Here is a 56,720-nt window from a genome sequence, read left to right as displayed (position 1 = left end):
CACCGCCTGGCCCTGGCAGGAAGTACGGATCTGACTTCTCGTACAGAGTGTGCGCTGCGGCGGAAGTCTCGGTGAACTTACGCTTGGGATTGAACGCCTTCAGCGTAAAGCCGTTATCGTCAATGATTCCCATCGCACAATCTGAGCCGGAACCAGGGGTGGCGGCAATGGCTGCACACTCAAGGATCTTACCGCAATGAAGCGCCAGACCTTCATCAAAGCCCTGCATAATCGGCAGCGCGGCGAAGCAGGCCGGATCGTAGGCACGTCCGCCCAGGACCACCTGCGCACCGGCTTTCAGCGCACGCTGGAAAGGCTCGACGCCCATCTGCGCGACAATGTAGGTGCTCTCTTCAATGGCCTCGTGAGTCAGTTCAGGCACAAAATCGAGCGCGGTGATTTTGCCGTTATCCAGCGCCTGATGAACGATTTCTTTGTCGACATCAGACGGAATCAACGCCATTGAGAAAGACAGTTTTTCTTCCTGCGCGATCTCATGGATTATCTGGCGACACCACTCCAGATGCGGAGCTGCACCAGAACCACCGGCTGTGCCGATCACGACAGGGATGTTGTTCTTAACGCCTGCCACAATCATATAGCGCAGATCGCGTTTCACACCGGCCCTGTCAGTAAAGGGTTTACCTGCCCCCAGGTAGTGGGGGCCAGGATCGGAGGAACCTGCGTCAACAGCAATAAGATCCGGTGACTCTTCCATGGCTTTACGAAAACTTTCTTCCGGGAAGCCATAACCCAGGATAGCCGTAGGCGATAAGATCTTAAATGTGCGTGCCATCTCTTAATCCTTAGTTTGCAACAGCGCGATGGTGCGGTTCATTTCGTTAAACACGATGTTGAGACCTTCATCGAAACCCATACCCGGTTTGATCAGCATGCGCATTGGACGCGCGGCCAGCGCGACGTGTACGCAGGTACGAGCACTGATTTCCGTTTCGTTACAGGTACCGCCCTGATAGGCTTCCATTCCGTGTTTGTTGCAATACAGCACTGCATCAACGATGTTGTGAATACCGCCCAGGTCCGGGGTTTTAATCTGCACCATGTGGCAGCTGCCCGCGTCGGTGAAGTCCACGATGTCCTGATAGGTGTTACACCATTCATCCGCAACGATTTTCACGCCGGAACCCAGACGAGTCAGCTCCTGAGTGATCTCGGTTAACATGCGGATCTGATCCGGCTTGTTACCGGCATCAACCGGGCCTTCAATGTACAGCGGCAGGCCTTGCGCTTCGGCTTCCAGGCTGGCGATGTATTCGGCGCAACGCACTGGATCCATATCGAAGATCAGACCGATGGTGCCGTAGACATCAATGTGCAGCGTCGGGTGATAGCTTTCGTTGGTGCGCAGGCTCAGGATGCGGTTAGACAACCAGCGGACGTACTCACGCAGTTTTTCACCTTTAAAGCCCAGCTTCTCTTCTACGTTATTGATCAGCGCATGCGGTAGGACATCCACACCTTTGAGGATCATCTTGTCGACGGCGATATAACGGTCGTCGCCGCTCTGACCAAATAACGGAATGGCTTCCGGGACGCATGGCAGCTGCCATTCATCACAAACCACTTCGGCTTTCAGACGACCGGTAGCCAGTGCCGCCGCGTCGAGCAGCGCCTGAGACAGACCATAACGTACGGCGGTATGCAGCAGATGGCCGTCAATACGCAGTTCGTCAAAGAAACGGGCGTTGGTCAGGAACGAATCAACGTCACGACCTTCCAGTAACGGCTTGATGTGGTCGTTGAGGAACGGAATGAAGTTTTCAGCCAGGAACAGTGGGTCACGACCGCCTGCACCTGAATATTGCACCGCTGCGCAATCGCCCACAGCTACCGCGCCGTTTTCCAGAATCAGCTGTACGGAAACACATTCACCCGCCTGACGAACAGACGTAAATCCTGGCGTTACCGGATCGCCGGTATAGATAAACCCGTCATGACCGGCGCCGTTTTTGATGGCCTGCTGATCGTCAAAATAAAATGAGGAGTAGCCAGCTGTGAAAAGGGCCTGTTTAATTTTCATTATGGTCTTCCTATTAATTTACTGTGGGATACGGCGTTGATGTCATCAATGACCATCTGGAAAGAAGGCTTGCGACCTTCGAAATGTGCGCGCTCTGCAACGTAGTCGTGGTGCAGGGCGAGAATATCTTTCGGCAGCGGCACGGCACCGGCTTCAAGAATACGGATTGCGCCTGTGTTATCGCGAACAGGCAGGATCTTACCGGCGTTACAGGCGGCAGGAGCGAAAGGCACATCCAGCACGCCAGCTTCAAAGGCCAGCACCGTACCGCGCGCAATGTCGCCATTGCCCAGTTCGAAGACTTTCTTCAATACCGCGCGGACTTCGCTCTTAATCAGGTCAACTTCCTGCTCCACGGCAGCGCACTGCGGGAATTTCTGATCGCTGACCATGTTGAGCATCTGGCGTGACGCTTTCAGACCCTGGGCGTTAGCTGCCGCGGTTGGGATACCGAATGCTTCGTGCGGACTTTTGGTAATGACTTTTGTGGCACCAGACATACCGGCAACCGCTGCGCCCCAGGCGATAACGGAGAAGGCTTTTGCTTCATCTTCCGGGAATCCGCCCATCCACTGGTGGAAAACGGTGCTCAGCTCGTAATCGTCGAAGCCATGGTTATGGAAGTATTCGTGGGACAGTTCACGCAGTGCCTGAATAGCAGCGATATCCTGTGTCAGGCTACCGACCTGGCCGTAACCGACGGTAATAGACTTCACGCCCTGCTCCAGCGCCAGCAGACCTTCGATAATCGCGACTGAGTGGGACATGAACGGCGGGATTAGCGTGCCGGTCAGCGGACCAAACGGTTCACGGTTGATGCGAATGCCGTTCTCTTCGTACAGACCCATCAGACGGTCGCAGTACTGCCAGTCGCGGATGGATTTTTCCAGGGTGACGCGTTTGGCGTAAGGGATGTTGTAGGAGATACCGCCGCCTTCGTAGCTGGTAAAGCCACTGGCCATGGCGATTTCTGCCAGCAGACGCGCATCCGGTGTACCGTGGCGAACCTGGATCGGTTTATCCAGCGATTCAGTCATACGACGGCAGGCAGCAACCCCGTGATTGACGACCGGTAAACCATTCAGCTTGGAAGTACCTGCTTCGATGGATTTTTGGATCCCGACAGCGGCTTCTTCATAGCGGTTCAGACGGGTATAGGCATCGATAGTACTTGGCAGGAGGTCGCACTCTTCCTGCAATGTTTTGAGCAGCGCAATATGCTCATCCATTAATGCCACACCTGCGCGCGGCTGGCTCAGAGTTTTACCTTCCTGATCGGCCTTCAGCAGGGCGAGGGAGAAACGCTTTTTCTCTGGAATTGATTGCTGGTACTTCACGCCATCTTCGAAGTTCTCAACGTCTTTGCCGGTTTCCCAGGTTTGTAACACCTGATGCCTTTCGGTCATGAATTCGTCGTGGGTCAATTTTTTATTTCGAAGTTCCATTCGTAGCTGCCTTAAGTTTTATAGGGTTAAACACTGAATGCTGGTGCGAGCAGCGGCTTGCGGGTACAGCCTGGCGACGTTTGCCAGTAGAGGGAGCAGGCCATTTGAATCGCGGTAATACTCAAACTGATTCGGTAACAGAATTCTTTTACCCTGGTCGTCCAGCTCCCTGTATTTGAGCCAGTTATGGATATCGAACTGGCTGGCGCGAGAGAGCCATCCCCCTGAACCGACGACTTTGCGTACGGTGGTGAGATCGCGACCCATCTGTAAATCCACATTACCCACGCAGGTGCAAACCTGCTTTTTAGTGCCCGCGTGGCGCTCAGCGGCATAGCCCACGCATAAACCTGCCAGCAGGGTGTCGAAATATTTCTCTTCCTCGCTGAGTGGCAGGTAATCCGGTTGCCCAACCAGGTGGCGTAGATAGCGGTAAAACGCTTCCTCGCGCTGTGGCTGTTGGGCGAAGATGACTTTCACCATATCCTGCGTGCTTTCTCCCACCACAACGGCGGAAACGCGCATTCCAAGGTCGCCTTCAACGGTACGTTTGACGAACGGTTCAGGAACACCATGCAGGACGGTATCGGGGGAGAGGGTATTCGCGCTGGCCGAATAGACATCCGTGGTGGCTCCGCCCATATCAATCAGCATGAATTCCTTCCATGCGCTGTCGTAATCGCTAATGGCTTTGACTAACTCATATACCGTCCATGGCGTCGGCATAGGCTCTTCGCCTGTTTCGCCGACGATAACGTCCAGACCTTTGCCTTTGACGATGCGTGACAAGAACACATCGCAAATCGCCTGGCGCGCGGCAAACGGATTCGGGTGATCGAGGTCCGGCAGAATGTTGTCTACCGTGGTCAGATCCTTATGTCCCAGAATCGTTTGTATTTCGTCCTGAATGTCCCGGTTTCCGGCGTAGATAATGGCGCAATCAAGCTTTGAGCCTGCCAGCGCGTGCGCATTCGCCAGGCCGTAACTTTCTTCGCCACCGTCTGTCCCGCCGGTAAACAACAGAATGTCTGGCGGTGATGATTCCAGCTCCTGGATGTCATGACGGTTCAGCTTGTACGAATAATATTGCGCGATTTTCGCTCCTGCCGAATGGGCGGTAACTTTTGCCGACTCCAGCGTAATGGAAGGCACCAGCCCCATTGCTGCAACGGCGAGCCCACCTTTCGCTGAGGAGGAGTATTTCAACTGCACTTCACCACTTTTCAGTAACGGGCGAGCATCGGCAACATTCAGCACCTGATTCAGGCTGGCAAAAAAACCGTCTGCCAGATGATGTGTGGTGGTTGGGGTCAGGACATGGTTTACCAGGGTTAATTCCTCGCCTTCATGTGCGAAGAGGGCTGCCTTGGTCCATGTCGAGCCGATATCGACAGAAACTGTTTGCATCAGATGGCCTCTTCCAGGCAACGCTGTTCGAGGCCATTGTGTTGGTGAATATCATTAGTGATAAGCGCGCAAACATCTTCCAGATCGTGGCTGGGGGCGAAGACCCGGTTAAAGCCCATCTCTTTAAACTTCACTTCCACGTCGGCGAAGTCATGTTTACCGACGACCAGGTTGCCGCCGACGTACAGCAGAATGTCGCCAAGGCCGCGTTCGATGCAGCGCTCACGTAGTCCGAGGCAGTCAATGTCGCCATGACCGTAGATAGAGGACACCACGATGGCATCGGCGCCTGTTTCAATCGCAGCATCAATATATTCATCCTGGCTCACCATCACCCCGAGGTTGATTACGTGAAAATCATGAGCAGTAAAAACGCGATCCAGAACTTTATTACCTACTGCATGGCAGTCAGCACCGATGACGCCAATAACAAGTGTAGATTTCTTCATGGGTAATCCTCTGTAGGGCTGATGGTCAATAAGTGAAATTATTTTCTAATATTTAGAACATGGATTGTGACAACCTCTTAATAGGGTTGGAGTTTCTGTGGAAGCGAAAAAGGAAGCAATTGATCTATTTTCAAAATATCCTGAGAAAAATGATTGTTATATTTGCCATCTATAAAATCCGTTAATAATCAATGTGATGGGTTATCTTTTCTTAGCTTTGTTTAATTTATTAGGGAATTGGGTAATAAATGACTTGCCATGTTTGTGATCGAAATCTTATTTTGTTATGCGCGCCATTTATGACGTGTTTTAAATAATTTCAAAAATCCCAATTACTAATTAACTTGTGAACGACATAACGGTTTTTTATTTTTTAATCTTATATGTCACAATTCATTTTTGTTAAATTTAGGATAAAAATGATAAGGAAATGTTTGTGGCATATTTAATCTTTGCCACATAAGAGAGGAGGGGTGTTAATGATAACTTTCAGTGATGATTTAAGCGAGACGTCAGCGTTCTCTCGCAGAACGACAAACGCAATGCATCGGTCATTGTGGAACGTTTTCGCTTCCAGTTGAGATAGTTACATCTCGGTGTTAATTATAAGTAAAATTTAAATGAACAATTTGTATGAAATAACAAATCCATGACTTGCTAAACAAAAAACTGTGAGCTACCCAGCATTAGTGATTCTTTATCTGCTATCAATTTTGTCAGCCGGGCTGGTTAAAAGATCGTGTACATTTAAATAAATATCCTATCATTTGTAGTAACGGTAATTACTCATTGAAAAACATGTTGTTAACATCGCGTTTACTAGTGGCGTGAGTGCTAAACACTATTAACATTAAATTTGAAAATTGATTTAAATCAATGTTTAAAACTTGGAAAACAGCACCAAAAGAGGTTAAATTGCTTCAGATCAAATTGGTTTGAAAGTGGTAAATTAGCTATAAATTGATCACTATCGAAAAATGCAAATTTGTCTCGATAAAAACCTGTTTATTGTAAGGATTTTACGGCGTAATATAATTGCGGGATCAATTTGAGTGTTTTATTAACATGTTTGTAACCTTTCATCATTGTCCTTTCTTCAAATGAGAGGAAAGGGTAGCGGCGGAAGGAAGCAGATAAATTTGTATTGGGGCATGCGTGTGACCCTTTCTAACGGGGTTCACTCTCGGAGTCTTCATGCGATGAGCAAGGAGTCATGATGTTAGATATAGTCGAACTGTCGCGCTTACAGTTTGCCTTGACCGCGATGTACCACTTCCTGTTTGTGCCACTGACGCTCGGTATGGCGTTCTTGTTGGCCATCATGGAAACGGTCTACGTCCTTTCCGGCAAACAGATTTATAAAGATATGACCAAGTTCTGGGGCAAGTTGTTTGGTATCAACTTCGCTCTGGGTGTGGCTACCGGTCTGACCATGGAGTTCCAGTTCGGGACTAACTGGTCTTACTACTCCCACTATGTAGGGGATATTTTCGGTGCGCCGCTGGCGATCGAAGGTTTGATGGCCTTCTTCCTCGAATCCACCTTTGTAGGTCTGTTCTTCTTCGGCTGGGACCGTTTGGGTAAAGTCCAGCATATGTGTGTCACCTGGCTGGTGGCTCTGGGTTCTAACCTGTCCGCGTTGTGGATTCTGGTTGCGAACGGCTGGATGCAGAACCCAATCGCAGCGGATTTCAACTTCGAAACCATGCGTATGGAGATGCTGAGCTTCTCTGAACTGGTGCTCAACCCGGTAGCACAGGTGAAATTTGTTCACACTGTGGCATCTGGTTATGTATGTGGCGCGATGTTCGTTCTGGGTATCAGCTCCTACTATATGCTGCGCGGTCGTGACTTCGCGTTTGCTAAACGTTCTTTTGCTATCGCTGCCAGCTTTGGTATGGCTGCTATTCTGTCTGTTATCGTTCTGGGTGATGAATCTGGTTACGAAATGGGCGACGTGCAGAAAACCAAACTCGCTGCGATTGAAGCAGAATGGGAAACTCAGCCTGCACCGGCTTCCTTCACGCTGTTCGGTATTCCGGACCAGGATGCGCAGGAAAACCATTTTGCGATTCAGATTCCTTATGCGCTGGGCATAATTGCCACCCGCTCTGTTGATACACCGGTCATTGGTCTGAAAGACCTGATGGTGCAACACGAAGAGCGTATCCGTAACGGGATGAAAGCATATCAGCTGCTGGAAGAACTGCGTGCTGGTACTACCGACCAGGCCGTTCGCGACCAGTTCAACAGCATGAAGAAAGACCTGGGTTATGGTCTGCTGTTGAAACGCTATACGGACAAAGTTACCGACGCGACCGAAGCTCAAATTCAGCAGGCAACGAAAGATTCTATTCCTCGCGTTGCGCCGCTGTACTTCGCTTTCCGTATCATGGTGGCATGCGGCATTTTGATGCTGGCAATTATCGCGGTGTCCTTCTGGACCGTGCTTCGTAACCGTATCGGTGAGAAAAAATGGCTGCTGCGCACCGCGCTGTATGCGATTCCTCTGCCGTGGATTGCTATTGAATCCGGTTGGTTTGTTGCAGAGTACGGTCGTCAACCGTGGGCGATTGGTGAAGTGTTACCAACAGCCGTAGCGAACTCTTCGCTGACTGCTGGCGACCTCATCTTCTCGATGCTGTTGATTTGCGGCCTGTATACCCTGTTCCTGGTGGCTGAACTGTATCTGATGTTCAAGTTCGCACGCCTTGGGCCGAGTAGCCTGAAAACCGGTCGTTATCACTACGAGCAGTCCACTGTGACTTCTCAGCCGGCACGCTAAGACAGGAGTCGTCAAATGATCGATTATGAAGTATTGCGTTTTATCTGGTGGCTGCTGGTTGGCATTCTGCTGATTGGTTTTGCAGTCACTGATGGCTTCGACATGGGGGTGGGCATGCTCACCCGTTTCCTCGGTCGTAATGATACCGAGCGTCGAATTATGATTAACTCCATCGCCCCGCACTGGGACGGTAACCAGGTTTGGCTCATCACCGCGGGTGGCGCACTGTTCGCTGCCTGGCCGATGGTCTATGCCGCTGCGTTCTCCGGTTTCTATGTGGCGATGATTCTGGTTCTGGCGTCCTTGTTCTTCCGTCCGGTCGGTTTTGACTACCGCTCTAAGATTGAAGATATGCGCTGGCGCAACATGTGGGACTGGGGCATCTTCATTGGTAGTTTCGTGCCACCGCTGGTGATTGGCGTGGCGTTCGGTAACCTGCTGCAAGGGGTTCCGTTCCACGTAGATGACTACATGCGTTTGTACTACACCGGTAACTTCTTCCAGTTGCTGAATCCGTTTGGTCTGCTGGCAGGTGTCGTGAGCGTTGGGATGATCATCACCCAGGGTGCGACCTATCTGCAGATGCGTACGGTAGGTGAACTGCATCTGCGTGCTCGTGCAACTTCACAGGTTGCGGCGCTGGTGACTCTGGTCTGCTTCGCGCTGGCCGGTGTGTGGGTGATTTATGGTATTGACGGTTATGTTGTGACCTCAGCACTGGATCATCATGCTGCCTCTAACCCGCTGACCAAAGAAGTGGCTCGTGTGGCTGGCGCATGGATGGTGAACTTTAACAATGCACCTATCCTGTGGCTGGTTCCTGCACTGGGCGTGGTTCTGCCGCTGTTGACCATCCTGACTTCTCGTATGGAGAAAGGGGCATGGGCGTTCGTCTTCTCCTCACTGACGTTAGCCTGCATCATCCTGACTGCCGGTATCGCAATGTTCCCGTTTGTGATGCCATCCAGCACCATGATGAACGCAAGTTTGACCATGTGGGATGCCACCTCCAGCCAGCGTACATTGAATCTGATGACCTGGGTCGCGGCGGTGTTTGTACCGATCATTCTGCTGTACACCAGCTGGTGTTACTGGAAGATGTTCGGTCGCATCACTAAAGAAGATATTGAAAGCAACACCCACTCTCTGTACTAAGTAAGGAGCTTAAAATGTGGTATTTCGCATGGATTTTGGGAACGCTTCTTGCCTGTGCATTTGGGATAATCACAGCGCTGGCGCTTGAGCACGTTGAATCAGGCAAAGCCGGGCAAGAAGATAGCTAATGACCAACATTATCGCGATGGTATACAACGCGATGGACAAGCGCCCCTTGCGGGCGCTTTCATTTGTGCTGGCAATCGTGTTGGCTGGCTGCATATTCTGGGATCCGTCTCGTTTCGCGGCCAAAACCAGCGAGCTTGAAATCTGGCATGGTTTCCTGCTGATGTGGGCGGTCTGCGCAGGCATTATTCACGGCGTTGGCTTCCGTCCTCGCGCCGTACATTGGCAGGGCATCTTCTGCCCGCTGATCGCGGATATTGTCCTCGTTGTTGGTCTGATTTTCTTCTTCTTTTGAATAAGAAACATCCTTAAATATTTATGGGCTTGCATAAGCCCATAATTTTTTACTCTCCGTTTACTTTCCCCCATTCCAAAGCACCATTCCCGCGCGTATAGTAGCGAAGTTTGAAAGCACTAACCTTTTGTTGCATTACCGGGATGTACAGTGAAGACAGCGCGATATACAACGACATTCTTGATGCATCGCGGCGGCAAGAACGCGAATCACCAGACGCTTACGAAGGTAAGTAACTGGTGCGAGTGGGCGAAGCCAACAAAGAGGCAGTAGGAATGAATAAGTATATGTTTCGATGGCCGGTTCGTGTCTATTATGAAGATACCGATGCCGGTGGGGTGGTTTACCACGCCAGTTACGTCGCTTTTTATGAAAGAGCACGCACAGAAATGCTTCGTCATCATCACTTCAGTCAGCAGGTCCTGTTGGCCGAACGTGTAGCCTTTGTGGTGCGCAAGATGACCCTCGAGTATTTTGCGCCTGCCCGGCTCGACGATATGCTCGAAGTTCAAACCGAAATTACGTCAATGCGTGGCACCTCATTGGTTTTCACGCAACGCATTGTCAACGCAGAGAACACCGTGCTGAATGAAGCCGAAGTTCTGATTGTTTGCGTTGATCCACTCAAAATGAAGCCTCGTGCGCTTCCCAAGTCTATTGTCGCGGAGTTTAAGCAGTGACTGACATGAATATCCTTGATTTGTTCCTGAAGGCAAGCCTTCTGGTTAAACTTATCATGTTGATTTTGATTGGTTTCTCAATCGCATCCTGGGCCATTATCATCCAACGGACCCGTATTCTTAATGCTGCTTCACGTGAAGCCGAAGCATTTGAAGACAAGTTCTGGTCCGGCATTGAATTGTCGCGCCTGTACCAGGAAAGCCAGGGGCGTCGTGATAATTTGGCGGGCTCGGAACAAATTTTCTATAGCGGATTCAAAGAATTTGCGCGTTTGCATCGGGCAAATAGCCACGCGCCGGAAGCGGTCGTAGAGGGGGCTTCCCGTGCGATGCGTATCTCGATGAACCGTGAACTGGAAACGCTGGAAACGCATATTCCATTCCTCGGCACCGTTGGCTCCATCAGCCCGTATATCGGTCTGTTCGGTACCGTTTGGGGGATCATGCACGCATTTATCGCGCTGGGCGCGGTAAAACAGGCCACGCTGCAAATGGTCGCACCGGGTATCGCAGAAGCGTTGATTGCAACGGCTATCGGTCTGTTTGCGGCAATTCCAGCGGTTATGGCCTACAACCGTCTGAACCAGCGCGTGAACAAACTGGAACTGAATTACGACAACTTTATGGAAGAGTTCACCGCGATTCTGCACCGCCAGGCGTTTACCGTTAGCGAGAGCAACAAGGGGTAAGCCATGGCCAGAACGCGTGGACGAGGTCGTCGCGAACTCAAGTCCGAAATCAATATTGTACCGCTGCTCGACGTACTGCTGGTGCTGTTGCTGATCTTTATGGCAACCGCGCCGATCATTACGCAGAGTGTGGAAGTCGACCTGCCGGATGCGACCGAATCGCAAGCCGTCAGCAGTAACGACGAACCCCCGGTCATTATTGAAGTTTCCGGTATTGGGCAATACAGCGTGGTGGTTGAGAAAGATCGTATGGATCAACTGCCGCCGGAGCAGGTTATCGCGGAGGCGAAAAGCCGCCTGCAGACCAATCCGAAAACGGTCTTTTTAATCGGTGGTGCGAAAGACGTGCCTTATGATGAAATAATTAAAGCGCTGAACTTGTTACACAGTGCAGGCGTAAAATCGGTTGGCTTGATGACGCAGCCAATCTGATGACTGCGTTTTGCTGGCTTGAAAGATAGCACGTAACAGGCGAACAGTTTTTTGGGAACCGAGAGTGTCAAAGGCAACCGAACAAAACGACAAGCTCAAAAGGGCGATAATTATTTCAGCGGTGCTGCATGTCATTTTATTTGCAGCGCTGATCTGGAGTTCGTTCGATGAGCACATTGATGCTTCAGCCGGCGGCGGTGGCGGTTCGTCCATCGACGCCGTTATGGTCGATCCAGGCGCCGTTGTGCAACAGTACGACAGGCAGCAGCAACAGCAGGCAAGTGCGAAACGTGCTGAAGAGCAGCGTGAAAAGCAGGCGCAGCAGCAAGCTGAAGAACTTCGCGAGAAGCAGGCAGCTGAGCAAGAGCGACTGAAGCAGCTGGAAAAAGAACGTTTAGCCACGCAGGAAAAAGTGCGCGAACAGGCGGAACAGCAGAAGCAAGCTGAAGCCGCCGCAGCGAAAGCGCAAGAGCAACAGAAACAGGCTGAAGAGGCTGCGGCGAAGGCTGCTGCAGACGCGAAGGCTAAAGCTGATGCTCAGGCGAAGCAAGCGGCAGATGCCGCGAAGAAAGCCGCTGCGGACGCACAGAAAAAAGCTGAGGCTGAAGCCGCTAAAGCCGCCGCTGATGCGAAGAAAGCTGCAGAAGCACAAGCTGCTAAGGCAGCTGCGGACGCTGCGAAGAAAGCACAGGCTGAGGCCGCTAAGCAAGCTGCAGCCGAGAAAGCTGCTGCTGAGAAAGCAGAAAAAGCCGCTGCCGCGAAAGCTGCCGCTGCTGAAAAAGCGGCGGCTGATAAGAAAGCCGCTGCAGAAAAAGCAGCGGCAGACAAAAAAGCTGCAGCTGAGAAAGCCGCTGCCGATAAGAAAGCTGCGGCAGATAAAGCAGCTGCTGCTAAAAAGGCTGCGGCCGAAAAAGCCGCTGCAGCCTCTGGCGTTGACGAGTTGTTGGGTGACCTGAGCTCCGGTAAGAATGCACCGAAATCGGGCGGTGGAGCGAAAGGAAACGGCCAACCGGCGAAAGATAGTGGTACAAGTGGTGCCAATGGCGGTGCATCTGGCGCTGATATCAGTGCTTACGCATCTCAAATTCGCAATGCGATCCAGAGCCGTCTGTATGGTGCAGATTTGTATGCAGGTAAATCTTGCGTATTACATATCAAGTTAGCACCCGATGGTCTGTTACTGGATGTGACCGAAGAGGGCGGGGATCCGGCATTGTGTCAGGCTGCGCTGACGGCTGCGAAAACCGCAAGAATTCCTAAACCGCCTAGCCAGGCAGTTTATGAAAAAGTAAAAGATGCCAAACTGGACTTCAAACTGTAATAACGCCCCCTGAGAAATCAGGGGAAACGGTCTAAGGTTGAGACAGAGTTCTGGTAGTTTTGTGTATTTGAGTTTGTTAACATTCTGCTAAATTATCGTGGGCTTTCCGTCCAGATAAGGGAGATATGATGAAGCAGGCATTACGAGTAGCATTTGGTTTTCTGATGCTGTGGGCAGCGGTGCTGCACGCAGAAGTACGTATCGAGATCACCCAGGGGGTGGACTCGGCGCGCCCGATTGGTGTTGTCCCCTTCCAGTGGGCAGGACCGGGTGCTGCACCTGAAGATATCGGTGGTATCGTAGGTGCTGACCTGCGTAACAGCGGTAAATTTAACCCGTTAGACCGTTCTCGTCTGCCTCAGCAGCCCGGTACCGCGCAGGAAGTTCAACCTGCCGCGTGGTCTGCGCTGGGCATTGATGCCGTAGTCGTCGGCCAGGTTACGCCGAACCCGGATGGTTCTTACAGCGTTGCCTATCAGCTGGTTGACACCGGTGGCGCACCGGGTACCGTACTGGCACAGAACACCTATAAAGTGAACAAGCAGTGGCTGCGTTACGCGGGCCATACTGCAAGTGACGAAGTGTTTGAAAAACTGACCGGCATTAAAGGTGCATTCCGTACCCGTATCGCTTATGTTGTTCAGACCAACGGTGGTCAGTTCCCGTACGAATTACGTGTGTCCGACTACGATGGTTACAACCAGTTCGTGGTACACCGTTCTCCGCAGCCGCTGATGTCTCCGGCGTGGTCCCCGGACGGTTCAAAACTGGCGTACGTTACCTTCGAAAGCGGTCGTTCTGCACTGGTTATTCAGACACTGTCTAACGGCGCGGTTCGTCAGGTAGCCTCGTTCCCACGTCACAACGGTGCGCCTGCGTTTTCTCCGGATGGCAGCAAACTGGCGTTTGCCCTGTCTAAAACCGGTAGCCTGAACCTGTATGTCATGGACATTGGTTCCGGTCAGATCCGTCAGGTGACGGATGGTCGTAGCAACAACACGGAACCTACCTGGTTCCCGGACAGCCAAAACCTGGCCTTTACGTCTGACCAGGCCGGTCGTCCGCAGGTATATAAAGTTAACGTCAACGGCGGTGCTCCGCAGCGCATTACCTGGGAAGGTTCGCAAAACCAGGATGCGGATGTGAGCAGCGACGGTAAATTTATGGTAATGGTAAGCTCGGCCAACGGTCAGCAACACATTGCCAAACAAGATCTGGTAGCGGGTGGCGTACAAGTTCTGTCGTCAACGTTCCTGGACGAAACGCCAAGTCTGGCACCTAACGGCACTATGGTAATCTACAGCTCTTCTCAGGGGATGGGATCCGTGCTGAATTTGGTTTCTACAGATGGGCGTTTCAAAGCGCGTCTTCCGGCAACTGATGGACAGGTTAAATTCCCTGCCTGGTCGCCGTATCTGTGATAATAAATAATTGATTAATAAAGGAATCATTGAAATGCAACTGAACAAAGTGCTGAAAGGGCTGATGATTGCTCTGCCTGTTATGGCTATTGCAGCGTGTTCTTCTAACAAGAACGCCAGCAATGACGGCAGCGAAGGCATGCTGGGTGCCGGCACTGGTATGGATGCAAACGGCAGCGGCAACATGTCTTCTGAAGAGCAAGCGCGTCTTCAGATGCAACAGCTGCAGCAGAACAACATCGTTTACTTCGATCTGGACAAGTACGATATCCGTTCTGACTTCGCTGCAATGCTGGATGCTCACGCTAACTTCCTGCGTAGCAACCCGTCTTACAAAGTCACCGTAGAAGGTCATGCGGACGAACGTGGTACTCCTGAGTACAACATCTCCCTGGGTGAGCGTCGTGCGAACGCCGTTAAGATGTACCTGCAGGGTAAAGGCGTTTCTGCTGACCAGATCTCCATCGTTTCTTACGGTAAAGAAAAACCTGCAGTACTGGGTCATGACGAAGCGGCTTACGCCAAAAACCGTCGCGCCGTACTGGTTTACTAAGAGAATTGCATGAGCAGTAACTTCAGACATCATCTGTTGAGTCTGTCGTTACTGGTTGGCATAGCGGCCCCTTGGGCCGCTTTTGCACAGGCGCCAATCAGTAGTGTCGGCTCTGGCTCGGTCGAAGACCGTGTCACTCAACTCGAGCGTATTTCTAACGCTCACAGTCAGCTTTTAACCCAACTCCAGCAACAACTCTCCGATAATCAGTCCGATATTGATTCCCTGCGCGGTCAAATTCAGGAAAATCAGTATCAACTGAATCAGGTTGTTGAACGCCAGAAGCAGATATTGCTGCAGATGAATAATCTTGGTAGCGGTAGTGCACCTGCGGCGCAATCTGCGGGCGGCGATCAGAGTGGGGCAGCAGCAACCCCTGCACCTGATGCGGGTGCAGCGGCAGCGTCAGGTGCTCCGGTACAAACTGGCGATGCGAATACCGATTACAATGCGGCCATTGCTCTGGTGCAGGATAAATCCCGCCAGGATGACGCGATTGAAGCATTTCAGAACTTCATTAAAAAGTACCCAGACTCAACTTACCTGCCAAATGCGAATTACTGGCTGGGTCAGTTGAATTACAACAAGGGGAAAAAAGATGATGCAGCGTTCTATTTTGCTTCAGTAGTCAAAAACTTCCCGAAATCACCAAAGGCTGCAGACGCGATGTATAAAGTCGGCGTCATCATGCAGGACAAAGGTGATAAAGAGAAAGCGAAAGCCGTTTATCAGCAGGTTATCACTAAATACCCTGGCACTGATGGCGCGAAACAAGCGCAAAAACGCCTTGGCGCGATGTAATGAACACCATGCGACCAGAAATCGTGTTAATTCTGGTCGCGTCGTGTGATTCCTAAGCAGTTGAGTTATTTACATCGAAATTTTTGTTGCGCTAAAATCTGAAATCAGTAATATATGCCGCCGTTGCCAAGGGATATCAAACAGCCCGAAAGCGGCAAAAAAAGTGGGTCGTTAGCTCAGTTGGTAGAGCAGTTGACTTTTAATCAATTGGTCGCAGGTTCGAATCCTGCACGACCCACCACTAACTTAGTTAGTAAGTAGTATCCAGCGCAGTATCGGGTGATTAGCTCAGCTGGGAGAGCACCTCCCTTACAAGGAGGGGGTCGGCGGTTCGATCCCGTCATCACCCACCACTCGGGGCGTTAGCTCAGTTGGTAGAGCAGTTGACTTTTAATCAATTGGTCGCAGGTTCGAATCCTGCACGCCCCACCAACTTTAACATCGTACTCAGATGTTAAACGTGAAGGATAACGTTGCTTTAGCAACGGCCCGTTAGGGCGAGACGAAGTCGAGTCATCCTGCACGCCCCACCAATTTATTGGTGGCACCGAGTAAAAATTTTCAGGTTATACCCGAGCGGGTCGTTAGCTCAGTTGGTAGAGCAGTTGACTTTTAATCAATTGGTCGCAGGTTCGAATCCTGCACGACCCACCATCCTGAAAGTATAAAGAAGTAAACCCCATAAGGGGGCGTTAGCTCAGTTGGTAGAGCAGTTGACTTTTAATCAATTGGTCGCAGGTTCGAATCCTGCACGCCCCACCAGTGTAAAAAGGCGCCCTAAAGGCGCCTTTTTGCTATCTGCGATTTATAAGATTCGAATCTGCTTGCCTGATGCGCTTCGCTTATCAGTCCTACAGACGACACTATTCACGTAAGCCGGATAAGACGTCAGTCGCCTTCCGGCATTCCTCACACGCAATTATTGTGACTTTCTTACGCCAATCCGCTATCTTGTTTAGCATATAAAACAAATCTAACCGAATACGGCGTGCGTCACGCTTTTAATCGGTTATTTCGTTAAGCCAGTAAAACGAGAAAGCAAGATGAGCGTGATGTTTGATCCAGAAGCAGCAATTTATCCGTTTCCGCCGAAGCCAGCCCCGCTGAGTGTGGATGAAAAGCAATTTTATCGTGAAAAAATCAAGCGCCTGCTGAAAGAGCGTGATGCCGTTATGGTCGCGCACTATTACACCGATCCTGAAATTCAGCAGTTGGCCGAAGAGACCGGTGGTTGTATTTCTGATTCTCTGGAGATGGCGCGTTTCGGCTCAAAACATTCTGCCTCTACGCTGTTGGTTGCAGGCGTGAGGTTTATGGGGGAAACCGCCAAAATCCTCAGCCCGGAAAAGACCATCCTGATGCCGACCCTACAGGCGGAATGCTCATTAGATCTGGGCTGTCCGATTGATGCGTTCAGCGCGTTTTGCGATGCGCACCCGGATCGTACCGTGGTGGTTTACGCCAATACCTCAGCCGCCGTTAAAGCACGTGCGGACTGGGTCGTCACATCCAGTATCGCGGTAGAACTTATTGAGCATCTTGATAGTTTGGGTGAAAAAATCATCTGGGCTCCGGACAGACATCTGGGCAACTACGTCCAAAAACAGACCGGTGCAGACGTTCTTTGTTGGCAGGGGGCCTGTATCGTCCACGACGAATTTAAAACTCAGGCTTTAACACGCATGAAGGGGCTTTACCCTGATGCCGCGGTGTTGGTGCACCCGGAGTCCCCTCAGTCTATCGTTGATATGGCCGATGCGGTTGGCTCAACCAGCCAGTTAATCAACGCAGCTAAATCGTTACCGCATCAACAGCTGATTGTGGCGACTGACCGGGGCATATTTTACAAAATGCAGCAGGCCGTTCCGGATAAAGAATTGCTTGAAGCGCCGACGGCTGGTGAGGGGGCAACCTGCCGCAGCTGTGCGCATTGTCCGTGGATGGCGATGAACGGCCTCAAGGCGATTGCTGAGGGCCTGGAACAAGGCGGAGCGGCTCATGAGATACATGTTGATGCTGCGCTGCGAGAAGGGGCGTTGTTGCCGTTAAACCGCATGTTGGAATTTGCGGCTACACTTCGAGCTTAATTAATTTTTTTGCTCTGGGGGAAAAGATGGACTTTTTTAGCACGCAGAACATTCTGGTACATATTCCGATTGGCGCTGGCGGTTACGATCTGTCGTGGATCGAAGCTGTGGGGACGATCGCCGGGTTGCTGTGTATTGGCCTGGCAAGCCTTGAGAAAATCAGCAATTACTTCTTCGGCCTGATAAACGTCACGCTGTTTGCGATTATCTTCTTTCAGATCCAGCTCTATGCAAGCCTGTTGCTGCAAGTTTTCTTCTTTGCCGCCAACATCTACGGCTGGTATGCCTGGTCCAGGCAAACCAACCAGCATGAAGCGGAACTGAAAATTCGCTGGTTGCCGTTACCAAAAGCGATCGGCTGGCTGGCGGCTTGCGTGGTGGCGATCGGCCTGATGTCGGTCTATATCGATCCGGTCTTTGCGTTCCTGACCCGCATTGCGGTGAACATTATGCAGGCATTAGGATTGCAGGCTGTTGTGCCTGAGTTGCAACCCGATGCATTCCCGTTCTGGGACTCCTGCATGATGGTGTTGTCGATTGCGGCGATGATCCTGATGACGCGTAAGTACGTTGAAAACTGGCTGCTGTGGGTGATCATTAACGTAATAAGCGTAGTGATTTTCGCCCTGCAAGGCGTATATGCCATGTCGCTGGAATATGTGATCCTGACGGTTATCGCACTGAACGGTAGCAGGATGTGGATTAACAGCGCGCGCGAGCGGGGTTCCCACGCGCTGTCCCATTAATGGTGATGGTGTGAATGGCCGGATACCCCCTGATACAGGTGGCAGTCCGGCCCATTACACGGCTGATACTCCATCTGGATCGTGGCGTGTTCAATCTGGTAGTGATGGATAAGGAAATGCTGAATACGCTCCAGCAGCGCGTCGTGATCGTGCGGCGGGACCACCTGCACATGCAGCGTCATTACCGGTTTTTCACCCACCATCCAGACATGGACATGGTGCACATTGCGGACTTCGGGGATATCCCGGCTGAGATGGCGCTGTAGTGCGGCGATATCCAGCGTCAGCGGGGCGCCTTCCAGTAATTCATTAACGCTATCCTTTAACAGTCGCCAGGCGCTACGCAGTACCAGCACGGAAACCAGAATCGAGAGAATCGGGTCCGCAGGCGTCCAGCCCGTCCAGATAATAATCAGCGCAGCGATGATCGCCCCGACCGAGCCGAGTAAATCGCCCATCACATGTAGTGCCGCGGCGCGGACGTTCAGGTTTTTCTCCTCACTGCCGCGGTGTAGAACCCAAAAAGCCAGCACGTTAGCCAGTAAACCCGCGACAGCTATAACCATCATCATGCCGCCAGCCACGGGGCGGGGCGTATGGAAGCGCTCAATGGCTTCCCAGACGATTAAAATGGTGATCACGACCAATGCGATGGCGTTAACAAACGCGGCCAGTGTCGTGAGCCTCAGCCAGCCGAAGGTGTGTCGTATTGTGGGCGGGCGATGGGAAAACCGGACGGCCAGTAGCGCAAAAAGGAGCGCTGCGGCATCAGTGAGCATATGCCCGGCATCGGCCAACAAGGCCAGTGAACCTGAAAGTATGCCACCCACCACTTCAACCAACATAAATCCGGCTGTAATGCAGAATGCAAACATCAAGCGGCGGGCATTATTGTCCTTGGGTTGCTCAGAAGAAGTATGAGTATGCGAGTGCGCCATTATGCCATCCCTTTGTTATTCTCATCTTTACTGTATGCCATCATACCGTTTTTGGGATGATAAAATTAAAAAGGAGAGCTATTGCTCTCCCATTATTAGCTTTATTTTCAGCGTTACTGCGTAGTGCCATCAGTTTTTGTCTCAGCATCATTGTTAATGCCGTTTCCGGTCTCAACCTTCTTATTCACATCAGGGCAGCGACCGTCCTTACACATGGTGTTTTTGTGCATCTCGTCTTTGGTCATCCCTTCATGGTTCATTGATGAACCGTTCGGGTGCAGCATTGTGCCACCCGAATTCACGTTACTGTTGTCGACATTATTTGGTGCCACGTTTTCGCGTGCGTCTGGGGCGACCTGACCGGCATCCGCCGAGGAATTTGCCTGGCCGTTATTGGACTGCGTATTGGTTTCAGCAGCCAGCGCCGCGCCGCTGGCGAGGCTGAGTGTAGCGGTAAGAAAGAGTGAAGCCAGCTTTGTCATATGCATAATATGCTCCTGTTATGGTCGATATGTCGGATAACGTCTTCCAACAGTGCATGTGCCAGTTACATCATCAATATGTGGTTAATAGTTTTGCCAGAGAAATTAAACCCAGCATAGAATCTTGAAATTTATGAAAATTAAAGCTGTTACAGTTATAAATTGTAGGTTGGATCTCGTTTTTCGCTACTTTATTGCGTTTTTTTGGCCAATTCCAGGATTAATCCGCCCAAAGTGTAAAACCCCGTTTACACTTTATGACTGAAGATATAGATTGGAGGGATTGCATTCATTAATATAAGTATGGCAACGCTGGAATAATCATGAATTATCAGAACGACGATTTACGCATTAAAGAGATCAACGAGTTATTACCGCCAGTCGCATTGTTGGAAAAATTTCCCGCTACTGAAAATGCCGCAAACACGGTGGCTCATGCCCGTAAGGCGATTCATAAAATCCTGAAAGGGAGTGACGATCGCCTGTTGGTAGTGATTGGGCCTTGCTCTATTCATGATCCGGCAGCTGCTAAAGAGTATGCCGCTCGCCTGCTGGCGCTGCGTGAAGAGTTAAAAGGCGAGCTTGAAATCGTTATGCGCGTCTATTTTGAAAAACCGCGAACTACCGTAGGCTGGAAAGGGCTTATCAACGATCCGCACATGGACAACAGCTTCCAGATCAACGATGGGCTGCGCATTGCGCGTAAACTGCTGCTGGATATCAATGACAGCGGATTGCCTGCAGCGGGTGAATTCCTCGATATGATTACGCCGCAATACCTCGCCGACCTGATGAGCTGGGGCGCGATTGGGGCACGTACCACAGAATCTCAGGTGCACCGCGAATTGGCGTCTGGTCTGTCCTGCCCGGTTGGCTTTAAAAACGGTACTGATGGCACGATAAAAGTAGCGATTGATGCGATTAACGCCGCAGGAGCGCCGCACTGCTTCCTGTCTGTGACCAAATGGGGTCATTCGGCGATCGTAAATACCAGTGGTAATGGCGATTGCCATATTATTTTGCGCGGCGGCAAAGAGCCGAACTACAGCGCTCAGCACGTTGCCGATGTGAAAGAAGGTCTGATCAAAGCAGGGCTTTCAGCGCAGGTGATGATCGACTTTAGCCATGCCAACTCCAGCAAGCAGTTCAAAAAGCAGATGGATGTCGCGAAAGATGTTTGCGGACAAGTTGCTGGGGGCGAAAAAGCAATTATTGGTGTGATGATCGAAAGCCATCTGGTAGAAGGTAATCAGAACCCGGATAGCGGTGAGCCGCTGACCTACGGTAAGAGCATCACCGATGCCTGCATTGGCTGGGAAGATACCGATGCAGTATTGCGCCAGCTGGCGGATGCGGTAAAAGCGCGCCGCGGTTAAAAAATTCATCCGGGCTACGCTCGGTAGGCCGGATAAGGCAACGCCGTCATCCGGCAATAAAAAAGCGTGGAGCATTCCACGCTTTTCTCGTTTGATCCGGGATGAAAATTACTTCGCTTTACCCTGGTTCGCAACGGCTGCCGCTTTTGCTGCGATCTCGTCAGCATTACCCAGATAGTAGTGTTTGATTGGTTTGAAGTTTTCGTCGAACTCATATACCAGCGGTACGCCGGTTGGGATGTTCAGTTCAAGGATCTCATCTTCGCCCATGTTATCCAGGTATTTCACCAGCGCACGCAGGGAGTTACCGTGAGCGGCGATAATTACGCGCTCACCGCTTTTCATGCGCGGCAGAATGGTTTCGTTCCAGTAGGGGATAACGCGATCGATGGTCAGCGCCAGGCTTTCGGTAACCGGTAACTCTTTGTCGGTCAACTTCGCATAGCGCGGATCGTGACCCGGATAACGCTCGTCATCTTTGGTCAGTTCCGGTGGCGTTACCGCAAAGCCGCGACGCCATTGCTTAACCTGCTCGTCACCGTATTTTTCAGCGGTTTCCGCTTTGTTCAGACCCTGCAGCGCGCCGTAATGACGTTCGTTCAGTTTCCAGGATTTTTCAACCGGCAGCCAGGCCTGATCCAGTTCGTCCAGTACGTTCCACAGGGTGTGGATGGCACGTTTCAGCACAGAGGTATAAGCAAAATCGAAGCTGTAGCCTTCTTCTTTCAGCAGTTTACCTGCCGCTTTTGCTTCGCCCACGCCTTTCTCTGACAGATCAACGTCATACCAACCGGTAAAACGGTTTTCGTTGTTCCACTGACTTTCACCGTGACGTACCAGAACCAGCTTAGTTACAGCCATACACTCACTCCTATAAATCATATTGAATGATAATAATTCTCATTATATTGCCGTAAAGCGTCAGCGGCAATGCTTACGCATAACCATAGCGAAAATAGCGCCACAGTGTAAGGTTCTTGTGAATTCAAGGTTGCGATTTTGTCTTTGAGTGGTGGGGATTTGAGCGGTTCTACTGTGATAAACAAATAACAGGCCCGCTACGTTACGTCATCGGGCCTGTGAGGGGAAAGGATCAGACTGGAATAAACTGATATTCCGTCACGCTGGCATACTCTTCACCCGGGCGTAAGAAGCAGTCCGGCTGCTGCCACTCTGGATGGTTTGGGCTGTCCGGGAGAAACTCACTTTCCAGCGCCAGACCTTGCCAGTCTTCGTAGGCGTCTGGCCCACGAGATGGTGTACCGCCGAGGAAGTTGCCGGAGTAAAACTGCAATGCCGGGGCGGAGGTGTATACCACCATCTGCAGTTTTTCATCCTGGGACCACAGTCGGGCGACCGGCGTACGCGCATTGCCCTGTGCCTGAAGCAGGAAGGCGTGATCGTAACCTTTCACCTTGCGCTGATCGTCATCGGCAAGAAATTCACTGCTGATGATTTTAGGCGTGCGGAAATCGAAAGTGCTACCAGCGACGGATTTCAGCCCGTCATGCGGGATGCCCATTTCATCAACCGGCAAGTACTCGTCCGCCATAATTTGCAGCTTATGCTGGCGCACATCCGTTTTGTCACCGTCGAGGTTAAAATAAACGTGATTCGTCAGATTCACCGGACAGGGCTTATCGACCGTGGCGCGGTAGGTTATCGAAATACGATTATCGTCAGTCAGGCGATACTGCGCGGTGGCGCAAAGATTACCAGGGAAACCCTGGTCGCCATCGTCAGATGTTAAGGCGAACAGCACCTGACGGTCATTCTGATTCACTATCTGCCAGCGACGTTTGTCGAAACCGTTCGGTCCGCCGTGCAGTTGGTTATCACCCTGGCTTGGCAGCAATTCAATGGTTTCGCCGGCAAAGGTATAGTGGCTGTTGGCGATACGGTTAGCGTAGCGACCAATTGAAGCGCCCAGAAACGCAGCCTGCTCCGGGTATTGTTCCGGACTGGCGCACCCGAGTAATGCTTCGCGCACGCTACCATCGCTAAGCGGAATACGCGCAGAGAGCAGCGTCGCGCCCCAGTCCATGAGCGTGACGACCATCCCTGCGTCATTGCGCAGGGTGAGCAGGCGAAACGGCTGACCGTCCGGAGCCTGCACAGGGATTTCGCTTAACATTGTCCTGCTCCTTGTGAAGGTTTGCAGACGTAGAATGTTTCTTTGATACCGGTTTTTGCTTCGTATTGTTCCGCGACGGCCTGCTGTACGGCAGGTACCAAATCTTGCGGGATCAGCGCCACGATGCAGCCGCCGAAGCCGCCGCCGGTCATACGGACACCGCCTTTATCGCCGATGGTCGCTTTGACAATCTCGACCAGCGTATCAATTTGCGGCACGGTAATTTCAAAGTCATCGCGCATTGAGGCGTGAGATTCCGCCATCAGCTGGCCCATGCGCAGCAGGTCGCCTTTTTCCAGCGCCTGTGCGGCTTCAACGGTACGCGCATTTTCCGTGATCACGTGGCGAACGCGTTTGGCGACAATCGGATCCAGTTCGTGGGCGACGGCGTTGAAGGCTTCAAGGCTGACATCACGCAGCGCTGGCTGCTGGAAGAAACGCGCGCCGGTTTCGCACTGTTCGCGACGGGTGTTGTATTCGCTACCGACCAATGTGCGTTTAAAGTTACTGTTGATGATCACCACCGCGACGCCCTCAGGCATGGAAACGGCTTTGGTTCCCAGGGTTCGGCAGTCGATCAGTAGCGCATGATCTTTCTTGCCAAGTGCCGAGATCAGTTGATCCATAATGCCGCAGTTACAGCCGACAAACTGGTTTTCAGCTTCCTGGCCATTCAGGGCAATCTGCGCGCCGTCGAGCGGCAGATGATAGAGCTGCTGGAATACCGTACCCACAGCGACTTCCAGTGAGGCAGAAGAGCTTAAGCCCGCACCCTGCGGGACGTTACCGCTGATCACCAGATCAGCACCGCCAAAGGCGTTATTGCGCTTTTGCAGATGTTTCACTACGCCACGCACGTAGTTTGACCACTGCTGGCTGTCATGAGCGATAATCGGCGCATCAAGCGAGAACTCATCAACCTGATTGTCGTAATCAGCGGCGATCACGCGGACTTTTCGATCGTCGCGTGCCGCACAGCTGATAACGGTTTGATAGTCGATAGCGCAGGGCAGAACGAAGCCGTCGTTATAATCGGTATGTTCACCGATCAGGTTCACACGACCCGGTGCCTGAATAGTATGGGTGGCAGGGTAGCCAAATGTTTCAGCAAACAGAGATTGTGTTTTTTCTTTCAGACTCATTATTTAAACTCCGGATTCGCGAAAATGGATGTCGCTGACCGCACGCAGTCGTTCAGCCGCTTGTTCTGCCGTCAGGTCGCGCTGGGTTTCTGCCAGCATTTCATAACCGACCATAAATTTACGCACGGTCGCGGAACGCAGCAGCGGCGGGTAAAAGTGTGCGTGCAACTGCCAGTGTTGGTTTTCTTCACCGTTAAACGGTGCGCCGTGCCAGCCCATAGAATAGGGGAATGAGCACTGGAACAGGTTGTCATAACGACTGGTCAGTTTTTTCAACGCCAGCGCCAGGTCAGCACGCTGTTCGTCGGTCAAATCGGTAATTCGCAACACATGCGCTTTCGGCAGCAGCAGCGTTTCGAACGGCCACGCGGCCCAGTAAGGGACAACCGCCAGCCAGTGCTCGGTTTCTACGACCGTACGGCTGCCGTCCGCCAGCTCACGCTGGACGTAATCAACGAGCATCGGTGCGCCTTGTTCGGCGAAGTACGCTTTCTGCAGGCGATCTTCACGTTCGGCTTCGTTAGGCAAAAAGCTGTTGGCCCAAATTTGTCCGTGTGGGTGCGGGTTTGAGCACCCCATAGCTGCGCCTTTATTCTCAAATACCTGCACCCAGGGATAGGTTTTGCCTAAGTCTTCAGTCTGTTCCTGCCACGTTTTCACAATTTCTGTTAGCGCAGGGACGCTGAGTTCCGGCAGCGTTTTGCTGTGATCGGGCGAGAAGCAAATTACACGGCTGGTACCGCGCGCGCTCTGGCATCGCATTAACGGATCGTGACTGTCCGGCGCGTCCGGGGTATCGGACATCAGCGCCGCAAAGTCATTGGTAAAGACATAGGTCCCGGTGTAATCCGGGTTTTTGTCGCCGGTAACGCGCGTATTGCCAGCGCACAGGAAGCAGTCCGGGTCATGTGCAGGCAGTACCTGCTTAGACGGAGTTTCCTGCGCCCCTTGCCACGGGCGTTTGGCGCGATGTGGTGATACGAGGATCCACTGCCCGGTGAGCGGGTTAAAACGGCGATGTGGATGATCGACAGGATTGAATTGCGTCATGATTGGTCCTTAATCCGAATATCCCTGCGGGTGGCGTGACTGCCAGTGCCAGGTATCTTGTGCCATTTCATCCAGTGTGCGGGTCACGCGCCAGTTGAGCTCGCGATCGGCTTTGCTGGCGTCAGCCCAGTAGGCCGGAAGATCGCCATCACGGCGCGGGGCGAAATGGTAATTCACCGGTTTACCGCAAGCTTTGCTGAAGGCGTTGACCACGTCCAGCACGCTGCTGCCGATGCCTGCACCGAGGTTGTAAATATGTACGCCCTGTTTGCCCGCCAGTTTTTCCATGGCAGCAACATGGCCGTCGGCGAGATCCATCACGTGGATGTAGTCGCGTACGCCGGTGCCATCTTCAGTAGGGTAGTCATTGCCAAATATTGCAAGAGATTCGCGACGGCCAACGGCAACCTGCGCGATGTAAGGCATCAGGTTGTTTGGAATACCTTGCGGATCTTCCCCCATATCTCCCGATGGATGAGCGCCAACCGGGTTAAAGTAGCGCAGCAGGGCAATGCTCCAGTCGGGCTGCGCTTTTTGCAGATCGGTCAGGATCTGTTCCACCATCAGCTTGCTTTTGCCGTACGGACTTTGCGGCGTGCCGGTGGGGAAGCTTTCAACGTAAGGAATTTGCGGCTGATCGCCATAGACGGTCGCGGAGGAGCTGAAAATGAAGTTTTTCACGTTGGCAGCGCGCATTGCATTCACCAGACGCAGAGTGCCGTTGACGTTGTTGTCATAGTACTCCAGCGGCTTGGCAACGGATTCTCCAACGGCTTTTAAACCGGCAAAATGGATGACCGTATCAATGGCATGATCGTGCAGAATTTCGGTTATCAGCGCTTCGTTACGGATGTCTCCTTCCACGAAGGTCGGATGCTTGCCGCCTAAACGCTCAATGACGGGCAGTACGCTACGCTTGCTGTTGCAGAGATTATCCAGGATCACCACTTCGTGACCGTTTTTCAGCAACTGCACGCAAGTGTGGCTTCCAATGTAACCGCTACCACCTGTAACCAATACTCTCATAATTCGCTCCGTTAAGCCTATGGTATGCAATAACCATAGCATAACAAAGATGCGAAAAGTGTGACACGGAATAAATTAGTGGAATCGTTTACACTCCAGTGTTTTCACTCTATGCTGCCAGTTACTTTATTATAAATCATTATGTTAGGTTGTTATTTCAGCACTTGTCTGAAAAAAAGCAGAAAAAAGGGCGTGATAAACGCCCTGGCATGAAAATTAACGCAGAGAGGTTTGTCGATAGGCGTAGATATCACCCTCGGGTACAAACTCTAGCCGATGGGTAATGCAGGCCGGGGCATCTTCGGCGTGATGAGAGACAAACAAAAGCTGAGTTTCACCTTCACCGATCAGGACATCCACAAACCGACGGATCAGTTGACGGTTGAGCGGATCTAATCCTTGCAACGGTTCATCGAGGATCAGCAACGTAGGATGTTTCACCAGTGCACGAACAATCAATGCCAGCCGCTGCTGCCCCCAGGAAAGACTATGAAATGGCGCATCCGCGGTACGTTTATCGATGCCCAGAATATCCAGCCACTGTTGTACCAGCTTGTGCTGTCTGTCGGAGACGGCCTGATAAATGCCGATTGAATCGAAATAACCGGAGAGAATAACGTTGCGAACTGTCGTACTTACCCGGTAATCCAGATGCAGGCTGCTGCTGACATAGCCAATGTGTTTTTTGATATCCCAGATAGTTTCACCGCTGCCCCGGCGGCGGCCAAACAGGGTCAGGTCGTTGCTATATCCTTGGGGATGATCGCCGGTGATTAAACTGAGCAGGGTTGATTTCCCCGCACCGTTGGGGCCGATGATTTGCCAGTGTTCCCCCGGATTTACCCGCCAGCTCAGATGATGCAGGATAGGGCGATCGTTATACGAGACGGTGCCGTCGTTAAGCACAATGCGCGGCTCGTTATCTGACAGCGTGTGGCGCACCGAAGGCTCATCCGGTTCGGGTAACTGGATGCCTTCCAGCCGTTCGCTATGGGCAAGCTGAGCGATTAATGCCTGTTGCAGAAGGTCGGGTTTTGCACCGGTTTCCGTCAGCGTGCAGTCGGCAAGTACGCCGGCAAACTGCACGAACTCAGGAATTTCATCAAAGCGATTAAGCACCAGTACCAACGTTAAACCGGCCTGGTGCAACTCAGCGAGCAACTCTGCAAACTGGCGACGGGACGCCACGTCCAGCCCGTCAAAGGGTTCATCAAGGATCAGCAAATCCGGTGTGGACATTAATGCCTGGCAGAGCAGGGTTTTGCGCGTTTCACCGGTGGAAAGGTATTTGAAACGCCTGTTAAGTAGGGATGAAATGCCAAACTGCTGCGCCAGCGCAGCGCAGCGGGCGGGGTCGTGGACTTCGTCCTGAATGATTTCTGCGGTCGTGCGCCCGGTGTCGTCTTCACCGGGACTAAGAAGATCGGTGTTGTTTCGCTGCCACTCGTCGCTGACCAGCTTTTGTAGCTGCTCAAAGGAGAGTCGGGTAATACGCGTAAACTGACAGTGACGTTCGCCTTTCAGGAGCGGTAACTCGCCCGCCAGCGCGCGGGCCAGCGCAGATTTCCCGCTGCCGTTAGAGCCAACAAACGCCCAGCTATCACCCGCGTTTAACGTCAACGCATCTAACTGGAGCGTTTTTGTGTCGCTAAGACGAAACGTGCCTTGCGAAATTTGCAATGATGACATTTTGTATCCCATTATTTGCAGCGATGAATAACAGGGATACGTGTTCTTCAGGCTGATGTCAATTAACTCAGCACAGTGTGGCGATAATCACCCTGTCCGCATTAAAATATGCTGTGACGTTAGCGCCTTCCGTTAATGTGTGGGTCTGCTCTATCGGCAAAGTCGCGCACAGCGTCTGGCCGTCTGGCAAGGTCATCAACACTTCGCACTGCTCCGCTCCGCGTTCGATATGGCTGATTGTGCCCTGCAACTGGTTATCGGCGGCCTGAGCGATGGTGTCGTCCTGAGTGATTCCTACCCACGGCGCTTTCAACAGAATCAGTACTTCTTTGCCTTCCTCAAGCCCGAGACGCTCGCCGCTTTGTGCAGTGATTGCCACTTTCAGGCGCGTTTCGCCATCCGCCAGCAGCACGTCGACATGCTGTTGAACCTGATCGTGGTCGCGGGCGGTAATGGTGCCAAACCACTGGTTACGGGCGCTGGTTTGCAGCGAAAAGCGAGAGATCGCCGCCAGCAGGCTATTGAGCGGCAGTGCGTCGTCATCGCTCAAAACATCGAAGGCTTTCTGTTGGATTTGCGCTAATAAATCATACAGCTGGATTAAGCGTTGGCCGTAGCGCGTTAATACCGCGCCGCCGCCGCCTTTGCCGCCAGTGGCGCGCTCAACCAGCGTCTGCTCGCTGAGCTGATTCATTTCGTTAATCGCATCCCAGGCGCTTTTATAGCTGATACCTGCGTCCTTCGCGCCCTGACTGATGGAGCCGGAAAGCGCAATGTGCTTAAGCAGAGAAATGCGACGGGGATCGGCAAACAGTTTTTGCTGAAGTTTCAGCGTAAGAAGGATTTCGGCCTGCATCACAAGCTCCTGGCAAAAGGGGTATTGTGACGGAAAACCGCGCGCGCGCAAAGCCAACCGCACAAAAGGGGAGTGCTTTTCTGTGTTATGTGGTTAGAATACAACTAAGGACTATATCTGGAGTTGACCATGTTAGAGTTATTGAAAAGTCTGGTATTCGCCGTAATTATGGTTCCTGTGGTGATGGCTGTCATCCTGGGGCTGATTTACGGACTGGGTGAAGTGTTCAACATCTTCTCCTCTATCGGTCAGAAAGACCAGTCCAGACAGAATCATTGATTCCCCAAACGCCCGCTCAGTCGGGCGTTTATATTTTTTGCCTGCCAACTCGTTTTCTCAAGATCTTGCTTTCCCTGCCGATATTTTCTTTGTGTAACCTCTAATTGGTATCAATAACCACTGGGAAAATCCTGGTTTACTCGTTATATTTGCGCCTACATAACGAAACGCAAAGGAGTTACAGATGGCACGTACATGGTTACGCTTGTCTGCAGGGGCAACACTTTCTCTTACCGTTGCCGGACATGCGCTGGCGGATGAAGGAAAGATTACCGTTTTTGCAGCGGCTTCGCTGACCAATGCGATGCAGGACATTGCAACGCAATATAAAAAAGAGAAGAACGTTGATGTTGTCTCCTCTTTTGCTTCTTCTTCCACACTGGCGCGTCAGATTGAAGCAGGCGCACCGGCCGATCTGTTTATTTCTGCCGATCAGAAATGGATGGACTACGCGGTAGACAAGAAGTCGATTGATACCGCATCGCGTGAAACGCTGTTGGGTAACAGTCTGGTGGTGGTTGCGCCGAAAGCCAGCGCGCAGAAAGACTTCACCATTGACAGCAAAACCAACTGGACCAGTCTGTTGAATGGTGGACGCCTGGCTGTTGGCGATCCAGAACATGTTCCGGCGGGCATTTATGCCAAAGAAGCGCTGCAAAAACTGGGGGCATGGGATACCCTTGCCCCGAAACTGGCTCCTGCTGAAGACGTGCGCGGTGCGCTGGCGCTGGTAGAGCGTAACGAAGCGCCGCTGGGGATCGTGTATGGTTCCGATGCTGTCGCCAGTAAGGGCGTAAAAGTTGTTGCGACTTTCCCGGAAGATTCGCACAAAAAAGTGGAATACCCTATCGCGATTGTTGATGGGCACAAAAACGCAACGGTTAGCGCGTTCTATGATTACCTGAAAGGACCGCAGGCTGCTGAAATCTTTAAACGTTATGGATTTACGACCAAGTAATGATACTGACCGATCCTGAATGGCAGGCCGTCATCCTGAGCCTGAAAGTTTCTTCCCTGGCTGTGTTGTTTAGTTTACCGTTTGGGATCTTCTTTGCCTGGCTGCTTGTGCGATGCAAGTTCCCGGGCAAAGCGCTGCTCGACAGCGTTCTGCATTTGCCGCTGGTTCTGCCGCCGGTCGTGGTGGGCTATCTGCTGTTGGTCGCCATGGGGCGGCGCGGATTCATTGGCGAATGGTTGTACGACTGGTTTGGCATTACCTTTGCCTTTAGCTGGCGCGGTGCGGTACTGGCTGCGGCGGTGATGTCTTTTCCTCTGATGGTACGGGCAATTCGTCTGGCGCTGGAAGGTGTCGACGTCAAGCTGGAGCAGGCGGCCCGCACGCTGGGAGCCGGACGCTGGCGTGTATTCATGACCATTACGCTACCGCTGATGCTGCCCGGCATTATTGTCGGTACGGTGCTGGCGTTCGCGCGTTCCCTCGGGGAATTCGGCGCAACCATTACTTTTGTTTCCAACATTCCTGGTGAAACCCGCACCATTCCTTCGGCGATGTATACCCTGATCCAGACTCCCGGCGGCGAAAGCGCGGCGGCGAGGTTGTGTATCATTTCTATTGTTTTAGCGCTGATTTCGCTGCTGATTTCTGAATGGCTGGCGCGTATTAGCCGTGAGCGGACGGGGCGATAATTATGCTGGAACTCAATTTCTCCCAGACGCTGGGGACGCATTGCCTGACGCTCAACGAAACGCTGCCAGCCAGCGGCATCACCGCTATTTTTGGCGTTTCCGGCGCGGGCAAAACCTCACTGATTAACGCCATCAGCGGCCTGACGCAGCCGCAGTCCGGACGTATCGTGCTCAACGGTCGGGTCTTAAACGACGTCGAGAACGGTATCTGTTTAACGCCGGAAAAACGCCGGGTGGGCTATGTTTTCCAGGATGCGCGCCTGTTCCCGCACTATAAAGTGCGCGGCAACCTGCGTTACGGAATGGCGAAAAGCATGGCCGGACAATTTGATAAGCTGGTGGCGCTGTTGGGCATTGAACCGCTGCTTGACCGTCTGCCTGGCGGTCTTTCTGGCGGTGAAAAGCAGCGTGTTGCCATCGGTCGGGCGCTGCTGACCGCGCCTGAGTTATTGCTGCTTGATGAGCCGTTAGCCTCACTGGATATACCGCGTAAACGCGAACTGCTGCCTTACCTGCAACGCCTTGCACGTGAAATCAATATTCCGATGCTGTATGTCAGCCACTCGCTTGATGAGATTTTGCACCTGGCGGATAAAGTGATGGTGCTGGAGAACGGGCAGGTCAAAGCGTTTGGTTCGCTGGAAGATGTCTGGGGTAGCAGCGTGATGCACCCCTGGCTGCCTAAGGAACAGCAAAGCAGTATTCTGAAAGTCAGCGTGCTGGAACATCATCCACACTATGCGATGACCGCGCTGGCGCTCGGCGATCAGCATCTGTGGGTCAATAAGCTGGAGCAACCGCTGCAAACCGCGCTGCGTATTCGTATTCAGGCATCTGATGTTTCACTGGTGCTCCAACCCCCCCAGCAGACCAGTATTCGTAACGTTCTCCGGGCAAAAGTCGCGCAATGTTATGACGATAACGGTCAGGTGGAAGTTCAGCTTGAGGTGGGCGGTAAAACGCTGTGGGCAAGGATCAGCCCGTGGGCCAGGGATGAACTGGGTATCAAACCTGGCCTGTGGCTGTACGCGCAAATTAAGAGCGTATCGATTACCGCCTGATTACAGCAGGTGGGAGTAGATAAATTTCGCAATGCTGTCTGTGGTGTTGTCACCAATCACGATGTTGGCGCGGGCTTTGACCGCGTCATCCGCGTTGCCCATCGCCACCCCGGTACCTGCGGCTTCCAGCATGCTGATGTCGTTAAAGTTATCGCCAAAGGCAATCACGTTTTCCATTGACCCGCCCTGTGCTTCAATCCACTGGGTCAGGCGTCGTCCTTTGCTGTTGCCTTTTCGGGCAATGTCGACCTGATCGTGCCAGGACCATTCACACTCCAGCCCCAGCTGTTGCTCGACGTGCCGACCAAACTGCTGCAATTTCGGAATATCTTCGTCGGTCAGGGCAAATTTCCAGACGGCGTTAACGTCATGCGCGGCCTGCGCCAGCGAAGGAACCTGGGTGAAGGTCGGGCGCTGTTCCGGCGGCAGAGTTTGTGCCCAGTTAGCGGTACGCACCACATGCCCGGTTGGGCGCTCATACAGCATGGCCTCATCCACATACATCAGCCCGTGGATCTGATGTTCATCCAGCATTTCGATCAGCTGTAATGCCTGGTCTACCGGGAGGGGATCGGATTCCAGTACCTTTTTTGCCTGATAATCATACAAGTAGGTACCGTTACAGCAAATTGCAGGTGTATCCAGCGCCAGTGCCTGATAAAAAGGATGAATAGCAACGTGATGGCGACCTGTGACAATGATAAGTTGGTAGCCTGCTTCTCTGGCGCGCGAGAGCGCTTCGAGAGAGGATGGCAGCAAGGTTTTTTTCGGGGTCAACAGGGTACCGTCTAAATCCAGGGCAATCACGCGTGCGGTCATAGTTTTTTCCAGATTAAGGTTGAGAATTTTGTCTGCTGGAATGGTACACCGAGACGGGAGCCGGACAAAATTCTGAGCCTTAATTAAGCATTCACCGTTAAAAGCGTCTACCTTAGGCGTGTGTCAGGCAATTGCAGCCACCTGCCAAAAAGCAAAGGAGTATTCATGAAGCAAACCGTTTATACCGCCAGCCCTGAAAGTCAGCAAATCCACGTCTGGAGCCTGAATCACGATGGTTCTCTGACGCTGACGCAGGTGGTTGATGTACCGGGTCAGGTACAGCCGATGGTCGTCAGCCCGGATAAGCGTTACCTCTATGTTGGTGTGCGCCCGGAGTTTCGCGTGTTGGCTTATCGTATTGCGCCTGATGACGGAGCGCTGACCTTCGCGGCAGAGTCAGCGCTGCCGGGTAGCCCGACGCATATTTCTACCGATCATCAGGGACGTTTCGTGTTCGTTGGCTCTTATAACGCGGGTAGCGTGAGTGTCACGCGTCTGGAAGATGGCCTGCCGGTGGAACTGGTTGACGTGGTAGAAGGTCTGGATGGTTGCCACTCAGCCAACATCTCTCCGGATAACCGTACCCTTTGGGTTCCGGCGTTGAAACAGGATCGTATCTGCCTGTTTGACGTTAGCGATGATGGCCATCTGGTTGCGCAGGAACCGGCTGAAGTGACTACCGTTGAAGGCGCAGGCCCGCGTCATATGGCGTTCCATCCGAATAAGCAATATGCCTACTGCGTGAACGAGCTGAATAGCTCTGTTGATGTCTGGGAGCTGAAAGATCCGTACGGCAAGATTGAGTGTGTGCAGACGCTGGATATGATGCCTGCTGATTTCGCGGATACCCGTTGGGCAGCAGATATTCACATCACACCGGATGGTCGTCATCTGTATGCCTGTGATCGCACCGCCAGCCTGATTACGGTCTTTAGCGTCTCTGAGGATGGCAGCGTGTTGACCAAAGAAGGTTTCCAACCTACCGAAACTCAGCCACGCGGTTTTAATATCGATAACAGAGGTAAATACCTGATTGCAGCCGGACAAAAATCGCACCATATCGCGGTATACGAGATTGCTGGCGAACAAGGACTGTTGACGGAGAAAGGTCGTTACGCGGTAGGACAAGGCCCGATGTGGGTGGTTGTTAACGCGTACTAATATTGCGTCTAATGCCGGATGAGTATCCGGCACATTGCCCGGCAGAGCATGAATCTGCCGGGTTTACATCAGAGAATGACGTTTACTGCTTAGGTTCAGCAACCACTTTGCTACCGATACCGCGGTTGTTGTATTCCCACATACGGTTGAAGTTGGTGTCGTTCAGGTTACGCTGGATTTCACCTTTGTCATCTTCCGCACCGGTATTACCGGCAAACGGGCGTTTTGCGATAACGCTGTCAGCCCATGGTTTTGCCATGTTAAAGCCTTCGTTAATCACGCTGTCACGAATCACGACCTGACCGTTAGTGTTGGAATCGACATCCAGCGAGCGGCCTAACTGCGCCACGCCATCGCCACTTGCCGTGAAGCGGCTATTAATCGCCAGGAAACCGTAGTAGATGTTTGACAGGGTAGCCGGTGCGAACACATAGGCTTCCTGCTGGGTACGGGAGTTCACTACGCGGAAATCGGTGTTATCGAACACTACGGCACCGCGACCGGAAACGATATCCACATCGCCTTCAATGTAGCTGTTGGTAACCAGCGTACGCGGCTGACGATCGTTTTCCAGACGGTTTTGTACGCCGCTATTGGTCACGAAGAAGGTATTCTGGCGGCCCAGGATATTGACCTTGTTGATCTGCACTTTATCGCCATCGGTACGCAGTGCAACGGCCGGGTGGTTACCCGCATCAACGCTGTCACCCAGGTTGTTTTCGATGGTCAGGTTCTGCAATTGCAGACCGTTATTTTGCGACCAGACGACAGCAGAACACATCACGCCAATATTCGTGCCGCGTTTGTTCTGGCAATTATCAAACATATACCACGCAGGTTTACCCGGCATGTATTTACCGGCTGGGTTCACCGTACGACGCCAGTCCGCGGTGCTCATGTCACCGTCAATGGCCTGGCCAATTTTCACATCAAGCGGTTTTTCGCCCATGCCGTACAGCGTCAGGCTACCTGTTGCTGCCGGGATATATACCGTGCCCTGGTATTCGCCTGGCATAATCGCGATGTACTGACGTTTGTTAGTACGTTTGATGATTGCTGCATCAACAGCGGCTTGAATGCTGGTATGGGTGACGCCCTGAGTCCCTGCCGGGCCAACGACGAAGTCAGGCTGTGCAGGCAGAGAAATAGAAGAAGGGCTCCACGGCGCGGTGTTTGGCGTCAGCGCGGAAAAATAGTGCGCAGTAACGAAGTTTTTCGCTTCATTGGCCGACAAAATCGGGCGCGAAGAGGTTCCTGGCGCGGTTTGATCGGAAGGAATTTGATCGGGCGGCGTAGAGCTACAGGCGGTCAGCGTCACGCCAAAAGCCATTGCCAGCGCCAGACGGGAAACTGATGATATGTTCACAGGTTGCTCCGGGCTTTGAAAGTTATCCATTAAAGCCTGCTTTTTTATACTAAGTTGAGCGAAACGGGAAGGCGAAAAGGTAAAAAGTTGTTTTTTATCGCAGCAATGTCTGGCGCGGAGAGTCTTTATATCACAAATAGATAACAATTATGGTTCTTCAGGTTGACAACATCCCTATAATCAAAAATAAATGTCTATACAACCTATGACAAGTGGTGAGTCGAATGCAGCAATTCTTCCCTGATGATGTTATCTGGCGCAATGTTCGTCTGGCGACTATGGACCCTGAACGTGGTACCCCATATGGGCTGTTGGATGGTCACGCGCTGATCGTCCGCCAGGGCAAGATTCGCGATATCGTCCCGGAATCATCGTTATATCTCACGCATGACAATACTCTTGATATGCAGGGCAGGCTGATTACGCCTGGCCTGATTGATTGCCATACGCATCTGGTCTTTGGCGGAAACCGCGCAGGTGAGTGGGAGCAGCGGCTAAATGGTGTCTCCTACCAGCAGATAAGCGCTCAGGGTGGGGGGATCAATGCCACCGTATCGGCGACCCGCAGCGCCACGGATGAACAACTCTTACACGTAGCCCATCAGCGGATGGAACAGCTGATCAAAGAAGGTGTTACGCTGCTGGAAATAAAATCTGGCTACGGCCTGGATTTGCCGACAGAAGAGAAAATATTGCGCGTGGTGAAAGCGCTGGCGGCAGAGAATATCGTTGAAATCAGCCCGACGCTGTTGGCTGCGCATGCAACTCCAGCGGAATACCAGGATGATCCTGACGGCTATATTACGCTGGTGTGTGAGACCATTATGCCGCAATTGTGGGAACAAGGGCTGTTTGAGACCGTCGATCTGTTCTGTGAAAGCGTTGGTTTTTCGTTGGCGCAGAGCGAGCGGGTGTTTCAGGCTGCACAGGCGCTGGACATCCCGATTAAAGGCCATGTCGAACAACTGTCATTGCTTGGCGGCGCACAGTTGGTAAGCCGCTACCACGGACTATCCGCCGATCATATTGAATACCTCGATGAAGCGGGCGTGGCGGCGATGAGCCAAAGCGGTACGGTCGGCGTGCTGCTGCCCGGCGCATTCTATTTCCTCAAAGAGCAGCAGCGCCCACCGGTAGCGTTGCTGCGTCAATATCAGGTACCGATGGCGGTAGCGACAGATTTTAACCCCGGTACCAGTCCGTTTATCAGCCTGCACTGGGCGATGAATATGGCCTGCGTTCAGTTTGGCCTAACGCCGGAAGAAGCATGGGCGGGCGTAACCCGTCATGCGGCCCGGGCGCTGGGGCGTCATGCCACCCACGGTCAATTGAAGGCCGGGTTTGTGGCCGATTTTGTGGTGTGGGATGCAACCCTCCCGGTCGAGATCCTGTATGAACCCGGGCGCAATCCGCTCTACCAACGCGTATTCAAAGGACAAATAGCATGACCAACTGGCAACCAGCCTCACCTGCGCTGTGGCAGGGACGTGATGACCGCGCCGAATCGCCGAATGCGCTGCGCCTGTTTCAGACTATCACGCAAAGTCTGACGTTTAGCCCAGAAATGTACCGCGAGCAGATAGCGTTGCTCGGGTTTGCCTGCGACGAAGGCGTTAAACGCAATCAGGGGCGCACGGGCGCCGCGGGAGCGTCCGATGTGTTGCGAAAGGCGTTGGCGAATTTAGCCAGCCACGATGGGCACAATCGACTGGTGGATCTGGGAAATATTGTGGCGCAGGCTCCCGATCTTGAGGGCGCGCAGCAGGCGTTACGCAATGCGGTACAGCGCTGTCAGCACGAGAACATGCGTACCTTTGTTTTGGGCGGGGGACACGAAACTGCCTTTGCGCACGGCGCGGGCGTACTGGATGCGTTCCCGCAGGCGAAAGTGGGGATAGTCAACTTCGATGCGCATCTCGATTTGCGCAAAGCTGAACAAGCTACATCCGGTACGCCATTTCGCCAGCTGGCGCAGCTTTGCGATGAACAGCAGCGTGAATTTCACTATGCCTGTATCGGCGTTAGTCGGGCGGCAAACACCCAGGCGTTGTGGGATGAGGCCCAGCGGCTCGGTGTTACCGTGGTGGAGGATCTGCATTGTGATACGGCGCAGGCGCAGTTAGCGCAGTTCATTGCCAATCTGGATGTCATCTATCTGACAATCGACCTCGACGTGCTGCCGGTGTGGGAAATGCCCGGCGTGTCGGCCCCCGCCGCGCTTGGCGTACCGTTGGCGACGCTGCTGAGACTGATTGAGCCTCTGTGTCGTAGCGGTAAACTCCTGGCGGTGGATATGGTTGAATTTAATCCACGCTTTGACGATGATGGCAGAGCAGCACGCGTGGCGGCGCGATTAGGCTGGCAAATCGCCCACTGGTGGCACTGATATACCTGATGGCGTTGCGCTTATCAGGCTCGGGTAATGCCTGTAAACTCTACCCACTCATATTTTCAGCTTAAGGAAGGCTCACGTATGCTCCCATCCCGTTCTGCTCCGGCTCCTTTTTACGAAAAGGTCAAACAGGAGATCAGCGAAAAAATTGCCAGCGGTATCTGGCAGCCTCACGATCGCATTCCTTCTGAGGCAGAGCTGGTGGCGCAGTATGGTTTCAGCCGCATGACCATCAACCGGGCGCTACGTGAGTTAACGGATGAAGGTTTACTGGTGCGTTTGCAGGGCGTGGGGACGTTTGTCGCCGAGCCCAAAGGTCAGTCCGCGCTGTTTGAAATCCGCAGCATCGCGGATGAAATCAACGCCCGTCAGCATCAGCACCGGTGCGAAGTGCTGACGCTGGAAAAAACCCAGGCCAACGCGCAGCAGGCTTTGGTGTTAAACGTCAAAGAAGGCACCTCCATTTTTCACTCTGTCATGGTTCATTACGAGAACGATCTGCCGGTACAGATTGAAGATCGCTGTGTGAATGCCGAAATTGTGCCGGAGTATCTGGCTCAGGATTACAGTCAGACCACGCCGCACGCATACCTGTCACTGATCGCCCCGCTGACGGAAGGTGAACATATTGTTGAAGCGGTACGTGCCAGCGCTGAAGAGTGCGCGCTGCTGAATATCAAAGAACACGATCCCTGCCTGCTGATCCGCCGTAAGACCTGGTCTGCGTCGTCCATAGTCTCTCATGCCCGCTTGCTGTTCCCGGGTTCCCGCTATCGCCTGCAAGGACGGTTTATGTCCTGATGTCGGGATATCAAAACCGTGATTGCTGACGCAATATAATAAAAATGTATCTTAATTGTTAAAATCATCCTTGCGATGACTTGTATAGACAAGTATATATTTCTTATCTATCCGACGTTCGCGAGGAGTTTTCTGTCATGTCCCATAGCAAATATCGTCAGCAGGATATTCGTGCCCCACGCGGCACCACCTTAACGGCCAAAAGCTGGCTGACCGAAGCGCCGCTGCGCATGTTAATGAATAATCTGGATCCCGATGTGGCGGAGAATCCGCATGAGCTGGTGGTATACGGTGGGATTGGCCGCGCCGCGCGGGACTGGGAATGTTATGACGCCATCGTCAATGCGCTGACCAAACTGGAGACCGATGAAACTCTGCTGGTCCAGTCTGGTAAACCGGTAGGCGTATTCAAAACTCACGACAACGCACCGCGCGTGCTGATTGCCAACTCCAACCTGGTGCCACATTGGGCTACCTGGGAACACTTCAACGAACTGGACGCCAAAGGGCTGGCGATGTACGGCCAGATGACCGCCGGGAGCTGGATCTACATCGGCAGCCAGGGCATCGTGCAGGGGACTTATGAAACCTTCGTTGAGGCCGGGCGTCAGCATTATCAGGGTAACCTCAGCGGACGCTGGGTGCTGACCGCCGGGCTGGGCGGCATGGGCGGAGCACAACCGCTAGCCGCTACACTTGCGGGTGCGTGTTCGCTGAACATTGAATGCCAGCAAAGCCGAATTGATTTCCGTCTGCGTACCCGTTACGTCGACGAGCAGGCGACATCGCTTGACGATGCGCTGGCGCGTATCGACAAATACACCCGCGACGGTAAAGCTGTCTCCATTGCGCTGTGTGCTAATGCCGCCGACGTTGTGCCGGAACTGGTGAAGCGCGGTGTGCGCCCGGATATGGTCACCGACCAGACCAGCGCCCACGATCCGCTGCATGGTTATCTGCCGTGCGGATGGAGTTGGGAAGAGTATCAGGCAAAAGCGGTGTCCGATCCGCAGGGCACGGTGCAGGCGGCGAAACGTTCAATGGCAACGCACGTTGAGGCGATGCTGGCGTTTAGCAAAATGGGCGTGCCGACGTTTGATTACGGCAACAACATTCGCCAGATGGCCAAAGAGATGGGCGTGGAAAACGCCTTTGATTTCCCCGGCTTCGTACCTGCTTATATTCGCCCCCTATTCTGTCGCGGTATAGGCCCGTTCCGTTGGGTGGCACTGTCGGGCGATCCGCAGGATATTTATAAGACAGATGCCAAAGTGAAAGAGATCGTGGCTGATGATAAGCACCTTCATCACTGGTTGGATATGGCGCGTGAGCGGATCAACTTCCAGGGCTTACCAGCGCGTATCTGCTGGGTCGGCCTGGAGTGGCGACAAAAGCTGGGGCTGGCGTTTAATGAGATGGTGCGCAGCGGTGAAGTATCTGCGCCGATTGTTATTGGCCGTGACCATCTGGACTCCGGTTCTGTTGCCAGCCCAAACCGCGAAACAGAAGCTATGCGCGACGGTTCAGACGCCGTATCCGACTGGCCGCTGCTGAACGCGCTGCTTAACACCGCCAGCGGAGCGACCTGGGTGTCGCTGCATCACGGCGGCGGGGTTGGCATGGGCTTCTCTCAGCATGCCGGGATGGTGATTGTTTGCGATGGCACCGATGAAGCCGCGGCGCGCATCGCCCGAGTCTTACATAACGATCCGGCTACCGGGGTGATGCGCCACGCCGACGCCGGGTATGACATTGCGGTGGAGTGCGCCGTTGAAGAAGGGCTGAATTTGCCAATGATTGCTGCGACGCAGGAGAAACGCTGATATGAACACCATGACACTCACGCCGGGCCAACTGAGTTTTACCCAGCTACGTGAAATCTGGCAGCAGCCGGTCAAACTGAACCTGGATGCCGGGGCGATTGATGCAATCAACGCCAGCGTCGCCTGCGTCAATAATATTGTCGCAGAAGGCCGTACGGCGTATGGCATTAATACCGGCTTTGGCCTGTTGGCTCAGACCCGTATCGCCACGGAAGATTTGCAGAATTTACAGCGTTCGCTGGTGCTTTCCCATGCGGCAGGCGTTGGCGAGGCGCTGGATGACGCAATGGTTCGCCTGATTATGGTGCTGAAAATCAACAGCCTGGCGCGTGGTTTTTCCGGCATTCGTTTGAGCGTGATTGAAGCGCTGATTGCGCTGGTGAATGCCGAGGTGTATCCACTGATCCCGGCGAAAGGGTCGGTGGGCGCATCGGGCGACCTGGCGCCGCTGGCACATATGTCGTTGACGCTACTGGGCGAAGGTAAAGCGCGCTGGCAGGGGGAATGGCTCCCGGCTACCGACGCGCTGAAAAAGGCCGGACTGGAGCCGATCACGCTGGAGGCGAAAGAGGGACTGGCGCTGCTCAACGGAACTCAGGCTTCCACCGCCTTTGCACTGCGCGGGTTAATTGAAGCTCAGGAACTGTTTGCGTCTGCGACGGTGTGCGGGGCGCTGACCACAGAAGCCGTGCTGGGCTCCCGTCGTCCGTTTGACGCCCGTATTCATGCCGCGCGAGGGCAGCGTGGGCAGATTGATGCCGCAACGCTATACCGTCATGTGTTGACCGACTCCAGCGCGCTTTCGCAGTCGCATCATAACTGTGAAAAGGTGCAGGACCCGTATTCTCTGCGCTGTCAGCCACAGGTGATGGGGGCGTGTCTGACGCAAATGCGCCAGGTGATGGATGTTCTGCTGGTTGAAGCCAACGCGGTTTCCGACAACCCGCTGGTGTTTGCCGAAGAGGGCGATGTGATTTCCGGCGGCAACTTCCATGCTGAACCGGTGGCGATGGCGGCAGATAATCTGGCGCTGGCGATTGCGGAAATCGGCTCTTTGTCAGAGCGGCGCATTGCGCTGATGATGGACAAACATATGTCGCAGTTGCCGCCGTTCCTGGTGAAAAATGGCGGGGTTAACTCCGGCTTTATGATTGCTCAGGTAACCGCCGCCGCGCTGGCGAGCGAGAACAAAGCGCTGGCGCATCCGCACAGCGTGGACAGCTTACCGACCTCCGCCAACCAGGAAGATCATGTTTCTATGGCTCCGGCGGCGGGGCGCAGACTGTGGGAGATGGCAGCAAATACGCGCGGTGTGATTGCCGTGGAGTGGCTGGCGGCGTGTCAGGGGATTGACCTGCGTGAAGGGTTAACCTCCAGTCCGTTGCTGGAGCAGGCGCGACAGGCGCTGCGCGAGCAGGTTGCCCACTACACGCAGGATCGCTTTTTTGCCCCGGATATTGAGTGCGCGACCGAGCTGTTAGCGCAAGGAACGCTGCTGCAATTGCTGCCTGAATTTCTGTAGAAAATTGCCTGATGTCGACGCTGACGCGTCTTCTCAGGCCTACGGTCTGCTTTGTAGGCCGGATGAGGCGAAACCGACATCCGGCACAACACAGCTTAGCTAAACATCGCCGTAATCGAGGCGCTGGCGAGCGAGTGGAAATGGACGTTAAATCCAACCATCGCGCCGCTGGCACCTTCATCGACATCAATACGCTCCACATCCAGGGCGTGAACCGTAAAGATATAGCGGTGGGTTTCCCCCTTCGGCGGCGCAGCGCCACCATAACCAGCTTTACCAAAATCTGTACGGGTCTGAATCACCCCATCCGGTTGTGCAACCAGCCCGGAGCCGAATCCTTGCGGGAGTACGCGGGTATCAGCCGGCAGATTTACCACCACCCAATGCCACCAGCCGGAGCCGGTTGGCGCATCAGGATCAAAGCAGGTCACGACAAAGCTTTTGGTTCCTGCGGGTACGTCATCCCACGCCAGGTGGGGGGAAATATTATCCCCGTCATAGCCCATGCCGTTAAAGACGTGGCGATGCCCAAGCTTATCGCCATCGCGCAAATCGTTACTGATTAGTTTCATGCTGACTCCTCTCGTTAGCCAAAAAGTGTAGCCAGAAACCGTAGAGCTTACCGCTGATTAATCGCTAAAAAATGTTGCATTGCGCACAGCCTCGTTCACGGCCTGCGTCAGGCGACGCAACTGATCGGGCTGGATGATGTACGGCGGCATCAGGTAGATGAGCTTGCCAAACGGTCTTATCCACACGCCCTGTTCGACAAAGAACTTCTGTAACGCTGCCATATTCACCGGATGCGTGGTTTCGATGACGCCGATGGCGCCGAGCACGCGTACGTCCGCGACCCAACTGGAGTCCGCCGCCGGGGCGAGTTCTGCCCGCAACTGCGCTTCAATGGCCGCTACCTGCGCGCGCCACTCGCCGGTTTCGAGTAACGACAGGCTGGCGGAGGCGACGGCGCAGGCCAACGGATTGCCCATAAAGGTTGGGCCGTGCATGAAGCATCCGGCTTCACCATTGCTGATGGTTTCTGCAACCTGGCGGGTGGTGAGGGTTGCAGAAAGGGTCATCGTTCCGCCGGTTAACGCTTTGCCCAGGCATAAAATGTCCGGAGTGATGTCGGCATGCTCGCAGGCAAACAGCTTGCCTGTACGACCAAATCCAGTAGCGATTTCATCGGCAATCAGCAGGATCCCTTCACGGTCGCACATCTTACGGATGCGTTTTAACCATTCAGGATGATACATGCGCATACCGCCAGCGCCCTGTACGATTGGCTCTAGGATCACCGCCGCAATTTCGCGGCGATGCGCGGCCATCAGACGGGCAAAAGGCACCATATCCAGTTCGTCCCACTCGCCGTCCATGCGGCTTTGTGGGGCAGGGGCAAACAGGTTCTCCGGCAGGTACCCCTTCCACAGACTGTGCATTGAGTTGTCAGGATCGCAGACCGACATCGCGCCGAAGGTATCACCATGATAACCATTACGAAATGTCAGGAAACGCTGGCGGGATTCGCCTTTAGACTGCCAGTATTGCAGCGCCATTTTCATTGCAACTTCTACTGCGACCGACCCTGAATCCGCGAGAAAAACGCACTCCAGCGCCTCTGGCGTCATCGCCACCAACTGGCGGCACAGCGCAATGGCCGGGGCATGGGTAATGCCGCCAAACATCACATGCGACATGGCATCAATCTGCGTTTTCATCGCGGCGTTCAGCTGCGGGTGATTGTAACCGTGGATTGCCGCCCACCAGGATGACATGCCGTCAATCAGCTTCTCACCGCTGGCTAAGATCAGTTCGCAACCTTCGGCACGCGCCACCGGATAAACCGGCAACGGGGAGGTCATGGAGGTGTATGGGTGCCAGATATGGCGTTGGTCAAACGCAAGATCGTCCGTTGTCATAATCGACTTGTAAACCAAATTAAAAAGATTTAGGTTTACGAGTCTACACCAAACTAACAACGAAACGTATACCAATATGGCTCATTCTTCTCGCTGGACAATGTCGCAAGTCACCGAATTATTTGAAAAACCGCTGTTGGATCTGCTGTTTGAAGCGCAGCAGGTTCATCGCCAGCATTTCGATCCGCAGCAGGTACAAGTTAGTACGCTGCTGTCGATTAAGACCGGTGCTTGCCCGGAAGATTGCAAATACTGCCCGCAAAGCTCCCGCTATAAAACCGGTCTGGAAACGGAACGGTTGATGGAGGTTGAACAGGTACTGGACTCGGCACGTAAGGCGAAGCAGGCCGGTTCAACGCGGTTTTGCATGGGCGCGGCGTGGAAGAACCCGCATGAGCGCGATATGCCGTACCTGGAACAAATGGTTCAGGGAGTGAAAGAACTGGGGCTGGAAGCCTGTATGACGCTGGGCACGCTGGACGAATCTCAGGCCCAGCGCCTGGCCAATGCGGGTCTGGACTACTACAACCACAACCTCGACACCTCGCCGGAATTTTACGGCAATATCATCACCACCCGCTCGTACCAGGAGCGCCTGGATACGCTGGATAAAGTGCGCGAGGCAGGCATTAAAGTTTGCTCCGGCGGGATTGTTGGGCTGGGCGAAACGGTGACCGACCGCGCGGGTCTGCTGCTGCAATTAGCGAATCTGCTGACGCCGCCGGAAAGTGTGCCGATCAACATGCTGGTGAAAGTGAAGGGCACGCCGCTTGCCGATAACGACGACGTAGATGCTTTTGATTTTATTCGTACTATCGCCGTGGCGCGTATCATGATGCCGACCTCATACGTGCGTCTTTCTGCCGGGCGCGAGCAGATGAACGAACAAACCCAGGCGATGTGCTTTATGGCCGGGGCCAACTCGATTTTCTACGGCTGCAAACTGCTGACCACTCCGAACCCGAACGAAGATAAGGATTTGCTGTTATTTCGCAAGCTGGGTCTTAACCCGCAGCAAACGGCGGTACTGGCGGGCGATAACGAACAGCAACAACGTCTGGAGCAGGCGCTGCGTACCCCGGATACCGACGATTACTACAACGCGGCAACCGTATGACCTGGCAGCAAAAAATTGACGATGCGCTAACAGCGCGTCGTCGTGCTGATGCCCTGCGTCAGCGCTATGCAGTGACGCAGGGTGCCGGGCGCTGGCTGCAGGCCGACGGTCGCCAGTATCTGAATTTCTCCAGCAACGACTACCTCGGCTTAAGCCACCATCCGCAGATTATCTGCGCGTGGCAGCAGGGCGCTGAGCATTTTGGCGTCGGCAGTGGCGGCTCGGGCCATGTCAGCGGTTATTCCGTTGCTCATCAGGCGCTGGAAGAAGACCTGGCGCAGTGGCTCGGCTATTCCCGGGCGCTGTTGTTCATCTCTGGTTTTGCCGCCAATCAGGCGGTCATTGCCGCACTGATGGGAAAAGATGACAAGATTGTTGCCGACAGGCTCAGCCATGCCTCGCTGCTGGAGGCTGCCAGTCTTAGCCCTGCCGTGTTACGTCGCTTTACTCATAACGACTCCCAACATCTGGATCGTCTGCTGACAGCCCCCTGTCCGGGGCAGCAGCTGGTGGTCACCGAAGGTGTGTTCAGCATGGATGGCGACAGCGCGCCGCTGGCAGAAATCCACGCGGTGGCGAAACGGCAGGGCGCGTGGCTGCTGGTGGATGATGCGCATGGGATTGGCGTAAGCGGTGAGGAAGGGCGTGGTTCGTGCTCCCGACAGCAGGTGAAACCTGAGCTGTTGGTGGTGACATTTGGCAAAGGGTTCGGCGTCAGCGGTGCGGCGATCCTGTGTTCTGATAGCGTGGCCGATTATCTGCTGCAGTTTGCCCGTCATCTGATCTACAGCACCAGCATGCCGCCAGCCCAGGCTCAGGCCTTGCGCGCCGCGCTGGCGGTGATCCGCAGCCGCGAAGGCGATGAGCGCAGAGAAAAGCTGGCGATGCTGATCCAGCGTTTTCGCGCAGGGGTGAATACTACGGATTTGACGCTGGCACATTCAGACAGCGCTATTCAACCGCTGATCGTTGGCGACAATCATAAAGCCTTGCAACTGGCACAGACGCTACGGCAACAGGGGTGCTGGGTGACGGCGATTCGTCCACCGACGGTGCCGGTTGGGACGGCCAGGCTGCGGATTACGCTGACCCAGGCGCATGAAGTCCAGGATATCGACAACTTACTGGAGGTGCTGCATGGCGCAGGTCAATAAGCAGGCGATTGCCGCTGCGTTTGGTCGCGCGGCCACGCACTATGAGCAACATGCGGAGCTTCAGCGTCAGAGCGCCGATGCGCTACTGGCACAACTCGATGGCCGGGCGTTCTCACGGGTTTTGGACGCGGGCTGTGGGCCTGGGCGTATGAGTCGCTACTGGCGGGGGCAGGGGAGCGAGGTCTGTGCGCTGGATCTGTCGGCGCAAATGCTTACGCAAGCGCAGCGTCACGATGCCGCCCATCACTATCTGCTGGCGGATATCGAAGCCATTCCGCAGGCCGCTGCCACTTTCGACCTGGCCTGGAGCAATCTGGCCGTGCAGTGGTGCAACGACCTGCGCGGCGCGTTACGCGAGCTATACCGGGTGGTGCGTCCTGGCGGGGCGGTGGCGTTTAGTACGCTGGCGCAAGGGTCGATGCCGGAACTTCGTCAGGCGTGGCGAGCAGTTGATGACCGGGAGCATGCCAACCGTTTTTTGCCCGTGGAGCAACTGGAAAACGCTCTGTGCGGCTGGGACGTTGAATACCAGTCTCATGCCGTCACGCTGTGGTTTGATGATGCACTGAGCGCCATGCGCTCGCTGAAGGGCATTGGCGCGACGCATTTGCATGATGGACGTGAGCAGCGTGTGCTGACCCGCTCGCAGTTGCGCCAGTTACAGCTCGCCTGGCCCTGTCAGCAGGGTAAATATCCGCTGACCTATCATCTTTTTTTGGGAGTAATTCAACGTGACTAACACATATTTTGTCACCGGGACGGACACCGAAGTAGGTAAAACTATCGCCAGCTGTGCGTTGCTTCAGGCTGCGGGACAGTTGGGGTTGCGAACGGTCGGCTATAAGCCGGTGGCGTCAGGCAGTGAAATGACGGCTGAAGGTCTACGAAACAGCGATGCGCTGGCTCTACAGCGCAACAGCGTTGTGGCAGTGGATTATGCGGCCATCAATCCGTATACCTTCGCCGAACCTACCTCACCGCATATCATCAGTGCTGACGAAGGACGCCCCATTCAGGCTTCAGTGATGTCTGCGGGTTTACGCTTGCTTGAAGAGCAAGCTGACTGGGTATTGGTGGAAGGCGCAGGCGGATGGTTTACGCCACTTTCGCCAACGCTGAGTTTTTCTGACTGGGTAAAAGCGGAACAACTGCCGGTGATTCTGGTGGTTGGCGTTAAGCTCGGTTGTATCAACCATGCCATTTTGACCGCCCAGGCGGTGCAGCAGGCCGGGCTGACGCTCGCCGGATGGGTTGCCAATGATGTGATGCCACCTGGCAAGCGTCATACTGAATATATGGCGACGCTAAAGCGTGCGCTTGCGGCTCCGCTACTGGGGGAAATACCCTGGCTGGCAGAAGAGCCGGAACGAGCATCGACAGGTCGTTATATCGATCTTAGCGTTTTGTCTCTGGCATCCACCAGTCGTTGATTAGCGGGTCGCTGAATTGTGTTATTTGTCCTTGAGCCACGTTGCGGCCACGATGTAACAAGCAATAGCAGTCGGCGACCCGACGAATAAACGGCAGGCTCTGCTCCGCGAGCATAATGGCGATGCCAAGCTCCTGGCTTAGCCTCACAATCAGATTCCCCAGTTTGTGGATATACGCCTGGCCACTTCCTCGTGTCGGCTCATCGAGAATCAGCAGGCGCGGGCGAGTGACCAGCGCACTGGCGAGTGCAAGCTGGTGCTGATTTTCCTCTGACAATGCCACCCCTTTGGCCTGACGCAGTACAAACAGCTGCGGAAACAGGCGGTAAATATCGCTGCTGTTCATCGCTTCGCTTTCCTCAACCGCCTGGCGCGCAATGTGCAGATTTTCCTCTACCGTCAGCTGCGAAAAAATTCGCCGTTCCTGCGATACACAGTTAATACCCAGCGCAATGCGCTTTGCCGCCGGAATCTGAAGCAGATCGCAAGGTGGTGCGCCAGCCTGATGCCAGAACATGGTTCCGCTCTCAATCGGTAAATTGCCGATGATGCAATTGGCCAGCGTGGTTTTTCCCATCCCTGGAAGACCCAGCACGGCGGTACATTTACCGGGCAACAGGTCGAGATCGACATCCCAAAGCGAGTGTTGATTACCGTAATAGTGATTCACTGCACGAAGACTCAACATAGATTTCTCCCTCATGATGATATCCGCCTTGCGGGCTGATGGTCGGGAGAAAACTGCAAATCTCTTGCCAGAAGCGGAATTAGGGGAAAATACAGCAGAATAGAGTATTGAGCGGGTTGCGGTATCCGGCTTGTTGTGGATGAGCGCCGCAGTGTGCACATTGTCAGTGCCTGGTGGCGTTGTGATGGTGCAGGCAGGAAAATGATGAAAATGCGAGCAAGATCTCGGCCATCCCAGGTCGCTTCGTTAGCTGATAAATATCAAAAAATAGCGATAATTTTTTTTTATCCCACCAGAAAAGATCATCAGGACGTTTTTGCCAGGCTACAGTCCGTACGGGCTGGAGGCAGTTATCCACTATTCCTGTGGATAACCTTGTGTATTAGAGTTAGAAAACACAAGGTAAGCGAGAGAAGACGCGGCCTGCGACTAAATTGATGCGAAAGACGGCTTGAGATAATAGTCATTAAATTACAGTGTGTTAGATAAATGCAATGGCTGTCGCAGAAGTGTCATGTGTTGCCACAAAACTTTCATCGGGTAGCTTGACAAATGTTAAAAAAGTCATTGGTTTGGGGATAACACATTTTTGCTGGTGTTTTATCTTGCCTGCGGACAAATTTTAGCCTGTAGTCACGGCCATTTTGCTGGCGTAACAGAAATATTCTGGCGCGTTACTGTTTTTTCATCCAGTATATTTTACTGGCAAAATATACTGCTGCGAGTAAAATTACACACCTGCCCGCCCATTGCTTCAGGTAGCTGCTCATGAGTAAACCGTTCAAACTAAATTCCGCTTTTAAACCCTCTGGCGATCAGCCTGAGGCGATACGTCGCCTGGAAGAAGGTCTGGAGGATGGTCTGGCGCATCAGACGTTGCTGGGGGTGACGGGGTCGGGGAAAACATTCACCATCGCGAACGTGATTGCGGACCTACAGCGCCCTACCATGGTGCTGGCCCCCAATAAGACGCTTGCCGCGCAGTTGTACGGTGAGATGAAAGAGTTCTTCCCGGATAACGCGGTGGAGTATTTCGTCTCCTACTACGACTATTATCAGCCGGAAGCCTACGTGCCAAGTTCTGACACCTTCATCGAGAAGGATGCTTCGGTTAACGAACACATTGAGCAGATGCGTCTGTCAGCAACCAAAGCGTTGCTTGAGCGACGGGATGTCGTCGTCGTAGCGTCGGTTTCCGCGATTTATGGTCTGGGTGACCCGGATCTATACCTGAAAATGATGCTGCACCTGACGGTGGGGATGATTATCGACCAGCGCGCGATCCTGCGTCGTCTGGCGGAGCTACAATATACCCGTAACGATCAGGCATTCCAGCGCGGGACCTTCCGCGTGCGCGGTGAAGTGATCGACATATTCCCGGCGGAATCTGACGACATCGCGTTGCGCGTGGAACTGTTTGATGAAGAGGTCGAACGTTTGTCGCTGTTTGACCCACTTACCGGACAGGTCGAATCCACTATTTCGCGCTTTACCATCTATCCTAAAACGCACTACGTGACGCCGCGCGAACGTATTGTTCAGGCGATGGAAGAAATTAAGGTTGAGCTGGCAGAGCGGCGAAAAGTCCTGTTGGCAAATAACAAACTGCTGGAAGAACAGCGCTTAAGTCAGCGTACCCAGTTCGATCTGGAAATGATGAACGAGCTGGGTTACTGCTCGGGGATTGAAAACTATTCCCGCTATCTGTCCGGGCGTGGTCCGGGCGAGCCGCCGCCGACGTTGTTTGATTACCTGCCTGCCGATGGCCTGCTGGTGGTGGATGAATCTCACGTGACTATCCCGCAAATTGGCGGCATGTATCGCGGTGACCGGGCGCGTAAAGAAACCCTGGTCGAATACGGATTCCGTCTGCCGTCTGCGCTGGATAACCGTCCGCTTAAATTTGAAGAGTTTGAAGCGCTGGCCCCGCAAACCATCTACGTTTCGGCGACGCCGGGCAACTATGAGCTGGAGAAATCCGGCGATGATGTGGTCGATCAGGTAGTAAGACCGACCGGCCTGCTGGATCCGGTCATTGAGGTGCGCCCGGTGGCGACGCAGGTTGACGATCTGCTATCTGAGATCCGCACCCGTGCGGCGATTAACGAACGTGTGCTGGTCACCACGCTCACCAAACGGATGGCGGAGGATCTCACCGAGTATCTTGAAGAGCACGGTGAACGGGTGCGTTATCTGCACTCTGACATCGATACCGTGGAACGTATGGAAATCATTCGTGACCTGCGTCTGGGCGAGTTTGACGTGCTGGTGGGTATCAACCTGCTACGTGAAGGTCTGGACATGCCTGAGGTCTCCCTGGTGGCGATTCTGGACGCAGACAAAGAAGGGTTCCTGCGTTCTGAGCGGTCACTTATTCAGACCATTGGTCGTGCGGCGCGTAACATCAACGGTAAGGCGATTCTCTACGGCGATAAAATTACCGCCTCTATGGCTAAAGCGATTGGTGAAACCGAACGTCGCCGTGAGAAGCAGCAGCTCTATAACGAAGAACACGGTATTACGCCGCAGGGGCTCAACAAGAAAGTGGTCGATATTCTGGCGCTGGGTCAGAATATTGCGAAGACCAAAGCGAAAGGCAAAGGGAAGTCACGCGCAGGCGCGAAGTCTGAGGTTGTCGAACTGGATATGACGCCAAAAGCGCTGCAGCAGAAGATTCACGAGCTGGAAGGGCAGATGATGCAGCACGCGCAGAATCTCGAGTTTGAAGAGGCCGCGACAATCCGTGACCAGTTGCATCAGTTGCGCGAGTTGTTTATTGCGGCATCGTAAGGCGGTGTCGGATGCGGGGTAAACCCTTATCCGACCTACGGGGTAGATAGCGTACGTAGGCCGGATGCCGGAGCAATTCGTTTTGTAGGCCTGATAAGCGCAGCGTATCAGGCAAATCCGTTCAGCCCAGCGCCTGCACTGCTTTCTCCAGCGCACTATGCAATAGCTGGCGGTCATGGCGGTAGGGAATATCGCTGGCTTCCAGCACTTCCTGGATCACAACGCGGTCGGTAACGGCGGAAGCATCCACTTTCGGCCCCACAACCACCGCATCAATCACTTTCTTCCCGACGTACTGTTCAATAATGGCCAGCTTATCGCTAAGCGTCAGGCTCGCTGCTGGCAGGCTTAATTCGCGCCCAAGATTGCCTATATAGACCATCGGAGCCGGTGTGCGACGTAATGCCTGTGACATTTCATCGAGTAACAGAATCGGCATCAGGCTGGTGTAAAAACTGCCGGGGCCTATCAAAATTAAATCCGCTTCAGCGATAGCCTCAACGGCCTCCCGTGTAGTCGGGACTTTTGGCGAAAGCATCAGTTCCTGAGGTGGGACGGTGAGCTGATCGATATTCACTTCGCCATAAACTTCGTGCCCCTGGTCATCAATGGCCATCAGATCCACCGGCAGCTCCGACATCGGAATTAAATGTGCGTCAACTTTCAGCAGGCTACGAATTAAATTGATAGCTTCCAGAGGCCGCACGCTGAGGTGATCGAGCGCCTTTAACATCAGATTTCCGAGGTTATGCCCGGAAAGTTCGCCATTACCGCCAAAACGATACTCAAACATAGCGGATGCAACGCTGGGTTGGGTAATTAACTGGTTCAGACAGTTACGCATGTCTCCCCAGGCAATCCCTCCTTCAGAGCGACGAATACGACCTGTCGACCCGCCGTTATCGGTGGTGGTGACGATACCCGTCAGGCGGGAACCTAATGGGGAAAGAGAGGAGAGAACGCGTCCTAATCCATGCCCTCCGCCGAGAGCGACAACGCGGTCCAAATCTGCCAGCGTGCGAGTGCGCATATATTTTCCTGATATCAATTGATCGGCGCTACAGTAACGTAAATAGCGTGTTTTCAGCAATTATCCAGTCGGCATCTGCCGTAATTTTTTTCTGCGATCTACTCCTTTCTGACGACACTCACCTGATGTCAAGATGATGTATATCAATGCAAAACTGTGATTTTTGCTTATTCTGTAGCGAAATTGCACGATCATATCGCTATATACATATTTATACAGCGAAAGTGTACATGGCAAAAGCGCCATTTACACGCTAGTATCGGCATAACCACAAAGTACTCTTAAGAATTTGAGTTGCCGGAAGCCAACGCATCTGCAACTCGAAGTATGATGAGTATAAACACTCTAGCCTCTGCACCTGGGTCAAATGATACGGTGCTTTGGCCGTGACAAGACTTGAAAAAGTTTGTCACCAGGGCGCAGGAAGAAATGACTACGTCTCCCGTATTTGGAAAGGTGTACATGGGCTCTCAACTTACCGATGCTTTCGCACGTAAGTTTTACTACTTACGTTTGTCGATTACCGATGTGTGTAACTTTCGTTGCACCTACTGCCTGCCGGATGGCTATAAGCCCGGCGGGGTCACCAATAACGGCTTTTTAACCGTTGATGAAATTCGCCGTGTCACGCGTGCGTTCGCCAGTCTGGGAACCGAAAAAGTGCGTCTGACGGGGGGCGAACCTTCACTGCGTCGCGACTTCACTGACATTATCGCCGCCGTGCGCGAAAACGCCGCCATCCGCCAGATTGCGGTAACCACCAATGGTTATCGTCTGGCGCGCGATGCCGCCGCCTGGCGCGATGCCGGACTGACCGCGCTCAACGTCAGCGTCGACAGCCTCGACGCCCGTCAGTTTCACGCCATTACCGGACAGGACAAGTTTCAGCAGGTGATGGCAGGCATTGATGCCGCCTTTGATGCCGGTTTTGAAAAAGTGAAAGTCAACACCGTGCTGATGCGCGACGTAAACCATCATCAACTGGACACCTTCCTGGCGTGGATCCAACCTCGACCAATCCAACTGCGTTTTATTGAACTGATGGAAACGGGCGAGGGCAGCTCTCTCTTCCGTAAACACCATATTTCCGGACAGGTACTGCGCGATGAGCTGCTGCGTCGCGGCTGGATCCACCAGATCCGACAGCGTAGCGACGGCCCGGCTCAGGTTTTCTGTCATCCTGATTATGTTGGCGAAATTGGTCTGATCATGCCTTATGAGAAAGACTTCTGCGCCACCTGTAATCGTCTGCGCGTTTCCTCTGTCGGCAAGCTTCATCTGTGTTTATTTGGTGAAGGCGGCGTAAGCCTGCGTGATTTGCTGGAAGACGATGCTCAGCAACCGGCGCTGGAAGAACGTATTTCAGCCGCGCTGCTGGAGAAAAAGCAGACCCATTTCCTGCATCAGAACAATACCGGTATTACGCAAAACTTATCTTACATTGGCGGCTGATCGCTAAAAGGAGTTTTTCATGAGTCAGGTAAGCGCTGAATTTATCCCGACACGCATTGCTATTCTTACTGTTTCCAACCGTCGCGGCGAAGAAGATGACACCTCCGGCCATTATCTGCGTGACTCGGCGCAAGAAGCGGGTCATCAGATTGTCGATAAGGCGATTGTCAAAGAGAACCGCTACGCCATCCGCGCCCAGGTTTCTGCCTGGATTGCCAGTGACGATGTACAGGTGGTGCTCATTACCGGTGGCACTGGCTTAACCGAAGGGGACCAGGCGCCGGAAGCGCTGCAACCGCTGTTCGACAGAGAAGTCGAAGGGTTTGGCGAAGTATTCCGTATGCTGTCGTTTGAAGAGATTGGCACCGCGACGCTGCAATCCCGCGCGATTGCCGGGGTGGCCAATAAAACGCTGATTTTTGCCATGCCGGGTTCGACCAAAGCGTGTCGTACTGCCTGGGAAAATATCATTGCGCCGCAGCTTGATGCCCGTACGCGTCCGTGTAATTTCCACCCACATTTGAAGAAATAAGTATGTCGCAACTGACTCATATTAACGCCGCTGGCGAAGCGCATATGGTGGATGTCTCCGCCAAAGCGGAAACCGTACGCGAGGCGCGTGCAGAAGCATTTGTAACCATGCGTAGCGAAACGCTGGCGATGATCATCGACGGCAGTCACCATAAGGGTGATGTTTTCGCCACGGCGCGTATTGCCGGTATTCAGGCTGCCAAACGGACCTGGGATCTTATCCCTCTGTGTCACCCACTGATGTTGAGCAAGGTCGAAGTCAATTTGCACGCCGAGCCGGAGCACAATCGCGTACGTATTGAAACGCTGTGTCGCCTGACCGGTAAAACCGGCGTGGAAATGGAAGCGTTAACGGCAGCCTCCGTGGCGGCGTTGACCATCTACGATATGTGCAAAGCGGTGCAAAAGGATATGGTGATTGGTCCGGTGCGTTTGCTGGCAAAAAGCGGCGGCAAATCGGGTGATTTTAAGGTGGATGCACATGATTAAGGTTCTTTTCTTTGCTCAGGTACGGGAACTGGTGAACACCGATGCGTTAGAAGTTGCCGCCGAGTTTGCAACGGTAGAAGCGCTGCGCAAGCATCTGGCGGCGCAAAGCGATCGCTGGGCGCTGGCGCTGGAAGACGGCAAGCTGCTGGCGGCGGTGAATCAGACGCTGGTCAGTTTTGACCATCCTCTTAACGCGGGTGATGAAGTCGCTTTCTTCCCGCCGGTAACCGGAGGCTAAAATGGCTGAAACGCGAATTGTTGTTGGCCATGCGCCGTTCAGCGTCGGGGATGAGTATCCCTGGCTGGCAGAGCGCGATGAAGACGGCGCGGTAGTCACTTTCACCGGTAAAGTGCGCAATCACAATCTCGGTGACAGCGTTAAGGCGTTAACGCTGGAACACTATCCGGGAATGACCGAAAAAGCGCTGGCGGAGATTGTCGACGAAGCGCGTTCGCGCTGGCCGCTGGGTCGGGTGACGGTGATCCATCGCATTGGCGAACTGTGGCCGGGTGACGAGATCGTTTTTGTTGGCGTAACCAGCGCGCATCGCAGCAGCGCGTTTGATGCCGGGCAGTTCATTATGGATTACCTGAAAACCCGCGCGCCGTTCTGGAAACGCGAGGCCACGCCGGAAGGTGAGCGCTGGGTTGATGCCCGCGACAGCGATAAGCTAGCAGCAAAACGCTGGTAGAGTACAATTGTTGTAGGCTCATACTGATTCAGGAGATTGTCATGGACCGATTCCCACGATCCGATTCTATTGTACAGGCCCGTTCCGGCCTGCAAACGTATATGGCGCAGGTGTACGGCTGGATGACCTGCGGACTATTGCTGACGGCGTTTATCGCATGGTATGCGGCAAATACGCCCGCGGTGATGATGTTTGTCTTCTCCAGCAAAATCACCTTCTTTGGCCTGATTATCGCTCAACTGGCGCTGGTGTTTGTTCTGTCCGGCATGGTGCAAAGGCTGAGCGCGGGTATGGCGACCACGCTGTTTATGCTCTATTCGGCATTAACCGGGTTGACGCTATCAAGCATCTTTATTGTCTATACCTACTCGTCTATCGCCAGCACCTTCGTGGTCACTGGCGGGATGTTCGGGATCATGAGTTTGTATGGCTACACCACCAAGCGCGATCTGAGCGGCTTCGGCAATATGCTGTTTATGGCGCTGATCGGTATTGTGCTGGCCTCGCTGGTTAACTTCTGGCTGAAGAGCGAAGCGCTGATGTGGGCGGTGACCTATATCGGGGTGATAGTGTTTGTCGGTCTGACCGCCTATGACACGCAGAAGCTGAAAAATATCGGTGAGCAGATCGACCTGCGCGACAGCTCCAATCTGCGTAAATACGCAATTCTTGGGGCCTTAACGCTGTATCTGGACTTCATCAACCTGTTCCTGATGCTGCTGCGTATTTTCGGCAATCGTCGTTAATTGTCTGTTGCCGGATGGCGCTGCGCTTATCCGGCCTTGTATTATCCTCTCTGTGCAGAGAGGGCCGGCCAGTTCTCCCTGCCATGCCGTCCGCATGCCGTATCCGGCCTTAGGTTAACAACCTGTATTGTAGATTTATGCAGCGGACTGCCGTTCTCCACAAGTGACAAACCGGACAGTATCATGGACCGGTTTTCCCGGTAATCCGCATTCACAAGGTTGGTCTCACTATGGAACAGGAACTTCATTTTATCGGTATTGACGTCTCTAAAGCCAAGCTGGATGTCGATGTGCTGCGTCCCGATGGCCGTCACCGCAGTAAAAAATTTGCGAACACCCTGAAGGGCCACAATGAACTCCTCCACTGGCTCAACAGCCATAACGTGGCGCCGGCGCATATCTGTATGGAAGCCACCAGTACGTATATGGAAGACGTGGCCGCCCATCTCAGTGATGCCGGATTCACCGTCTCCATCATCAATCCTGCCCTCGGCAAAGCCTTCGCACAGAGCGAGGGGCTGCGCAGCAAAACCGATGCCGTTGATGCCCGCATGCTGGCAGAGTTTTGCCGTCAGAAGCGCCCGGCAGTCTGGGAAGCTCCGCATCCGGTTGAACGGGCGTTACGGGCACTGGTGCTGCGCCATCAGTCACTGACGGATATGCGTACGCAGGAACTGAATCGCCT

56 protein-coding genes, 5 tRNA genes and 1 riboswitch (1 of these 62 running past the window's edge) are annotated in these 56,720 nt (G+C 53.4%); of the genes, 41 read left to right on the top strand and 20 right to left on the bottom strand.

Annotated elements, in window-relative coordinates:
- The 5 genes in view from OGY17_RS05290 to glmS are tightly spaced (at most 18 nt apart) and all read right to left on the bottom strand, a layout consistent with a single transcriptional unit that may run on beyond the window.
- Window positions 1-796: the 5' portion of an acyclic terpene utilization AtuA family protein gene (locus OGY17_RS05290; RefSeq protein ID WP_286606560.1), read on the bottom strand. The gene continues 575 nt to the left of window position 1, outside the view; the window shows 796 of its 1,371 coding nt (coding positions 1-796); it begins with the start codon at window positions 794-796; the stop codon falls past the left edge of the window.
- 3 nt (window positions 797-799) lie between these two features.
- Complete coding sequence (locus OGY17_RS05285) at window positions 800-2,041, bottom strand: methylaspartate ammonia-lyase (RefSeq protein WP_008784155.1); 1,242 nt, start codon at window positions 2,039-2,041, stop codon at window positions 800-802.
- On the bottom strand, window positions 2,041-3,486 hold the full coding sequence (locus tag OGY17_RS05280; RefSeq protein ID WP_003831428.1) for a methylaspartate mutase subunit E: 1,446 nt from the start codon (window positions 3,484-3,486) through the stop codon (window positions 2,041-2,043). The genes OGY17_RS05285 and OGY17_RS05280 overlap by 1 nt, the downstream gene beginning before the upstream one ends.
- A gap of 18 nt (window positions 3,487-3,504) precedes the next feature.
- A complete protein-coding gene (gene glmL, locus OGY17_RS05275) occupies window positions 3,505-4,893 on the bottom strand; it encodes a methylaspartate mutase accessory protein GlmL (protein WP_003831429.1) in 1,389 nt (462 codons plus the stop codon).
- The gene (gene glmS, locus OGY17_RS05270; RefSeq protein WP_003022963.1) at window positions 4,893-5,342 is read right to left on the bottom strand and encodes a methylaspartate mutase subunit S; all 450 of its coding nucleotides are present in this window, start codon (window positions 5,340-5,342) and stop codon (window positions 4,893-4,895) included. Before glmS ends, glmL begins: the two co-directional genes overlap by 1 nt.
- A 1,216-nt stretch (window positions 5,343-6,558) precedes the next feature.
- On the opposite strand from glmS, the gene cydA reads away from it, so the two are divergent.
- The 18 genes from cydA to pnuC all read left to right on the top strand — a co-directional run bounded on the left by cydA (window position 6,559) and on the right by pnuC (window position 18,433).
- The gene (cydA, locus tag OGY17_RS05265) at window positions 6,559-8,127 is read left to right on the top strand and encodes a cytochrome ubiquinol oxidase subunit I (protein ID WP_008784156.1); all 1,569 of its coding nucleotides are present in this window, start codon (window positions 6,559-6,561) and stop codon (window positions 8,125-8,127) included.
- A gap of 15 nt (window positions 8,128-8,142) precedes the next feature.
- Entirely contained in the window at window positions 8,143-9,282 is a 1,140-nt protein-coding gene (gene cydB / locus OGY17_RS05260; protein WP_003831431.1) for a cytochrome d ubiquinol oxidase subunit II, read from the top strand.
- Window positions 9,283-9,296: 14 nt separating this feature from the next.
- A complete protein-coding gene (gene cydX, locus OGY17_RS05255; protein ID WP_003022970.1) occupies window positions 9,297-9,410 on the top strand; it encodes a cytochrome bd-I oxidase subunit CydX in 114 nt (37 codons plus the stop codon).
- The gene (ybgE, locus tag OGY17_RS05250; RefSeq protein WP_003831434.1) at window positions 9,410-9,703 is read left to right on the top strand and encodes a cyd operon protein YbgE; all 294 of its coding nucleotides are present in this window, start codon (window positions 9,410-9,412) and stop codon (window positions 9,701-9,703) included. Before cydX ends, ybgE begins: the two co-directional genes overlap by 1 nt.
- Window positions 9,704-9,978: 275 nt before the next feature.
- Complete coding sequence (ybgC, locus tag OGY17_RS05245) at window positions 9,979-10,383, top strand: tol-pal system-associated acyl-CoA thioesterase (protein ID WP_003831439.1); 405 nt, start codon at window positions 9,979-9,981, stop codon at window positions 10,381-10,383.
- On the top strand, window positions 10,380-11,072 hold the full coding sequence (gene tolQ / locus OGY17_RS05240) for a Tol-Pal system protein TolQ (RefSeq protein ID WP_003022976.1): 693 nt from the start codon (window positions 10,380-10,382) through the stop codon (window positions 11,070-11,072). Before ybgC ends, tolQ begins: the two co-directional genes overlap by 4 nt.
- 3 nt (window positions 11,073-11,075) lie before the next feature.
- Entirely contained in the window at window positions 11,076-11,504 is a 429-nt protein-coding gene (gene tolR, locus OGY17_RS05235; RefSeq protein ID WP_003022978.1) for a colicin uptake protein TolR, read from the top strand.
- 64 nt (window positions 11,505-11,568) lie between these two features.
- Window positions 11,569-12,825, top strand: coding sequence for a cell envelope integrity protein TolA (gene tolA, locus OGY17_RS05230; RefSeq protein ID WP_286606556.1), 1,257 nt, complete (start codon window positions 11,569-11,571; stop codon window positions 12,823-12,825).
- A gap of 128 nt (window positions 12,826-12,953) precedes the next feature.
- On the top strand, window positions 12,954-14,246 hold the full coding sequence (gene tolB, locus OGY17_RS05225) for a Tol-Pal system beta propeller repeat protein TolB (RefSeq protein WP_003022981.1): 1,293 nt from the start codon (window positions 12,954-12,956) through the stop codon (window positions 14,244-14,246).
- 34 nt (window positions 14,247-14,280) lie between these two features.
- A complete protein-coding gene (gene pal, locus OGY17_RS05220) occupies window positions 14,281-14,799 on the top strand; it encodes a peptidoglycan-associated lipoprotein Pal (RefSeq protein ID WP_003022983.1) in 519 nt (172 codons plus the stop codon).
- A 9-nt stretch (window positions 14,800-14,808) separates the two neighbouring features.
- Window positions 14,809-15,600 carry a cell division protein CpoB gene (gene cpoB / locus OGY17_RS05215; protein WP_003831441.1) on the top strand — a complete coding sequence of 264 codons (792 nt, stop codon included), beginning with the start codon at window positions 14,809-14,811 and terminating at the stop codon, window positions 15,598-15,600.
- 165 nt (window positions 15,601-15,765) lie between these two features.
- Window positions 15,766-15,841 (top strand) — tRNA-Lys (locus OGY17_RS05210).
- 36 nt (window positions 15,842-15,877) lie between these two features.
- Window positions 15,878-15,953, top strand: a tRNA-Val gene (locus OGY17_RS05205).
- 3 nt (window positions 15,954-15,956) lie between these two features.
- A tRNA-Lys gene (locus tag OGY17_RS05200) sits at window positions 15,957-16,032 on the top strand.
- A 146-nt stretch (window positions 16,033-16,178) separates the two neighbouring features.
- Window positions 16,179-16,254 (top strand) — tRNA-Lys (locus OGY17_RS05195).
- A gap of 32 nt (window positions 16,255-16,286) precedes the next feature.
- A tRNA-Lys gene (locus tag OGY17_RS05190) sits at window positions 16,287-16,362 on the top strand.
- 281 nt (window positions 16,363-16,643) lie between these two features.
- Complete coding sequence (gene nadA, locus OGY17_RS05185; RefSeq protein ID WP_003837113.1) at window positions 16,644-17,687, top strand: quinolinate synthase NadA; 1,044 nt, start codon at window positions 16,644-16,646, stop codon at window positions 17,685-17,687.
- A 26-nt stretch (window positions 17,688-17,713) separates the two neighbouring features.
- Window positions 17,714-18,433 carry a nicotinamide riboside transporter PnuC gene (gene pnuC, locus OGY17_RS05180; RefSeq protein WP_286606554.1) on the top strand — a complete coding sequence of 240 codons (720 nt, stop codon included), beginning with the start codon at window positions 17,714-17,716 and terminating at the stop codon, window positions 18,431-18,433.
- On the opposite strand, the gene zitB is transcribed toward pnuC, so the two are convergent.
- Window positions 18,430-19,371 carry a CDF family zinc transporter ZitB gene (gene zitB / locus OGY17_RS05175; protein ID WP_032942740.1) on the bottom strand — a complete coding sequence of 314 codons (942 nt, stop codon included), beginning with the start codon at window positions 19,369-19,371 and terminating at the stop codon, window positions 18,430-18,432. The two genes, pnuC and zitB, sit on opposite strands and share 4 nt — an antisense overlap.
- 113 nt (window positions 19,372-19,484) lie before the next feature.
- The gene (locus OGY17_RS05170) at window positions 19,485-19,859 is read right to left on the bottom strand and encodes a YbgS-like family protein (RefSeq protein ID WP_003022994.1); all 375 of its coding nucleotides are present in this window, start codon (window positions 19,857-19,859) and stop codon (window positions 19,485-19,487) included.
- A gap of 317 nt (window positions 19,860-20,176) precedes the next feature.
- On the opposite strand from OGY17_RS05170, the gene aroG reads away from it, so the two are divergent.
- Window positions 20,177-21,229, top strand: coding sequence for a 3-deoxy-7-phosphoheptulonate synthase AroG (gene aroG / locus OGY17_RS05165; protein WP_003831449.1), 1,053 nt, complete (start codon window positions 20,177-20,179; stop codon window positions 21,227-21,229).
- Between the two features lie 108 nt (window positions 21,230-21,337).
- Here the strand turns inward: aroG and gpmA are convergent, their stop codons facing one another.
- The 7 genes from gpmA to modE all read right to left on the bottom strand — a co-directional run bounded on the left by gpmA (window position 21,338) and on the right by modE (window position 29,126).
- The gene (gene gpmA, locus OGY17_RS05160; RefSeq protein ID WP_003022999.1) at window positions 21,338-22,090 is read right to left on the bottom strand and encodes a 2,3-diphosphoglycerate-dependent phosphoglycerate mutase; all 753 of its coding nucleotides are present in this window, start codon (window positions 22,088-22,090) and stop codon (window positions 21,338-21,340) included.
- Window positions 22,091-22,322: 232 nt separating this feature from the next.
- Entirely contained in the window at window positions 22,323-23,363 is a 1,041-nt protein-coding gene (galM, locus tag OGY17_RS05155) for a galactose-1-epimerase (protein ID WP_191215036.1), read from the bottom strand.
- Window positions 23,357-24,505 carry a galactokinase gene (gene galK / locus OGY17_RS05150; RefSeq protein ID WP_032942744.1) on the bottom strand — a complete coding sequence of 383 codons (1,149 nt, stop codon included), beginning with the start codon at window positions 24,503-24,505 and terminating at the stop codon, window positions 23,357-23,359. The genes galM and galK overlap by 7 nt, the downstream gene beginning before the upstream one ends.
- Before the next feature lie 3 nt (window positions 24,506-24,508).
- On the bottom strand, window positions 24,509-25,555 hold the full coding sequence (galT, locus tag OGY17_RS05145) for a galactose-1-phosphate uridylyltransferase (protein ID WP_032942745.1): 1,047 nt from the start codon (window positions 25,553-25,555) through the stop codon (window positions 24,509-24,511).
- Window positions 25,556-25,564: 9 nt separating this feature from the next.
- Window positions 25,565-26,581, bottom strand: coding sequence for a UDP-glucose 4-epimerase GalE (gene galE / locus OGY17_RS05140; RefSeq protein WP_003831462.1), 1,017 nt, complete (start codon window positions 26,579-26,581; stop codon window positions 25,565-25,567).
- Window positions 26,582-26,797: 216 nt separating this feature from the next.
- Window positions 26,798-28,270, bottom strand: a complete 1,473-nt coding sequence (gene modF, locus OGY17_RS05135) for a molybdate ABC transporter ATP-binding protein ModF (RefSeq protein ID WP_149607113.1) — start codon at window positions 28,268-28,270, stop codon at window positions 26,798-26,800.
- 67 nt (window positions 28,271-28,337) lie between these two features.
- A complete protein-coding gene (gene modE, locus OGY17_RS05130) occupies window positions 28,338-29,126 on the bottom strand; it encodes a molybdenum-dependent transcriptional regulator (protein WP_234102605.1) in 789 nt (262 codons plus the stop codon).
- 129 nt (window positions 29,127-29,255) lie between these two features.
- Between modE and OGY17_RS05125 the strand changes: the two genes are divergently transcribed.
- The 4 genes from OGY17_RS05125 to modC all read left to right on the top strand — a co-directional run bounded on the left by OGY17_RS05125 (window position 29,256) and on the right by modC (window position 32,113).
- Complete coding sequence (locus OGY17_RS05125; protein ID WP_020996536.1) at window positions 29,256-29,405, top strand: AcrZ family multidrug efflux pump-associated protein; 150 nt, start codon at window positions 29,256-29,258, stop codon at window positions 29,403-29,405.
- 184 nt (window positions 29,406-29,589) lie between these two features.
- Window positions 29,590-30,363, top strand: a complete 774-nt coding sequence (gene modA, locus OGY17_RS05120) for a molybdate ABC transporter substrate-binding protein (protein ID WP_286606551.1) — start codon at window positions 29,590-29,592, stop codon at window positions 30,361-30,363.
- The gene (gene modB, locus OGY17_RS05115; RefSeq protein ID WP_008784169.1) at window positions 30,363-31,052 is read left to right on the top strand and encodes a molybdate ABC transporter permease subunit; all 690 of its coding nucleotides are present in this window, start codon (window positions 30,363-30,365) and stop codon (window positions 31,050-31,052) included. Before modA ends, modB begins: the two co-directional genes overlap by 1 nt.
- Window positions 31,053-31,054: 2 nt before the next feature.
- Window positions 31,055-32,113 carry a molybdenum ABC transporter ATP-binding protein ModC gene (gene modC / locus OGY17_RS05110; RefSeq protein ID WP_003831474.1) on the top strand — a complete coding sequence of 353 codons (1,059 nt, stop codon included), beginning with the start codon at window positions 31,055-31,057 and terminating at the stop codon, window positions 32,111-32,113.
- Here the strand turns inward: modC and OGY17_RS05105 are convergent, their stop codons facing one another.
- Window positions 32,114-32,932, bottom strand: a complete 819-nt coding sequence (locus tag OGY17_RS05105; protein ID WP_008784170.1) for a pyridoxal phosphatase — start codon at window positions 32,930-32,932, stop codon at window positions 32,114-32,116. It abuts the gene before it with no gap.
- Between the two features lie 165 nt (window positions 32,933-33,097).
- On the opposite strand from OGY17_RS05105, the gene pgl reads away from it, so the two are divergent.
- Window positions 33,098-34,093: a 6-phosphogluconolactonase gene (pgl, locus tag OGY17_RS05100; RefSeq protein WP_020996535.1), complete on the top strand. Its 996-nt coding sequence runs from the start codon at window positions 33,098-33,100 to the stop codon at window positions 34,091-34,093.
- Between the two features lie 82 nt (window positions 34,094-34,175).
- On the opposite strand, the gene OGY17_RS05095 is transcribed toward pgl, so the two are convergent.
- Complete coding sequence (locus tag OGY17_RS05095) at window positions 34,176-35,459, bottom strand: putative acyl-CoA thioester hydrolase (RefSeq protein WP_060683743.1); 1,284 nt, start codon at window positions 35,457-35,459, stop codon at window positions 34,176-34,178.
- Between the two features lie 224 nt (window positions 35,460-35,683).
- Between OGY17_RS05095 and hutI the strand changes: the two genes are divergently transcribed.
- From hutI to hutH, 5 genes are all read left to right on the top strand, one after another.
- The gene (gene hutI, locus OGY17_RS05090; protein ID WP_286606548.1) at window positions 35,684-36,907 is read left to right on the top strand and encodes an imidazolonepropionase; all 1,224 of its coding nucleotides are present in this window, start codon (window positions 35,684-35,686) and stop codon (window positions 36,905-36,907) included.
- A complete protein-coding gene (gene hutG / locus OGY17_RS05085) occupies window positions 36,904-37,845 on the top strand; it encodes a formimidoylglutamase (RefSeq protein WP_286606546.1) in 942 nt (313 codons plus the stop codon). The genes hutI and hutG overlap by 4 nt, the downstream gene beginning before the upstream one ends.
- A gap of 87 nt (window positions 37,846-37,932) precedes the next feature.
- Window positions 37,933-38,652: a histidine utilization repressor gene (locus OGY17_RS05080; protein WP_003831502.1), complete on the top strand. Its 720-nt coding sequence runs from the start codon at window positions 37,933-37,935 to the stop codon at window positions 38,650-38,652.
- A gap of 137 nt (window positions 38,653-38,789) precedes the next feature.
- Complete coding sequence (gene hutU, locus OGY17_RS05075) at window positions 38,790-40,475, top strand: urocanate hydratase (RefSeq protein ID WP_071445165.1); 1,686 nt, start codon at window positions 38,790-38,792, stop codon at window positions 40,473-40,475.
- A 1-nt stretch (window position 40,476) separates the two neighbouring features.
- On the top strand, window positions 40,477-41,997 hold the full coding sequence (gene hutH, locus OGY17_RS05070) for a histidine ammonia-lyase (RefSeq protein WP_048226039.1): 1,521 nt from the start codon (window positions 40,477-40,479) through the stop codon (window positions 41,995-41,997).
- A 95-nt stretch (window positions 41,998-42,092) separates the two neighbouring features.
- On the opposite strand, the gene OGY17_RS05065 is transcribed toward hutH, so the two are convergent.
- Together OGY17_RS05065 and bioA are read right to left on the bottom strand one after the other, a co-directional pair.
- Window positions 42,093-42,569: a kinase inhibitor gene (locus OGY17_RS05065; RefSeq protein WP_048214637.1), complete on the bottom strand. Its 477-nt coding sequence runs from the start codon at window positions 42,567-42,569 to the stop codon at window positions 42,093-42,095.
- Window positions 42,570-42,626: 57 nt separating this feature from the next.
- Window positions 42,627-43,916, bottom strand: a complete 1,290-nt coding sequence (gene bioA / locus OGY17_RS05060) for an adenosylmethionine--8-amino-7-oxononanoate transaminase (protein ID WP_286606539.1) — start codon at window positions 43,914-43,916, stop codon at window positions 42,627-42,629.
- A 76-nt stretch (window positions 43,917-43,992) separates the two neighbouring features.
- On the opposite strand from bioA, the gene bioB reads away from it, so the two are divergent.
- The 4 genes from bioB to bioD are packed head-to-tail and all read left to right on the top strand — an operon-like array spanning window position 43,993 to window position 47,617.
- Window positions 43,993-45,033: a biotin synthase BioB gene (gene bioB / locus OGY17_RS05055; RefSeq protein ID WP_286606537.1), complete on the top strand. Its 1,041-nt coding sequence runs from the start codon at window positions 43,993-43,995 to the stop codon at window positions 45,031-45,033.
- Window positions 45,030-46,187, top strand: coding sequence for an 8-amino-7-oxononanoate synthase (gene bioF / locus OGY17_RS05050; protein ID WP_275158107.1), 1,158 nt, complete (start codon window positions 45,030-45,032; stop codon window positions 46,185-46,187). Before bioB ends, bioF begins: the two co-directional genes overlap by 4 nt.
- Window positions 46,171-46,926, top strand: coding sequence for a malonyl-ACP O-methyltransferase BioC (gene bioC, locus OGY17_RS05045; protein ID WP_234102601.1), 756 nt, complete (start codon window positions 46,171-46,173; stop codon window positions 46,924-46,926). Before bioF ends, bioC begins: the two co-directional genes overlap by 17 nt.
- Window positions 46,919-47,617 (top strand): dethiobiotin synthase, encoded by a 699-nt coding sequence (gene bioD / locus OGY17_RS05040; RefSeq protein ID WP_234102600.1) that lies wholly within the window; start codon window positions 46,919-46,921, stop codon window positions 47,615-47,617. Before bioC ends, bioD begins: the two co-directional genes overlap by 8 nt.
- Here the strand turns inward: bioD and OGY17_RS05035 are convergent.
- Entirely contained in the window at window positions 47,583-48,305 is a 723-nt protein-coding gene (locus tag OGY17_RS05035; RefSeq protein ID WP_008784184.1) for an ABC transporter ATP-binding protein, read from the bottom strand. The two genes, bioD and OGY17_RS05035, sit on opposite strands and share 35 nt — an antisense overlap.
- A 768-nt stretch (window positions 48,306-49,073) precedes the next feature.
- On the opposite strand from OGY17_RS05035, the gene uvrB reads away from it, so the two are divergent.
- Window positions 49,074-51,095, top strand: a complete 2,022-nt coding sequence (gene uvrB / locus OGY17_RS05030) for an excinuclease ABC subunit UvrB (protein WP_008784186.1) — start codon at window positions 49,074-49,076, stop codon at window positions 51,093-51,095.
- Between the two features lie 121 nt (window positions 51,096-51,216).
- Here uvrB and yvcK read toward each other — a convergent pair whose 3' ends face one another.
- Window positions 51,217-52,125 carry a uridine diphosphate-N-acetylglucosamine-binding protein YvcK gene (gene yvcK, locus OGY17_RS05025; protein WP_003831525.1) on the bottom strand — a complete coding sequence of 303 codons (909 nt, stop codon included), beginning with the start codon at window positions 52,123-52,125 and terminating at the stop codon, window positions 51,217-51,219.
- 329 nt (window positions 52,126-52,454) lie between these two features.
- Window positions 52,455-52,600: riboswitch (molybdenum cofactor riboswitch) on the top strand.
- On the opposite strand from yvcK, the gene moaA reads away from it, so the two are divergent.
- The 7 genes from moaA to OGY17_RS04990 form a co-directional block, all read left to right on the top strand.
- On the top strand, window positions 52,588-53,577 hold the full coding sequence (gene moaA, locus OGY17_RS05020; RefSeq protein WP_149617946.1) for a GTP 3',8-cyclase MoaA: 990 nt from the start codon (window positions 52,588-52,590) through the stop codon (window positions 53,575-53,577). (Overlaps the previous riboswitch by 13 nt.)
- Before the next feature lie 19 nt (window positions 53,578-53,596).
- Window positions 53,597-54,109 (top strand): molybdenum cofactor biosynthesis protein B, encoded by a 513-nt coding sequence (gene moaB, locus OGY17_RS05015; protein ID WP_003035187.1) that lies wholly within the window; start codon window positions 53,597-53,599, stop codon window positions 54,107-54,109.
- Window positions 54,110-54,111: 2 nt separating this feature from the next.
- Window positions 54,112-54,597: a cyclic pyranopterin monophosphate synthase MoaC gene (gene moaC / locus OGY17_RS05010; protein ID WP_003035188.1), complete on the top strand. Its 486-nt coding sequence runs from the start codon at window positions 54,112-54,114 to the stop codon at window positions 54,595-54,597.
- Window positions 54,590-54,835, top strand: coding sequence for a molybdopterin synthase sulfur carrier subunit (gene moaD / locus OGY17_RS05005; RefSeq protein ID WP_003831530.1), 246 nt, complete (start codon window positions 54,590-54,592; stop codon window positions 54,833-54,835). The genes moaC and moaD overlap by 8 nt, the downstream gene beginning before the upstream one ends.
- A 1-nt stretch (window position 54,836) precedes the next feature.
- The gene (gene moaE, locus OGY17_RS05000) at window positions 54,837-55,289 is read left to right on the top strand and encodes a molybdopterin synthase catalytic subunit MoaE (protein WP_008784190.1); all 453 of its coding nucleotides are present in this window, start codon (window positions 54,837-54,839) and stop codon (window positions 55,287-55,289) included.
- Between the two features lie 41 nt (window positions 55,290-55,330).
- Window positions 55,331-56,035, top strand: a complete 705-nt coding sequence (locus OGY17_RS04995) for a Bax inhibitor-1/YccA family protein (protein ID WP_003831536.1) — start codon at window positions 55,331-55,333, stop codon at window positions 56,033-56,035.
- Window positions 56,036-56,265: 230 nt separating this feature from the next.
- The coding region (locus OGY17_RS04990) for an IS110 family transposase (RefSeq protein WP_267445968.1) at window positions 56,266-56,720 on the top strand (455 nt) is incomplete at its 3' end.

This window comes from Citrobacter sp. Cpo126, assembly GCF_030332445.1.
In the GTDB taxonomy this organism is placed as follows: domain Bacteria; phylum Pseudomonadota; class Gammaproteobacteria; order Enterobacterales; family Enterobacteriaceae; genus Citrobacter; species Citrobacter portucalensis.
This window is presented reverse-complemented; position numbering and strand designations above follow the sequence as displayed.

Coding starts and splice junctions, on each gene's coding strand:
- OGY17_RS05285 (WP_008784155.1), bottom strand. CDS start 2,041: ATGAAAATTAAACAGGCCCTTTTCACAGCTGGCTACTCCTCATTTTAT.
- OGY17_RS05280 (WP_003831428.1), bottom strand. CDS start 3,486: ATGGAACTTCGAAATAAAAAATTGACCCACGACGAATTCATGACCGAA.
- glmL (WP_003831429.1), bottom strand. CDS start 4,893: ATGCAAACAGTTTCTGTCGATATCGGCTCGACATGGACCAAGGCAGCC.
- glmS (WP_003022963.1), bottom strand. CDS start 5,342: ATGAAGAAATCTACACTTGTTATTGGCGTCATCGGTGCTGACTGCCAT.
- cydA (WP_008784156.1), top strand. CDS start 6,559: ATGTTAGATATAGTCGAACTGTCGCGCTTACAGTTTGCCTTGACCGCG.
- cydB (WP_003831431.1), top strand. CDS start 8,143: ATGATCGATTATGAAGTATTGCGTTTTATCTGGTGGCTGCTGGTTGGC.
- cydX (WP_003022970.1), top strand. CDS start 9,297: ATGTGGTATTTCGCATGGATTTTGGGAACGCTTCTTGCCTGTGCATTT.
- ybgE (WP_003831434.1), top strand. CDS start 9,410: ATGACCAACATTATCGCGATGGTATACAACGCGATGGACAAGCGCCCC.
- ybgC (WP_003831439.1), top strand. CDS start 9,979: ATGAATAAGTATATGTTTCGATGGCCGGTTCGTGTCTATTATGAAGAT.
- tolR (WP_003022978.1), top strand. CDS start 11,076: ATGGCCAGAACGCGTGGACGAGGTCGTCGCGAACTCAAGTCCGAAATC.
- tolB (WP_003022981.1), top strand. CDS start 12,954: ATGAAGCAGGCATTACGAGTAGCATTTGGTTTTCTGATGCTGTGGGCA.
- pal (WP_003022983.1), top strand. CDS start 14,281: ATGCAACTGAACAAAGTGCTGAAAGGGCTGATGATTGCTCTGCCTGTT.
- cpoB (WP_003831441.1), top strand. CDS start 14,809: ATGAGCAGTAACTTCAGACATCATCTGTTGAGTCTGTCGTTACTGGTT.
- nadA (WP_003837113.1), top strand. CDS start 16,644: ATGAGCGTGATGTTTGATCCAGAAGCAGCAATTTATCCGTTTCCGCCG.
- pnuC (WP_286606554.1), top strand. CDS start 17,714: ATGGACTTTTTTAGCACGCAGAACATTCTGGTACATATTCCGATTGGC.
- zitB (WP_032942740.1), bottom strand. CDS start 19,371: ATGGCGCACTCGCATACTCATACTTCTTCTGAGCAACCCAAGGACAAT.
- OGY17_RS05170 (WP_003022994.1), bottom strand. CDS start 19,859: ATGCATATGACAAAGCTGGCTTCACTCTTTCTTACCGCTACACTCAGC.
- aroG (WP_003831449.1), top strand. CDS start 20,177: ATGAATTATCAGAACGACGATTTACGCATTAAAGAGATCAACGAGTTA.
- gpmA (WP_003022999.1), bottom strand. CDS start 22,090: ATGGCTGTAACTAAGCTGGTTCTGGTACGTCACGGTGAAAGTCAGTGG.
- galM (WP_191215036.1), bottom strand. CDS start 23,363: ATGTTAAGCGAAATCCCTGTGCAGGCTCCGGACGGTCAGCCGTTTCGC.
- galK (WP_032942744.1), bottom strand. CDS start 24,505: ATGAGTCTGAAAGAAAAAACACAATCTCTGTTTGCTGAAACATTTGGC.
- galT (WP_032942745.1), bottom strand. CDS start 25,555: ATGACGCAATTCAATCCTGTCGATCATCCACATCGCCGTTTTAACCCG.
- galE (WP_003831462.1), bottom strand. CDS start 26,581: ATGAGAGTATTGGTTACAGGTGGTAGCGGTTACATTGGAAGCCACACT.
- modF (WP_149607113.1), bottom strand. CDS start 28,270: ATGTCATCATTGCAAATTTCGCAAGGCACGTTTCGTCTTAGCGACACA.
- modE (WP_234102605.1), bottom strand. CDS start 29,126: ATGCAGGCCGAAATCCTTCTTACGCTGAAACTTCAGCAAAAACTGTTT.
- OGY17_RS05125 (WP_020996536.1), top strand. CDS start 29,256: ATGTTAGAGTTATTGAAAAGTCTGGTATTCGCCGTAATTATGGTTCCT.
- modA (WP_286606551.1), top strand. CDS start 29,590: ATGGCACGTACATGGTTACGCTTGTCTGCAGGGGCAACACTTTCTCTT.
- modB (WP_008784169.1), top strand. CDS start 30,363: ATGATACTGACCGATCCTGAATGGCAGGCCGTCATCCTGAGCCTGAAA.
- modC (WP_003831474.1), top strand. CDS start 31,055: ATGCTGGAACTCAATTTCTCCCAGACGCTGGGGACGCATTGCCTGACG.
- OGY17_RS05105 (WP_008784170.1), bottom strand. CDS start 32,932: ATGACCGCACGCGTGATTGCCCTGGATTTAGACGGTACCCTGTTGACC.
- pgl (WP_020996535.1), top strand. CDS start 33,098: ATGAAGCAAACCGTTTATACCGCCAGCCCTGAAAGTCAGCAAATCCAC.
- hutI (WP_286606548.1), top strand. CDS start 35,684: ATGCAGCAATTCTTCCCTGATGATGTTATCTGGCGCAATGTTCGTCTG.
- hutG (WP_286606546.1), top strand. CDS start 36,904: ATGACCAACTGGCAACCAGCCTCACCTGCGCTGTGGCAGGGACGTGAT.
- OGY17_RS05080 (WP_003831502.1), top strand. CDS start 37,933: ATGCTCCCATCCCGTTCTGCTCCGGCTCCTTTTTACGAAAAGGTCAAA.
- hutU (WP_071445165.1), top strand. CDS start 38,790: ATGTCCCATAGCAAATATCGTCAGCAGGATATTCGTGCCCCACGCGGC.
- hutH (WP_048226039.1), top strand. CDS start 40,477: ATGAACACCATGACACTCACGCCGGGCCAACTGAGTTTTACCCAGCTA.
- OGY17_RS05065 (WP_048214637.1), bottom strand. CDS start 42,569: ATGAAACTAATCAGTAACGATTTGCGCGATGGCGATAAGCTTGGGCAT.
- bioA (WP_286606539.1), bottom strand. CDS start 43,916: ATGACAACGGACGATCTTGCGTTTGACCAACGCCATATCTGGCACCCA.
- bioB (WP_286606537.1), top strand. CDS start 43,993: ATGGCTCATTCTTCTCGCTGGACAATGTCGCAAGTCACCGAATTATTT.
- bioF (WP_275158107.1), top strand. CDS start 45,030: ATGACCTGGCAGCAAAAAATTGACGATGCGCTAACAGCGCGTCGTCGT.
- bioC (WP_234102601.1), top strand. CDS start 46,171: ATGGCGCAGGTCAATAAGCAGGCGATTGCCGCTGCGTTTGGTCGCGCG.
- OGY17_RS05035 (WP_008784184.1), bottom strand. CDS start 48,305: ATGTTGAGTCTTCGTGCAGTGAATCACTATTACGGTAATCAACACTCG.
- uvrB (WP_008784186.1), top strand. CDS start 49,074: ATGAGTAAACCGTTCAAACTAAATTCCGCTTTTAAACCCTCTGGCGAT.
- yvcK (WP_003831525.1), bottom strand. CDS start 52,125: ATGCGCACTCGCACGCTGGCAGATTTGGACCGCGTTGTCGCTCTCGGC.
- moaA (WP_149617946.1), top strand. CDS start 52,588: ATGGGCTCTCAACTTACCGATGCTTTCGCACGTAAGTTTTACTACTTA.
- moaB (WP_003035187.1), top strand. CDS start 53,597: ATGAGTCAGGTAAGCGCTGAATTTATCCCGACACGCATTGCTATTCTT.
- moaC (WP_003035188.1), top strand. CDS start 54,112: ATGTCGCAACTGACTCATATTAACGCCGCTGGCGAAGCGCATATGGTG.
- moaD (WP_003831530.1), top strand. CDS start 54,590: ATGATTAAGGTTCTTTTCTTTGCTCAGGTACGGGAACTGGTGAACACC.
- moaE (WP_008784190.1), top strand. CDS start 54,837: ATGGCTGAAACGCGAATTGTTGTTGGCCATGCGCCGTTCAGCGTCGGG.
- OGY17_RS04995 (WP_003831536.1), top strand. CDS start 55,331: ATGGACCGATTCCCACGATCCGATTCTATTGTACAGGCCCGTTCCGGC.